The 56,958-nt window shown below is 61.5% G+C and carries 54 protein-coding genes and 3 pseudogenes (1 of these 57 cut by a window edge); 24 read left to right on the top strand and 33 right to left on the bottom strand.

The features are described 5' to 3' along the window. Nucleotides 1-516: 516 nt before the first annotated feature. From NKJ90_RS23745 to NKJ90_RS23650, 20 genes are all read right to left on the bottom strand, one after another. Entirely contained in the window at nt 517-708 is a 192-nt protein-coding gene (locus tag NKJ90_RS23745) for a universal stress protein (RefSeq protein ID WP_352486923.1), read from the bottom strand. A gap of 794 nt (nt 709-1,502) precedes the next feature. Beyond that, on the bottom strand, nt 1,503-2,288 hold the full coding sequence (locus tag NKJ90_RS23740) for a response regulator transcription factor (RefSeq protein WP_352486922.1): 786 nt from the start codon (nt 2,286-2,288) through the stop codon (nt 1,503-1,505). Nucleotides 2,289-2,315: 27 nt separating this feature from the next. Further along, entirely contained in the window at nt 2,316-2,795 is a 480-nt protein-coding gene (locus NKJ90_RS23735; RefSeq protein WP_352486921.1) for a NifX-associated nitrogen fixation protein, read from the bottom strand. 17 nt (nt 2,796-2,812) lie between these two features. Further along, on the bottom strand, nt 2,813-3,310 hold the full coding sequence (gene nifX, locus NKJ90_RS23730; protein WP_352486919.1) for a nitrogen fixation protein NifX: 498 nt from the start codon (nt 3,308-3,310) through the stop codon (nt 2,813-2,815). Then, entirely contained in the window at nt 3,276-4,658 is a 1,383-nt protein-coding gene (gene nifN, locus NKJ90_RS23725) for a nitrogenase iron-molybdenum cofactor biosynthesis protein NifN (RefSeq protein ID WP_352486918.1), read from the bottom strand. The genes nifX and nifN overlap by 35 nt, the downstream gene beginning before the upstream one ends. Nucleotides 4,659-4,667: 9 nt before the next feature. Next, on the bottom strand, nt 4,668-6,158 hold the full coding sequence (gene nifE, locus NKJ90_RS23720) for a nitrogenase iron-molybdenum cofactor biosynthesis protein NifE (RefSeq protein WP_352486917.1): 1,491 nt from the start codon (nt 6,156-6,158) through the stop codon (nt 4,668-4,670). 62 nt (nt 6,159-6,220) lie between these two features. Then, the gene (gene nifK / locus NKJ90_RS23715) at nt 6,221-7,762 is read right to left on the bottom strand and encodes a nitrogenase molybdenum-iron protein subunit beta (protein ID WP_352486915.1); all 1,542 of its coding nucleotides are present in this window, start codon (nt 7,760-7,762) and stop codon (nt 6,221-6,223) included. Between the two features lie 125 nt (nt 7,763-7,887). Further along, nucleotides 7,888-9,390, bottom strand: coding sequence for a nitrogenase molybdenum-iron protein alpha chain (gene nifD / locus NKJ90_RS23710; RefSeq protein WP_352486914.1), 1,503 nt, complete (start codon nt 9,388-9,390; stop codon nt 7,888-7,890). A gap of 98 nt (nt 9,391-9,488) precedes the next feature. Beyond that, a complete protein-coding gene (nifH, locus tag NKJ90_RS23705; protein ID WP_023706403.1) occupies nt 9,489-10,382 on the bottom strand; it encodes a nitrogenase iron protein in 894 nt (297 codons plus the stop codon). Between the two features lie 478 nt (nt 10,383-10,860). Beyond that, nucleotides 10,861-12,117: a type II toxin-antitoxin system HipA family toxin gene (locus tag NKJ90_RS23700; protein ID WP_352486913.1), complete on the bottom strand. Its 1,257-nt coding sequence runs from the start codon at nt 12,115-12,117 to the stop codon at nt 10,861-10,863. Further along, entirely contained in the window at nt 12,092-12,418 is a 327-nt protein-coding gene (locus tag NKJ90_RS23695) for a helix-turn-helix domain-containing protein (protein ID WP_352486912.1), read from the bottom strand. The genes NKJ90_RS23700 and NKJ90_RS23695 overlap by 26 nt, the downstream gene beginning before the upstream one ends. Nucleotides 12,419-13,003: 585 nt before the next feature. Next, a complete protein-coding gene (gene fni / locus NKJ90_RS23690) occupies nt 13,004-14,110 on the bottom strand; it encodes a type 2 isopentenyl-diphosphate Delta-isomerase (protein WP_502904938.1) in 1,107 nt (368 codons plus the stop codon). Between the two features lie 28 nt (nt 14,111-14,138). Further along, on the bottom strand, nt 14,139-15,041 hold the full coding sequence (locus NKJ90_RS23685) for a terpene synthase family protein (RefSeq protein ID WP_352486911.1): 903 nt from the start codon (nt 15,039-15,041) through the stop codon (nt 14,139-14,141). Next, nucleotides 15,038-16,588: a hypothetical protein gene (locus tag NKJ90_RS23680; RefSeq protein ID WP_352486910.1), complete on the bottom strand. Its 1,551-nt coding sequence runs from the start codon at nt 16,586-16,588 to the stop codon at nt 15,038-15,040. Before NKJ90_RS23680 ends, NKJ90_RS23685 begins: the two co-directional genes overlap by 4 nt. A 146-nt stretch (nt 16,589-16,734) precedes the next feature. Then, a complete protein-coding gene (locus NKJ90_RS23675; protein WP_352486909.1) occupies nt 16,735-17,724 on the bottom strand; it encodes a polyprenyl synthetase family protein in 990 nt (329 codons plus the stop codon). 148 nt (nt 17,725-17,872) lie between these two features. Further along, nucleotides 17,873-19,216 (bottom strand): cytochrome P450, encoded by a 1,344-nt coding sequence (locus tag NKJ90_RS23670; RefSeq protein ID WP_352486907.1) that lies wholly within the window; start codon nt 19,214-19,216, stop codon nt 17,873-17,875. After that, nucleotides 19,216-20,058, bottom strand: coding sequence for an SDR family oxidoreductase (locus tag NKJ90_RS23665; protein ID WP_352486928.1), 843 nt, complete (start codon nt 20,056-20,058; stop codon nt 19,216-19,218). The genes NKJ90_RS23670 and NKJ90_RS23665 overlap by 1 nt, the downstream gene beginning before the upstream one ends. Continuing rightward, nucleotides 20,025-20,351 (bottom strand): ferredoxin, encoded by a 327-nt coding sequence (locus NKJ90_RS23660; RefSeq protein ID WP_502904936.1) that lies wholly within the window; start codon nt 20,349-20,351, stop codon nt 20,025-20,027. The genes NKJ90_RS23665 and NKJ90_RS23660 overlap by 34 nt, the downstream gene beginning before the upstream one ends. 1 nt (nt 20,352) lies before the next feature. Further along, nucleotides 20,353-21,642 carry a cytochrome P450 gene (locus NKJ90_RS23655; protein WP_352486906.1) on the bottom strand — a complete coding sequence of 430 codons (1,290 nt, stop codon included), beginning with the start codon at nt 21,640-21,642 and terminating at the stop codon, nt 20,353-20,355. A 92-nt stretch (nt 21,643-21,734) separates the two neighbouring features. Further along, on the bottom strand, nt 21,735-22,937 hold the full coding sequence (locus NKJ90_RS23650) for a cytochrome P450 (RefSeq protein ID WP_352486905.1): 1,203 nt from the start codon (nt 22,935-22,937) through the stop codon (nt 21,735-21,737). A 157-nt stretch (nt 22,938-23,094) separates the two neighbouring features. On the opposite strand from NKJ90_RS23650, the gene NKJ90_RS23645 reads away from it, so the two are divergent. The 7 genes from NKJ90_RS23645 (at nt 23,095) to NKJ90_RS23615 (ending at nt 29,096) form a co-directional block, all read left to right on the top strand. After that, nucleotides 23,095-23,436, top strand: a complete 342-nt coding sequence (locus tag NKJ90_RS23645) for a hypothetical protein (RefSeq protein ID WP_352486904.1) — start codon at nt 23,095-23,097, stop codon at nt 23,434-23,436. Between the two features lie 1,136 nt (nt 23,437-24,572). Then, nucleotides 24,573-25,106, top strand: coding sequence for a peroxiredoxin (locus NKJ90_RS23640; RefSeq protein WP_023760414.1), 534 nt, complete (start codon nt 24,573-24,575; stop codon nt 25,104-25,106). A gap of 69 nt (nt 25,107-25,175) precedes the next feature. Beyond that, nucleotides 25,176-26,612, top strand: a complete 1,437-nt coding sequence (gene rpoN / locus NKJ90_RS23635) for an RNA polymerase factor sigma-54 (protein ID WP_352486903.1) — start codon at nt 25,176-25,178, stop codon at nt 26,610-26,612. 57 nt (nt 26,613-26,669) lie between these two features. Continuing rightward, on the top strand, nt 26,670-27,884 hold the full coding sequence (locus NKJ90_RS23630) for an MFS transporter (RefSeq protein WP_352486902.1): 1,215 nt from the start codon (nt 26,670-26,672) through the stop codon (nt 27,882-27,884). Between the two features lie 84 nt (nt 27,885-27,968). Continuing rightward, nucleotides 27,969-28,298 carry a hypothetical protein gene (locus NKJ90_RS33580; protein WP_435054083.1) on the top strand — a complete coding sequence of 110 codons (330 nt, stop codon included), beginning with the start codon at nt 27,969-27,971 and terminating at the stop codon, nt 28,296-28,298. Nucleotides 28,299-28,329: 31 nt separating this feature from the next. Next, a complete protein-coding gene (locus tag NKJ90_RS23620) occupies nt 28,330-28,701 on the top strand; it encodes a type II toxin-antitoxin system RelE/ParE family toxin (RefSeq protein ID WP_023813997.1) in 372 nt (123 codons plus the stop codon). After that, the gene (locus NKJ90_RS23615) at nt 28,701-29,096 is read left to right on the top strand and encodes an XRE family transcriptional regulator (RefSeq protein ID WP_023801991.1); all 396 of its coding nucleotides are present in this window, start codon (nt 28,701-28,703) and stop codon (nt 29,094-29,096) included. The genes NKJ90_RS23620 and NKJ90_RS23615 overlap by 1 nt, the downstream gene beginning before the upstream one ends. A 346-nt stretch (nt 29,097-29,442) precedes the next feature. Here the strand turns inward: NKJ90_RS23615 and NKJ90_RS23610 are convergent, their stop codons facing one another. From NKJ90_RS23610 to NKJ90_RS23580, 7 genes and pseudogenes are all read right to left on the bottom strand, one after another. After that, entirely contained in the window at nt 29,443-29,583 is a 141-nt protein-coding gene (locus tag NKJ90_RS23610; RefSeq protein ID WP_352486901.1) for a hypothetical protein, read from the bottom strand. Between the two features lie 24 nt (nt 29,584-29,607). Continuing rightward, nucleotides 29,608-29,919: a site-specific integrase gene (locus NKJ90_RS23605; RefSeq protein WP_023814000.1), complete on the bottom strand. Its 312-nt coding sequence runs from the start codon at nt 29,917-29,919 to the stop codon at nt 29,608-29,610. Nucleotides 29,920-30,153: 234 nt separating this feature from the next. After that, a pseudogene (locus tag NKJ90_RS23600) lies at nt 30,154-30,438 on the bottom strand (transposase); the annotation flags it as partial. Next, a pseudogene (locus tag NKJ90_RS33575) lies at nt 30,422-30,547 on the bottom strand (IS110 family transposase); the annotation flags it as partial. The pseudogenes NKJ90_RS33575 and NKJ90_RS23600, both read right to left, overlap by 17 nt. Nucleotides 30,548-31,011: 464 nt before the next feature. Further along, nucleotides 31,012-31,734: a thermonuclease family protein gene (locus NKJ90_RS23590; protein ID WP_352486927.1), complete on the bottom strand. Its 723-nt coding sequence runs from the start codon at nt 31,732-31,734 to the stop codon at nt 31,012-31,014. 68 nt (nt 31,735-31,802) lie between these two features. Then, entirely contained in the window at nt 31,803-32,189 is a 387-nt protein-coding gene (locus NKJ90_RS23585; RefSeq protein WP_031260607.1) for a hypothetical protein, read from the bottom strand. Nucleotides 32,190-33,777: 1,588 nt separating this feature from the next. Beyond that, nucleotides 33,778-33,921 (bottom strand): hypothetical protein, encoded by a 144-nt coding sequence (locus NKJ90_RS23580; RefSeq protein ID WP_155930622.1) that lies wholly within the window; start codon nt 33,919-33,921, stop codon nt 33,778-33,780. A 239-nt stretch (nt 33,922-34,160) separates the two neighbouring features. Between NKJ90_RS23580 and NKJ90_RS23575 the strand changes: the two genes are divergently transcribed. After that, a complete protein-coding gene (locus NKJ90_RS23575; RefSeq protein WP_352486900.1) occupies nt 34,161-35,096 on the top strand; it encodes an ImmA/IrrE family metallo-endopeptidase in 936 nt (311 codons plus the stop codon). A 589-nt stretch (nt 35,097-35,685) separates the two neighbouring features. Here NKJ90_RS23575 and NKJ90_RS23570 read toward each other — a convergent pair. Next, nucleotides 35,686-35,772 carry an NUDIX domain-containing protein gene (locus NKJ90_RS23570; protein WP_245266724.1) on the bottom strand — a complete coding sequence of 29 codons (87 nt, stop codon included), beginning with the start codon at nt 35,770-35,772 and terminating at the stop codon, nt 35,686-35,688. 359 nt (nt 35,773-36,131) lie between these two features. On the opposite strand from NKJ90_RS23570, the gene NKJ90_RS23565 reads away from it, so the two are divergent. Further along, nucleotides 36,132-36,512, top strand: coding sequence for a hypothetical protein (locus NKJ90_RS23565; RefSeq protein ID WP_023760385.1), 381 nt, complete (start codon nt 36,132-36,134; stop codon nt 36,510-36,512). 385 nt (nt 36,513-36,897) lie between these two features. On the opposite strand, the pseudogene NKJ90_RS33570 reads toward NKJ90_RS23565, so the two are convergent. The 5 genes and pseudogenes from NKJ90_RS33570 to NKJ90_RS23540 all read right to left on the bottom strand — a co-directional run. Further along, nucleotides 36,898-37,086, bottom strand: a pseudogene (locus NKJ90_RS33570) (ABC transporter permease); the annotation flags it as partial. 264 nt (nt 37,087-37,350) lie between these two features. Further along, nucleotides 37,351-37,893 carry a nitrogen fixation protein NifQ gene (locus NKJ90_RS23555; protein ID WP_502904935.1) on the bottom strand — a complete coding sequence of 181 codons (543 nt, stop codon included), beginning with the start codon at nt 37,891-37,893 and terminating at the stop codon, nt 37,351-37,353. A gap of 397 nt (nt 37,894-38,290) precedes the next feature. Then, entirely contained in the window at nt 38,291-38,491 is a 201-nt protein-coding gene (locus NKJ90_RS23550; RefSeq protein ID WP_352486899.1) for a ferredoxin, read from the bottom strand. A 40-nt stretch (nt 38,492-38,531) separates the two neighbouring features. Then, on the bottom strand, nt 38,532-39,749 hold the full coding sequence (locus NKJ90_RS23545; protein ID WP_352486898.1) for a cytochrome P450: 1,218 nt from the start codon (nt 39,747-39,749) through the stop codon (nt 38,532-38,534). A gap of 846 nt (nt 39,750-40,595) precedes the next feature. After that, nucleotides 40,596-41,663 carry a hemin-degrading factor gene (locus NKJ90_RS23540; RefSeq protein ID WP_352486897.1) on the bottom strand — a complete coding sequence of 356 codons (1,068 nt, stop codon included), beginning with the start codon at nt 41,661-41,663 and terminating at the stop codon, nt 40,596-40,598. Between the two features lie 687 nt (nt 41,664-42,350). Here NKJ90_RS23540 and NKJ90_RS23535 point away from each other — a divergent pair. The 15 genes from NKJ90_RS23535 to NKJ90_RS23465 form a co-directional block, all read left to right on the top strand. Then, nucleotides 42,351-42,671 (top strand): iron-sulfur cluster assembly accessory protein, encoded by a 321-nt coding sequence (locus NKJ90_RS23535; RefSeq protein WP_352486896.1) that lies wholly within the window; start codon nt 42,351-42,353, stop codon nt 42,669-42,671. 437 nt (nt 42,672-43,108) lie between these two features. Then, complete coding sequence (gene nifS, locus NKJ90_RS23530; RefSeq protein ID WP_352486895.1) at nt 43,109-44,275, top strand: cysteine desulfurase NifS; 1,167 nt, start codon at nt 43,109-43,111, stop codon at nt 44,273-44,275. A gap of 25 nt (nt 44,276-44,300) precedes the next feature. Further along, complete coding sequence (gene nifV / locus NKJ90_RS23525) at nt 44,301-45,509, top strand: homocitrate synthase (protein ID WP_352486894.1); 1,209 nt, start codon at nt 44,301-44,303, stop codon at nt 45,507-45,509. Further along, complete coding sequence (nifW, locus tag NKJ90_RS23520; RefSeq protein WP_023736300.1) at nt 45,506-45,886, top strand: nitrogenase stabilizing/protective protein NifW; 381 nt, start codon at nt 45,506-45,508, stop codon at nt 45,884-45,886. The genes nifV and nifW overlap by 4 nt, the downstream gene beginning before the upstream one ends. 187 nt (nt 45,887-46,073) lie before the next feature. Beyond that, the gene (locus NKJ90_RS23515; RefSeq protein WP_352486893.1) at nt 46,074-46,925 is read left to right on the top strand and encodes an electron transfer flavoprotein subunit beta/FixA family protein; all 852 of its coding nucleotides are present in this window, start codon (nt 46,074-46,076) and stop codon (nt 46,923-46,925) included. Nucleotides 46,926-46,942: 17 nt separating this feature from the next. Next, the gene (locus NKJ90_RS23510) at nt 46,943-48,052 is read left to right on the top strand and encodes an electron transfer flavoprotein subunit alpha/FixB family protein (protein ID WP_023766900.1); all 1,110 of its coding nucleotides are present in this window, start codon (nt 46,943-46,945) and stop codon (nt 48,050-48,052) included. A 9-nt stretch (nt 48,053-48,061) separates the two neighbouring features. Further along, on the top strand, nt 48,062-49,369 hold the full coding sequence (locus NKJ90_RS23505) for an FAD-binding protein (RefSeq protein WP_023766901.1): 1,308 nt from the start codon (nt 48,062-48,064) through the stop codon (nt 49,367-49,369). Between the two features lie 11 nt (nt 49,370-49,380). Further along, nucleotides 49,381-49,680, top strand: coding sequence for a ferredoxin family protein (locus NKJ90_RS23500; RefSeq protein WP_023678245.1), 300 nt, complete (start codon nt 49,381-49,383; stop codon nt 49,678-49,680). Nucleotides 49,681-49,859: 179 nt separating this feature from the next. Beyond that, complete coding sequence (gene nifA / locus NKJ90_RS23495) at nt 49,860-51,623, top strand: nif-specific transcriptional activator NifA (RefSeq protein ID WP_502904934.1); 1,764 nt, start codon at nt 49,860-49,862, stop codon at nt 51,621-51,623. A gap of 239 nt (nt 51,624-51,862) precedes the next feature. Further along, the gene (gene nifB, locus NKJ90_RS23490) at nt 51,863-53,341 is read left to right on the top strand and encodes a nitrogenase cofactor biosynthesis protein NifB (RefSeq protein WP_352486892.1); all 1,479 of its coding nucleotides are present in this window, start codon (nt 51,863-51,865) and stop codon (nt 53,339-53,341) included. A gap of 31 nt (nt 53,342-53,372) precedes the next feature. Beyond that, a complete protein-coding gene (locus tag NKJ90_RS23485) occupies nt 53,373-53,567 on the top strand; it encodes a 4Fe-4S dicluster domain-containing protein (RefSeq protein WP_023672218.1) in 195 nt (64 codons plus the stop codon). A gap of 92 nt (nt 53,568-53,659) precedes the next feature. After that, the gene (locus NKJ90_RS23480; RefSeq protein WP_023784680.1) at nt 53,660-53,980 is read left to right on the top strand and encodes a nitrogen fixation protein NifZ; all 321 of its coding nucleotides are present in this window, start codon (nt 53,660-53,662) and stop codon (nt 53,978-53,980) included. Then, nucleotides 53,977-54,189, top strand: coding sequence for a putative nitrogen fixation protein NifT (nifT, locus tag NKJ90_RS23475; protein ID WP_023678250.1), 213 nt, complete (start codon nt 53,977-53,979; stop codon nt 54,187-54,189). Before NKJ90_RS23480 ends, nifT begins: the two co-directional genes overlap by 4 nt. Nucleotides 54,190-54,222: 33 nt before the next feature. Continuing rightward, nucleotides 54,223-55,116 carry an SIR2 family NAD-dependent protein deacylase gene (locus NKJ90_RS23470; RefSeq protein WP_352486890.1) on the top strand — a complete coding sequence of 298 codons (894 nt, stop codon included), beginning with the start codon at nt 54,223-54,225 and terminating at the stop codon, nt 55,114-55,116. Nucleotides 55,117-55,199: 83 nt separating this feature from the next. Continuing rightward, nucleotides 55,200-56,958 carry the 5' portion of an ABC transporter ATP-binding protein gene (locus NKJ90_RS23465; RefSeq protein ID WP_352486889.1) on the top strand. 86 nt of this gene lie beyond the right edge of the window, so only the first 1,759 of its 1,845 coding nucleotides appear in the window; it begins with the start codon at nt 55,200-55,202; the stop codon falls past the right edge of the window.

Here is a 56,958-nt window from a genome sequence, read left to right as displayed (position 1 = left end):
CTCTGCTTTGTCCACATCTAAAGCTTGAATCATAACCCAGCCTCAGACGAAACCCCCCGGCAAGCCGATTTTCAAAACAGTCTCTAAGTCCAGACTTGAAGTTGAGGGCCTTGGCCACGGCACAGCCATTGCGTCGTTCAGCTCCCAGCCAGTAGCGAGGAGATCGTGATAGCGCCCGTGCAATGCCGCTACGGGTCCGAACTCGGCCTGCCGCGCTGAAACGACGCTCTTTCTCGACCTTGACGCCGACCTGCGAAGCCCCGGTTTTGATTGCATTGAGGAGCGCCTGTACCTCTGCCGGCCGTTGGTCTCCGCATTACGGATCATCTCGGGCGAGCAGAACCCGGAGAGAGCGCTGGAGACGTCCGGGATGTCTCGGCGAGGGGGGCGTGCCGATTGGCTCCGAGGAGCTTCGCGAGACCTGCGCGTTGCGGCCACCTTTCTCCGACTTGGTATCAGAATAGGTGACCCGGGGGAGTAGAGCTTCGAACAGCATCGGTGCTGCTTCAAAACCCGTCAGCGAGCCAAAAACAGCGGCAATGGCGGCTTGCCAACAATCCATCTTGTCACGCCACCGAAGAGCCGCTCGCGCAGTCGGCGACTGCCATAGGCACCCATGACAATCATGTTGGCAGACGTATCGATTGCGTGCTGCGCGAGTATCATGGCCACCGGTTTGCCGGCGCTCGGCAGCAGGTCAACCGACACCCGAGCACCATGCCGAGTGAGATAGGCAGCGATGTCGGCTCCCGGCTCGGCGCCGCTTCCGGTGCAGGTCGCCTCATGATCGACGAGAGCAACACGAACTTCCTCAGCGGCGGATAGCAGATGCAGCGCTTCTCAACCGAACGGGACGCCTCGACTCGCGAATCCCAGCCGACCAGCACGCGCCGTGGCGACAGAGTCGCCTCAGCGCCCTCCGGCACGACAAGCGCCGGCTTTCCGGTGTCGAACAGGCTGCCGTTGATAACAAGCGGACCGACGTTAATGTCGTTGAGAAGTGAGGGGCCGACGATTGTCAGGTCATTGCAGAGCGCCCGCTGTCGTACCGCGTCACCGATGTTGGCCTGATCGCAGTTGGCAATATCGACATCATAGCACCGCCACGTGGCTCTCAGCAGTTTGTGAATTTCGCTCGATGTTTTTTCCAAACTGGCCGTGTCATGTGAAAATCTCTCGATTTGCCTGTACCGTTTTTCCAGTGCGGCAATGGCGTGTGCGCGTTGTCCAGGCCACTCGGGGATGCCGTCGCCTAGGGCGGAGGCGACATAACGAGCGGCGGAGGCGACAAAATCAGTACGGAAAGATACGCGCCGACCTCGGCACATAAAGTTGCAGCTGTTCTGACGTCCCGATCGGAGTGGTCAGCTCCCGCTACACTGAGTAGGCTTTTGAAGGCCATCTGACTGCTCCCCCTGAGTATGTCGCGCCCGTAGCGCGTTTCGAAGCTGCAAGACTTGCCTTCCAACGAAGATGGAGAGTGGCACACCAACGTCCGCTATTCAGTCGTCCGGCTTCTCGAGCGAGTAGCCGGCAGACCTGACAGTACGAATGACGCTACCTGGCGAGGCCGCCTTCAGCGCCTTTCTGATCCGGCTGATATGGACGTCGACAGTGCGTTCACCGATATGGATATTGTCCGGCCAGGCCGCGTCGATCAGCTCGTCTCGGCTGAAGACCTTGCCGGGAGCCTCAAGAAATTGCCGCAGCAGGTTGAATTCGAGAGGTCCGAGATGGATGTCGTGGCCATTACCTCGAACCCGGTAAGCATCGAGCTTCATCTCAAGGCTGCCGCAACAGAGCCAGCTGCCGTTTTTTATCCCGTTTGAGCCTGGCTGTGGCAACGCCAGCTTCGTGCGGAGACAGTCAAGCAGCTTGGCCGGCGCGAAGGGCCGCACAAAGCTCTCGTCAATACCCGCCTTCAAGAGATCGAGGTGCTGGTTCTCGGCGCCGGGCGCGATCAACGCAATGACGGGCAGGAGGCCAGTCCGGGGCTCCCCCTTGAACCGGGCGCAGATTGTGGAGCCTGTCGCGCTTGCTGGCCCGCAATCCAGGACTACCGCCTGGAGCTCCCGTTGATCGGCCAATGCAAGTGCTTCCTTCACGCCGCCTGCCGGCTCACTCGTGAAGCCGTCCACCCCCAGAATGTGGCTGAGGAACAGATACAACTCCGCATCTTGCGAACAGATCAAGACCAGTGGCTTCATCAGCGCTACCCCAAGAACCACATCGGCCTCGACCGCCTCGATTGAGAGGGCTGGCCACCGCATGTCCTCAAGACCTGACATGATCCCCTCGATCGAAAGTCGGTTGCATCACGCCCGCGCCACCTCGGGATGAGCCTCAATGGCTGCGGTAGCATCGCCGGCCAGTTTGGTACCGGCTGCGGCGAGCTTCCAGAACGTCTCGAAACCGAACCGGTGGACGTCGCGCAGGGTCTTTGACAGAACGACCAACCGCCCGGCCGTGAAGAGCACGCGCCCGAAGCCCTCATGGCTCATCTCCATCATCGGCGATGCCATCAGGCCCGTGCGCTCCTCAATCGCAAGCCCGACGGCGGTGTAGAACTTATCGAGCCTCCACAGCACGTCCGGATCGGGATCGCCGATGATTGGAATTTTACGGCGCTGTTCCCTGGTGATGATGAAGGCGCCCAGCAGCTCGGCATCCGATTTGCCTTCCCATGACCCGTGGGAATCATTGGCACGGATCAGCCGCACGAGGCATTTGACGAACGGGGTGGCAAGGGCCGCCTCGTCCTCGGTGGCGGCAGGGCTAACCTCGGCATCAGACATTTCGCTCACTCCTCATTTCAGCTTTCGTCCTCGAAGGAGGGTTTCTGTTCAGCGACACCCGCCTGCGCCAGCACCTTGCGCAGCCAAGGGGGAGGACACGTCCTGAGCATCATCTGCGTGCGCAACAGCACCTCTTGGATGGTCTGGGGCTGCGGCAATTTGATCGGATGGATCTTTGCGGAAACAAGTTTGGCTGCCGAAGGTCCGCCGATCGCCCGACAAAACAGGAGATGACAGCCCTTTAGCGCCTCCACCTTCGGGGTGATGCGATCGTCGCCCTCAGTTCGGTGCTTCCCGCTCTCGTCGGAAACATCATCGAAGACCACGGCTTCCACGAGATTCCACTCCTCGCGCATCACTTCGTAGACAGCAAAGCGCCTGGCCGACCCGAAATGGGCGTTGAGGTTCTTCATGTCGTGCGTGGCGATTGCCACGCGCAATGCGCCGGCTTGGCGTTCCGGCTTCGGTGCGTGAACCTCGTCAGTGACGAGCGAGAGGCGACGAACGGAGCTCATCAGGCATTTCTCGCTTACGGAGTGGATCAAGCGCGTCAGGCGTCGGCGCGCGCCGGTTGGCTTCAAAAATGTTGGCAACCTCGAAGATCAGGTCGCGGGTCCCCTGGTAGAGGATTGTGAGCTTGTGCTGGGCCCCGAGCCGGTCGAAGATCGGGAAGCCGACCCGCATGAGCGGAATGCTGAGGCGCTGCGCCGCCTGGCGGCCGTGGGAATGGGTGACGAGAAGATCAGCGCCGGCGCCAAGAGCTTCCAAATCGCCGAGATCGCCGATTTGAACCGACTGCGCCGGCACTTCCTCCAGAATTTTCGACATAGCGGCCGTTGTGACCGCCGCCGCGATTTCGGAGCCCATGCCGATGAAGAAGCTCGCGAGTTGGTAGAGTTGGTCTGGTTCAGCAGCGATCGCAATTTTCTTACCTCCAAAATGGAAATGTCCGTCGAGCAACGCGTCCTGCAACTGCGCCCGGCGACGGCGCACCCCAGCCGGCGCTGCCGCGCCCGAAACTGCGGACAGCAGCGAGACGAACCGGTCGGCGTCCTTCAATCCAGTCAGCGACCGGAACAGCACGTAAGGCACGCCGGTCAACCTCTGCAGCAGCTCGGCCGGGCGGCGCATATGCTCACCGATGGCGATGCATTGCTCGGCCGTGCCAAGCTCACGGATATCCTCGACGCTGGTGCCGCCATAGGTGGTCGTGACCCAACGGTCGGGCACCGTACCGTCGAGCGAGCCGGAGACGTCCGGCAAAATCACCGGCTTCAGTCCAAAGCTCTCAACCATCTCACGCAAATGCTCGATGTCAGCCACAGTGAGGTTCCAGCCAGGCAGGATCACGATCTTTTTCGATTGCCGCGCCTGCTCGCCGGGCCGTGTAATCCCTTCGATCATCGCGGTGACAGCTTTGGCCCAGCCCTCTTCGATCGCACCATCGAAATCCGGTGTGTTGGCCAGCACCACCTCCGTACCCGCGAGTTCTTTGGTGCGCTTCAGCCTGATACTGGCGATATCTCCTGCGCAGTCGTCGCCCCGGGTTTCCACCAGCGCGGTCGTGCAAACCCCGATCAGCGTTGGCTTTGTGCGGGCCTTGAGGTTGAGGATCGCCTCTTCCAGATGGTCTGGCCCGCCGAGGATCGTTGCCACCTCGTCCATCGCGGTTGTCTGCAAGGGAATGGCTTCCTTGAAATGTCGCACCAAGAGCACGAGCGCGAAGCTGGTGCACCCCTGGCTGCCGTGGAACAACGGCATCGCGCCGTCGACGCCAAGAAAGGCCAAGGCGGCACCCAATGGCTGCGATGACTTCAGCGGATTGACCGCCGCCGCTTTGGTCTGGGGAAGGATGCGGCCCATCGGCTCTCCTCAACACTCGCCGAAATCGTTGGCCGTCGTGCCCGCGAATTCCTGGACAGTATGCAAGGTCAGGCTCTCGCTTTTCGTGCGCGGCAGTTCCTCCCCCACCGCAGGCCGGCAATCCCATGGTGCCGGCTCCCGTACCTGGCACCAGATGGGGTTTTGAATGGCCAGGTCGATCTGGCGTACGAGTTCCAACATGCCGTCATAGCCGGCGTAAGGGTGTTGGCGCTCCTGGTTGATGTCGAGCCAGGGTGTCTTGGCCTTCAGAGCGACGAATTGCGTGCGCCCGCCTGATAGCAGGATATCGGCCTTGTGTTCGGAGAGCGTGGCGTAAAGCTCGCGCGCTGCCATCTGCTCGAATATATGGTTGTCGTCCTTGAGGATCTGCTTGATCCGCTCCTTGTCTTCGACGGTCGACTTCTTGACAGAGGTGCCGACGATCTCGATCCCGATCTCCATCAGCGCATGGACGACCGACCAGGACTTCACGCCGCCGGTGTTGAGCAGCACGCGCTTGCCTGCGAGCCTCGGCCGGTAGGCCGCTAGCTTCTTCCAAGCGATCGCCTCTTCCTCTGCAATCAATAGCTCGGTGCGGCCGAGGATCTCCGGATCAGCACCCTGCTTCACGAGCAGCTCAGCTATGTTCCGGAGTGCATCCGAGGTATCGGTGATGCCGTAGAAGGAGCCCTCGAAAAACGGGATGCCCCAGCGCTGCTCCATCTTGCGGGCGAGATTGATGAGAGCGGTCGAGCACACCATCATAGCCGCGCGGGCGCGGTGCGCGCCGGCAATGTCGACGTAACGTGCGTCACCCGGAATGCAGGCGCGCACCCGGATCCCGAGCCGATCCAGCAGCGGCTTCACCAGCCAGAATTCGCCCGAGAGGTTGAATTCGCCAAGAATGTTGATGTCGTAAGGGCCGGCATCGTCGGGCTCGACCGCGCCGATGACATGCTCGAGCAACGCCTCGCCGGCAAGCTTGTTGCCGAGATTCTTGGAACCGACGAAGCCCGGCGCATTGACCGGTACAACGGCCAAGTCGAACTTTGCCGCCGCGCGCTTGCAGACAGCCTCGATGTCGTCGCCGATCAGCGCCGTCACGCAGGTCGAATAGACGAAGATCGCCGGCGGCCCATACGCTTCCTTGATCTCGCGGATCGCTTTGAAAAGCTTGCGCTCGCCCTGCCCCATCACAACATCGAGTTCGGTGAGGTCGGTCGTGAAGCTTGTGCGCCACAGCGTTGGCCCGGACGAAGCCGCACCGCGGTTGTCCCAGGAATTGCCCTCGCAGGCGAGCGGCCCATGGACCAGGTGTGCGACGTCGGTGATCGGCTGCAGTACGATCTTGGCGCCATCGAAGGCACAGCCACCGGCCGCCGCTCCGGGGGTCAGTGGCTTGGAACAGCCCTCCTTGCGCGCCTTGGCATCCTTGCCGCGGTTGTTTTCGCAGGCAGGCTCGTTGAAGACATCCTGGATTTTCGCTCTGAGCGAGGACATTGCGTCAGTCTCCAAGTCCCTCGAGAAGACGACCGGCCTAACCGAAGAGCCGGCCGCCATGCTTAGCGGGTAAGGTCATACGAATAGTCCGTCACGCCCGTCTCGCTTGTCTCGCGATCGAGCTTGTCGAAGATCTTGTCGAGGATCGTCGTCAGGACGCGCAATCCGCCTTGGTAGCCCATGAGCGCAAACCGATGGTGATGGTGGCGGTCGAAGATCGGAAACGTCAGCCGGATCAGCGGCGTGCCCGTGTCGCGCTCCAGATACTTGCCGTAGGAGTTGCCGATCAACAGGTCCACCGGCTCGGTGAAGAGCAGTGAGCGCATCGCCCAGAGGTCCTTGCCCGCCCAGACTTGAGCACCCTTGCCGAAGGGCGATGATGCAAGCAGCTCCTTCAACTCCGCTTCCCATGCCGAGGTGCCGTTGGTGGCGAGGCAATGGGTGGGCTCGCCGCCCGTCTCCATGATGAAGCGGGCCATGGCATAGACAAAGTCAGGATCGCCGTAGATGGCGTATTTCTTGCCGTGCAGCCAGGATTGGCTGTCGGCCATGGCGTCAACAAGTCGACCGCGCTCGAGGCGGATTGCCTCGGGGATTTGGTTGCCGGAAATCGCGGAGACCTCCATCAGGAAGTCGTCGGTCGCCTGGACTCCGAGAGGGTAATGGAACGAGGCAGTCGCCTGCCCCACCCCCTCGCAATACTCCAGTGTTTTTCGGGTGTTGTAACGCTGTAGCGACAGCGTCGCCTCGGCGTTGAGTGCCTTCCTCACCTCTTCGATCTTCGTGCCGCCGTCGTACATGCGGTATTCGCCGTCGGACGGCGTGTCGAACTGGTCAGAGGCGTCTTGGATGAAGGTATAGGACACGCCTATCAGATCGAGCAGGCGCTTGAGTTCCCGGTTGTTGCCGACACAGAACCCGTCGAAGCCCGGAATGATGTTGACGGTTCCCTCGGCTTCAGTTCGCTCCTCGCCCTTCCAGAAATGCTCCAAAATGCCCTTGACCGCAACGTCATAGCCGTCGACATGGCTGCCGACAAAGGCCGGCGTGTGGGCGAAGGGCACGTCGAAGTCGCGCGGGACCGAGCCTTCGTCCTTGGCGTTCTCGATGAAGCTGTGCAGGTCGTCGCCAATGACCTCCGCCATACAAGTGGTCGAGACGGCGATCATCTTTGGGTCGTAAAGTTGGTACGTATTGGCGAGCCCGTCGACCATGTTCTTCAGGCCGCCGAACACTGCCGCGTCCTCGGTCATCGAGGAGGAAACCGCCGAAGCAGGCTCCTTGAAATGGCGCGACAGGTGCGAGCGGTAATAGGCGACGCAGCCCTGGCTGCCGTGGACGAAGGACATGGTTCGCTCGAAGCCTGCGGCCGCGAACACCGCGCCGAGCGGCTGGCAGGCCTTGGCGGGGTTCACGACAAGCGCTTCGCGAGCAAGGTTCTTTTCGCGGTATTCCCACGTCTTGGTGAATTCGCCTTGGTCGGTAACGATCTGGTCCGGGTGAGGACATTCGAAATTCAGCCTCTTCTCGGCTAGCATCTGCCTGTATTCCGGCTCGCGGAACAGGGGCGCGTGGTCGAGAACTTTTTCAGCCGACTGCGGCATGGGTGGTTACCTCTTTCCATCTGGCCCGCCATAGGGCGGCACAGGGACGTCGAAACGTTTCAGGTCTCCCGCGGACAAGCGGCCACAGGCGTTCACTGCCTCCCGGCTTCCGGGAGGCCAGGGTTTCATTCGGCTGCGATCGCCGCCGACGGCTCGGCTTTTTTCTTCCAGGGAGCGTCGTAGAGGTTCCAGACCGGGTTGTTGATGGCCAGGTCCATGTCTCGGGCGAAGATGGCGAAGCCGTCGTAGCCGTGATACGGGCCGGAATAATCCCAGGAATGCATTTGACGGAACGGTATGCCCATCTTCTGGACCGGGTACTTCTCTTTGATGCCGGAGCCAACGAGATCAGGACGGATCCCTTCGATGAACTTCTCCAGCTCGTAACCAGTCACGTCGTCATAGATCAGGGTGCCCTTCTTCACGTAGTGGCCGGTGCGCTGATAGTCGTCGTTATGGCCAAATTCGTAGCCAGTGCCGACGATCACCATGCCCAGGTCCTCATATGCCGTGACGACGTGACGGGGGCGCAGCCCGCCGACATAGAGCATCACCGTCCTGCCTTCGAGGCGCGGCCGGTACTTGGCGATTATGGCATCGACCAAGGGCCGGTATTTGGCGATGACCGCCTCGGCCTTGGCCTCGATTTCCGGCCCGAAGTGCTTGGCTATCTTGCGCAGAGAGGCTTCAGTCTGGGAGGGGCCGAAGAAATTGTACTCCATCCAGGCGATGCCATACTTTTCCTCCATGTGCCGGCAGATGTAGTTCATCGACCTGTAGCAATGGATGAGATTGAGCTTCGCCTTTGGCGCCCGCTCTATTTCGGTCAGCGTAGCGTCGCCCGACCAGTTGCCGACCACGCGCAGGCCCATCTCCTCAAGCAGGATGCGCGAAGCCCAAGCGTCGCCGCCGATATTGTAGTCGCCGACCACATTGACATCGTACGGGCCGGACTCGAACTCCACTTCCTTCTTCTCGAACACCCAGTCGCGGATCGCGTCGTTGGCGATGTGGTGGCCGAGGGATTGCGAGACGCCGCGGAAGCCCTCGCAGCGCACCGGCACGATTGTCTTCTCGTGCTCCTTGGCCTTGTTGCGGGACACAGCTTCGGTGTCGTCGCCAATCAGGCCGATCGGGCATTCGGATTGCACAGTCATGCCCTTGTTCAGCGGAAACAGTTCCTCGATCTCGTCGATGATCCGTTCCAGCTTCTTGTCGCCGCCGAAAACAATGTCCTTCTCCTGGAAATCGGAGGTGAACTGCATCGTGACGAACGTGTCGATGCCGGTCGTGCCGACGTAGTAGTTGCGGCGTTGAGACCAGGAATATTGCCCGCAGCCTACCGGCCCGTGCGAGATATGGACCATATCCTTGACTGGACCCCACACCACGCCTTTCGAGCCGGCATAGGCGCAGCCGCGAATCGTCATCACGCCGGGGATGGACTTGATGTTCGATTTGACATCGCATTCGGAAAGGACCTCGCTTTCCTCGCCAGCCTCGTCGCCGCTCTTTGCAACGCTGAGGTGCTTTTTGCGGCGCTTCGCCGACTTGTCAGGATATTGCGACAGCACCTCCTCGATAAGCTTCGCATGGAGGGCACCGTCATTCTCGTATTCCAGGCTCATGGGACCCCTTTCAAGGTTCAGGGTGACGCCTCACCGACGAGGCGCCGTTCTTTGAAAGGCGCACCAGGTAAGGCGGCGCCTCATGTCGGCAGCGGTCGCTACTGTGCGGCCGCCTTGGCCGCTTCCTTGACCTGAAGCTCGGCAAGCATCTGCTCGTCGGTCTTCATGATGCCGAAGTCGAGCAGCATGTCCTCGAGCTCCTCCATGGTGATCGGGGTCGGGATGGTGCCCTGGCCCGAATTCCCGTGAATCTTCTCGGCCAGCGCCCTGTATTCCCCGGCCTGCTTCGAGTCCGGCGCATACTGGATCACAGACATCTTCCTGAGCTCGGCGTGCTGGACGATGTTGTCGCGCGGCACGAAGTGGATAAGCTTGGAATTGAGCCTGGAAGCCAGCGCTTCGGCGAGGTCGAGCTCGCGGTCGGTTTGGCGCTCGTTACAGATCAGGCCACCGAGCCGCACGCCGCCCGAATGGGCGTATTTCAGGATGCCCTTGGCGATGTTATTGGCGGCATAGAGCGCCATCATCTCGCCGGACATGACGATATAGATTTCCTGGGCCTTGTTCTCGCGGATCGGCATCGCGAAACCGCCACACACCACATCCCCGAGCACGTCGTAGGAGACATAATCGACATCGTCGTAGGCGCCGTTCTCCTCGAGGAAGTTGATCGAGGTGATCACGCCGCGGCCGGCGCAGCCGACACCTGGCTCGGGTCCGCCCGACTCCACGCATTTGATGCCTTTGTAGCCGACCTTGAGCACGTCCGCGAGTTCCAGGTCTTCCACCGAACCTTCCTCTGCCGCGAGATGCAGGACCGTATCCTGCGCCTTCGCGTTCAGGATCAGGCGGGTGGAGTCGGCTTTGGGGTCGCAGCCGACGATGAGGATTCTCTGCCCGAGGTCGACCAGGGCGGCGAGCGTATTTTGGGAGGTGGTGGACTTGCCGATGCCGCCCTTGCCGTAAAAGGCGATCTGACGCAAACCTGACATGTAGCTTTCCTTCCTTCGTTCCCATTCATCGCGGCTGCCGCGACTTGAATGCCGGTCGGGCAGCTCTAGCCGCCTCGCACCTAAGGATCTCAAGACTCATGCCAATTTGGCTGATCCAACAGAAGAATAATTTCATGGTTGCTTTTCAGGGGTTTAGCTTGAGTTCCAAGAAAGGATCGTCGGAACAGCCCGTGTAGCGGACGCGACATTGGCGACACAAAGCGTCGGATCGCGATCCTCAGTCACCGAATTCGTTTGCACCGCGTCGTTATGTTGAAGTTGACGAACAGCATCTCAACCTACTTGCGGGAAGCTGCGAAACTTTCTGTGCCAGCGAGCTGACGTGCTTCGTCTCGCGTGTCCTCGTCGAGACTGCGTAGAATCCTGCGCGCGACGCTGGCATACCATCGGTCCGCGGCCACTCATCCGGTGCCACAGCCGGATGGTCCCGCTATATCAGCAATTCGGGGGTCTCGGCTCACTTGTCGGCACAGGAGTTCAGTATCGGCGTCATCGCCTTCACATGTCCGTCGATCCGCTCGAGCACTTTCGCTGCGACAACGTCGCGCTCAGGCAGACGCCACCAGTACTCGTTGACGAGTTTGACCGTCTCGACCACTGCCTTCAGGACTGCTGGCTCCGGAAGCCGTGCACGGTTCGCAAATGCTTTCCATCGCGGTGCTGCCAGCGCCTTGAACGAGCGCTCTCCTCCAAGCGACAGCGCCATGGCGTCGGCGGGAATATATGGCACGGTGGATAGGAGGTCGTAGATTGGTGCAAGCGCCGGCTTGTCGCCGTTACCGGGATAGATCAAAGACCAGTTTTTCAGGTGCATGTCGCCATTGCCGCTGATGACGGTCAGTGCCAGGCGGCGGACGAACTCGAGAGCCGCCGTAGGCGAGACGGCCACGCCAAGAGCCAAGGCTATGTCGTGATAAGCAGCCCCCTCATATTTGCGCGAAGGGTAGACACCGAAGACCTGAGCGAAATCCTCGATGTGTATCCTCTCGCCACCGGCGCCGCGATCGAAGCGTTTGACGAGAAGGACCTTGCCGTCAGACAGCGTGTTGAATTCTTCGGGAACGCCCTCAAAATCGGACTTCTCGACCAGTTCGCATTCAGGAACGTCCATGCCGATTGCTGCTGCCAGCGCCAGGTTGGCGAATTCGTTCTCGGAAACGCCCGGAAAGGCCGTCGAAGGGAACTTGGCAATGTACCGGCCCTGCTCGTCGTCCATCGGCAAGGTAAGGCCGCCGCCTTTTCCAATGTTCTTCATGACCGACAGCTTCATCTGCACGCCGGCAAGCGAGAACCGTGCCTTGGGCTGATCCTTTGAAGCATCCTGCGAAACCGCTATCGCGCCGTCACTGGGCAACGCCCGTACGGCTCCCGGCAGATCGGCGCCTAGTGCCGCTAAAAGATCGAAGTCATTGCCTGGCCGCACATTGCCTTCGTGGTGCCTTTCCATCGCCTCCCGCAATTTCTCCTCCGGCAGGAGGTTCGCGAAGAAAGCGGGCAAGGCGCTTGCCAGAGGCTTCGGATCTTTCCGCAATCCTCCCGTCGCTGCCCGGAACGACAGGCTGAGAACCGGAAAGCCGCCCGTCGCGCGGTAGGCCTCATCGAAGTTGAATGCATTGAAATCGCCCGGCGTCCTGACGATCGTGCCGATCTTCACTGCGTTCAAGAGCACGTCCAGCGACGGGATCGTCTTAGGTGCGCGAAAGACTGGAGGCATGATCGTCATCGTCAGGTTGAGAAACAAAGGCGGGTCGATCGTCATCATCATGCGGACGCAATAGAGCCTGGACAGCCGGCACCATGACTTGCGGAACCAGCATCATTTCCAGACCGAGCGCGCGAGCGATATTCATGAGCGCTGTTGCACGCGCGGCTGCGGCTCCCTTTTCGATGTCGCGATACCGGGGACGGGATATACCCGCCAAATCAGCGACCTGCTCTTGCGTCAGCGCAGCGGCCAGCCTCGCCTGCCTGAAAAGCCCACCGATTTCCCGTAGAATTTCCGATTGAGGGTCCATATGATATGTAAACGATCCATTCCAATGCTAGATGATATGGCAGAGTATCTTATCCAATGATCGAGTCAACACGTTAGGATCTGTTTGCGTATCATTTATCAGCCTTATGATACATAAAGAGATCAATCATCCTGCATTTGGCGCCGCCCGACGGTGAACGTCGTCCGAAACTGACGCCCGATCAGCCCTCCGAAATTCGAAATGTTAAATCAAGGCGCGTCCGGCAGCTGAAATCGCTTCCCTCTTCTCGTTCATACGGCCGACCGCGCTGACTCGGGGTCAATGTGATCGCCACTCCTTGATGGCAATGGCTTTGTACCATCTGCTCCTGCCGGTCTCCCACCGCACCTGGTGTTCCGACCCTTTTAGGGGCTTCTCGCTCTGCGTGACCGGTCACCCTGATCAAGCATCGACATAGCCGTCGAATACCGCTTTACTCTCGGCTGTCCGTTAGGGGCATGGCGGGGTGCCTCCCCGATCACGAAGCAGCACCCGAACAAACCCGCGACCAGGCAATCCCCCCGCTTCCGAGACTTTCTCACTCAGTAAGAGTAGCGCCCGCCGCACGTACGGGCGCCGCCGGCGTCAACCGGCGGGCAGGTGCGCCGAGGGCAACAAGCGCGCCTGACGCAACGCCACCAGATCAGCCGAGCCGGTGCAGAAGCAGGCGACGGCCAACTGGCGGATAACGATCTCGAAATGCGCGACAACGGCCTCGCTGGATTGCGTAGCCGCGCGCAGCACGCCGGCTGCCTGCCCGGCGATGTCCGCGCCCAGGCGGATGGCCTTGGCCACGTCGACGCCGTCGCTGATCCCGCCCGACGCGATCAGCTTCACCGCTGGCATCGCCCGACGTACCGCCTGCACGCTGGCCGGGGTCGGGATCCCCCAATCGGCGAACGCCATCGCCACTGCGCGGTCGGCGGCATCGCGGGCGCGCTCGCCCTCCACCGCGGCCCAACTGGTGCCGCCGGCGCCGGCGACATCGATCACCGCCACGCCCGCCTGAACGAGCGCACAAGCCACCGAGGCCGAGAGGCCCGACCCTACTTCCTTGGCCACGATCGGCACGCCGACGCTGCGCGCGGCGCGAGCGATCTGCGCCAGGACGCCTCGCCAGTCGCGGTCGCCCTCCGGCTGTACCGCTTCCTGCAGTGGATTGAGATGGACGATGAGTCCATCGGCCTCCAGTGCATCCACCGCCCGGCGCGCCAGGTCCAGGCCGTCGGCCTCGCGCAGTTGCGCGGCGCCGATATTGGCAAGCAATGGAACGTCTGGGGCCAGGCGGCGCAGCGCGCGCGTCAGCCCATGGGAGTTGGGGGATCGCAGGCTCACGCGCTGCGAACCGACGCACATGGCGATCCCCAAGGCTTGCGCTGCCTCGCTCAGATGGCGGTTGATGGACTCCGCGCGTGGCATGCCGCCGGTCATGGAGCTGATCAGCAGCGGCGCGCGCATGGTCTTGCCAACCAGCGAGGCGCTCAGGTCGATCTGCGTCAGGTCCAACTCGGGCAATGCGCAGTGTTCGAAACGAATGTACTCCCAGCCGGCGGCGGCCTTGGCCCGTGCCGTTCGCCGATCCAGCACGATGTCCAGGTGGTCGTCCTTTCGCCGGCTCAAGTTGGTGTCGCTGATGCTCGCTCGATCCGCGTCATCGGGCGACGGCGTTGCGTCGGGTCTGACCGACGGCAGCGCGCGCCCGCCGCCGTTTCCCCCCCGTTCAGGCCGGCGCACGCTGGCCTCCGCCCGCAGCGTCGCTGCGGTAGCGGCTGGTTGAGGTCTCGTAGTAGTGCGCGCGGATCGCCGCCATGGCTTCGATCAACGGTCCCCACGGCGCAGGAAAGCGTTCTTGCGCCATCATCCGGTGCAGCATGCGTGTGTGGCCGGCCAACTCGTCCTTGAGGAACTCCACCACAGGCATAGCCGGATAGCGCTGCAGCAGCAGGATCGCCGCGTTGTCGGCCTCGCCGGCCGATCTATCCTTTTCCCGTCCATGCAGATCGTTCTGCAAGCGCCCTATCGCGGAGATGAGCCGCAGGACCTGGCGAAACCCCGGACGCGCGCGCCAGGTCGCCATGTCCAGCCCCCACAGCAACGACAGGCAACAGAACACGTTCGTGTAGGCGATCGAATCGATGCCGTTGTGCAGGTACTCGGCGTAGGACCAGCGTTCCGCCCCTGCCGCCTGCGCGTGTCCGGCGCGCAACGCCGCGCAGTAGCACCGGGTATCGTCGAGAAGCTGAGCATAGTCGCGAGGATCGTAGGCGAGCGCGGCGAGCGAAGCGCGCAGCGCAGCACAGCCCTCGAATCCTGGTAGCGCGCACGGCACGCCCTGCCCCAGCGCCTGCTCCACCGCGGCGAGCTGCTCCGGCGCGATCAGGCCAAGGTCGTTGCAATCGTCGAGCCAGAACAGCAGCGCCAGTTCGCGATAGAACGCCACGATCAGCGTTTCGTCGAGCGGATCGCGGCCGGTGCGGGCGCTGGTGTCGCGCAGGCTCGGCTGGATGCGCTGCAGGATGTACTGGCCGCCCCTGACCGCTTCTATGGCATGGTCGTCGGCGAACCCGGTCAGGGAACGCCCCCACTCCAGCACCTGCTGCAGCGCGCGATCGGTCTGGATCATGGCCCCCCTCCTGCTCCCTCGGCCGAGACGCGCCGCCCCCAACGAAGCGCCAGCCACAACCCGGCGAGTTCGGCCACGCGCACCACCCGGGTGGGGCAATACAGTTCCTTGCCGATCCACAGCGGCGTCTGGGGCAATACATGCGACGCGTAGCGGGCGAGCATCCACTTCAGCGCACGCGCCACCGCCTGCGCGATGCGCCGGCGCCCTGCCGGCTCTTCGCTCCCGTCCATCACGTGCAACCCGAACAGCGCATAGGCGGTTTCCTCGAATGTGGACGCGCGACCGGCGCCCCAGCCGCCGTCGTCGCGCTGCGCCTGCAGCAGCGCCGCCAGCGCGCGCTCGTCGCGCCACTGGGGCTTGCCTTGCGCGAGCGCAGCGATCGCATGCGCGGTGGGATACAGCCACGAAACGTGCCATTTTTCGTTGTCCCATAGACCGTGCGGGTTGCGATTGGCCTCGACGTAGGCGCTGGTGCCGGCGGCGGGCTTTCCCAACATTCGCAACGCATGCAGGGCATGGATGTTCGTCGACACCGAGGCATTGCGCTCGCCGGGGAAGGTGACGAAGAGCTCGCCGGTTTCGAACTGGCGCAACGCGTCGGCCGCCGGGTCGCGGCCTGCAAGGCGAAGGACGCACAACGCAACGGCGGTGTCGTCCGCATCGGCCGCGAAGTGCAAGGCAGGGCCCAGACCGCGGACTCCGAGGCGGGCGTCGAGTTGCGCGATGATCACTTGCACCGCCTCGGCGAGCGCGGGATGCGCGAACAGACCGGCCAGATGCAGGGTGTACAGCGACCAGCATGGCTCGAACACATTGATCGGCCAGACGTTGGGAACGACACCTTCGATGCCGGTGCGCGTTGCCCGCGATGCCGCCTGCAGATACCCGTCGGTGCGCCCGACCTGCGGCGTTCTTCCCTGTGTCACGGCGTGCGCACGCCACGCGGCGGTGGCCGCTGGACTGATGCCAATGCTGCCGTCGTCGTCCGGGCATGCGGTGGCCGGCGACGTCCCCCAGGCTTCCCAGGAGTGCAGCAACGGATGGCCGCTCGGCAACGTCGCAACTGCCCCCAGCTTGACCAGGCGTGCTTGCCGCAACGGCAACAGCGCCGGGTGGCGCGCAAACGCCACGCCGCCCAGCAAGGATGCGGCCTCGTTGCACAACTGCGGCAGGATCAGCTCCGCGCCGATGGGCGCGTCTTCCGGCACCGCATGCGCGTAGGGATCGGGCTGGCGCTCGAGGAACCGGATTGCAGCCTGGGCTGCGTCGGCGGCGCCGGGAAGAGGATCGGCACGCTGCAAGGCCAGCAACGCCGCCCACGTAGGCGCATGGCGAAACAGCGGGAAGTCCGCACTTCCCCATCCGCCATCGGCCTGTTGCTGCGCGATGAGCCACGCGTATGCGTCCTGCCGACCGGTGACATTGCCGTCGAACTGCAGAGCTCGCGCCGTGTCGTAGACGGCCGGACCGACGCTGCCACCGTCGCTCATCTCGCTCAGCAGGTGACGCAATTCGGAAAGGATCTGTTCGGACAGCGCGTTCACGCGGGATGTTCCTTCTGCAGAGGGCTAACGAGAACAGAAACGGGCAGACGTCGCGCACGTCGCCGCCGACACGGACACAGTGCAGCATGCAGCGCCCGCCGGCCGATCGCAGCAGCACAGGGGCGAGTCCTTACGGATGGGCGCGCTCATGCGCATGGCGCGGACAGATAGACGTTGGCCCGCTGCAGCATCTGCGCCAACCCTTCCGCACGCGGCCCCAGAGGGGCGATGGCCTCCCCGGCGTCGTGCAACAAATACAGTGCGAACTGACGCGCTGCCTGCAGCCCCATGATCGACGCGCAGGTCGGCTTCTGCGCCGCCGCGTCCTTGCCGGGGGTCTTGCCAAGAGTCGCGGTATCCGCCGTCGCGTCGAGAATGTCGTCGGCCACCTGCAAAGCCAGGCCAAAACAGGCGGTGTAGCGATCGAGCGCACAGTACAGCGCAGCGTGCGCGGCATCGTCCGTGATGGAGTATAGCGCGCCCATGCGAACCGACGCGCGCACTAGCGCTCCGGTTTTCATCCCATGCATCGCCAGGATCCTGTCCAGCCCGGCGTGCTTTCCGACCAGCGACAGATCGATGGCCTGCCCGCCTGCGGCACCCTCGGCGGACACCGCCTGCGCCAGTTCGCGCACGAGCGCGATACGGTTGTCGCCCGGCGCATCCAGGCTCGCCAGCGTCAGGAAGGCGTGGGCCTGCAGCGCATCGCCGACCAGGATCGCAGTGGCTTCGCCGAACTTTACGTGCACGGTCGGAAGGCCGCGGCGAAGCACGTCGTCGTCCATCGCGGGCAGGTCGTCGTGGACCAGGGTACAGGCGTGCATCATCTCGATGGCGGCGCCGACGTCGTCGAGCAGGTGCGCCGGCGTGCCCGCCAGTGCGCCGGCAGCCAGACAGAGCAAGGCGCGGGTGCGCTTCCCGCCATGCAAGGTGGCGTAGCGCATGGCCGCCATCAGCTCTGTCTTACCGTCGTCTTCGGCGCAGAGCAGACGCGCCAGCGCCTGTTCGACCCGCTTTGCGCCGTCCTGCATCCAGATCTCCGGGAGCAGCCCGCCAGATGCGCCGCGCGCCTGCGCGCCCAATCCGCCGGATGCGGAAACGCCGATTCGGTCGCGTGGAGTGGAACCGGTCTGCATGTTGTGTCATGTCCTTGTAGCTGAGACGGCCACGGCGAGCGCAAGTCGTCACGGTGTTGCCGGCGTCACACGAGTGCGTGCGCTGAGTGCAGCAATGCCGCGCCCCGCCGGCGCCGCTGCCTTGCCACACAGGGCATGCGATGCCAGCTCATGAGAAGCCTATGCGGATTGCCAGGGACGGATGTGCGGTCGGGTAATAGCGCCGGCCTTTTTCGACGTCGCTCAGCAACTGCGGCCGCACCCCTGCCTTGTGCATGGTCAGCGCCAAGGCGATGCAGAACTGCACCATTTCCAGCCATACCAGGTGGTAGCCGATGCACACGTGTGGGCCGGTACCGAACTGCAGCATGTCAACCGGCCGGATCGGCTCTGTGCGTAGCAGCCACCGCGCCAGGCGGAACTGATCAGGCGCCTCGTGCAGCAGCGCCGAGGTCGAGAAATGCAGCAGCGGGATGCATAGATGGGTGCCCGCGGGAATGCGCCGTTGGCCGAGTTGCAATTCCTGCAGCGCGCGACGCGGCAGGAGCGTGGTCGCCGGATGCAGGCGCAGTGTCTCGCGGAACAGCGCCTCGGCGACCGGACACTGCGCCAGGTCCGCGTGCCGGGTTGGCACCGCGCCCACGCGTTGCGCCTCCTTAACCAGGGCGTCCCACAGCACAGGCTGCCGCGCCAGCTCGATCACAATCCAGGCCATCGTCGAGGCAGTGGTGTCGTGACCGGCAAGCAGCAGCAAGCGAATATTTGCGACCAGGACGTCATCGGAGAGCGGACCGTCGCTGCGGTCGAAGGCGCTCACCATGTCGTTGATCAGCCCGGTGCGCGCGGCATGCGCGCGCGCGTCGCGGACGAACCGGCGCAACTGCGCGTCGATCCAGTCGCGGGCGGCGCGGCCGCGCCGCAAAGGCAGTCCGGGCAGGTCGACCGGTGGCGCGACGATCAACTGCAGCAATTGCCGGTACTTGCGATGCCATCCCGGCAGGTCCTGCGCGGGGATTCCCATGAGGCTGAAGATGAGCTTCAGCATCAGGTCCCCGGTTTCGCGCAGGATGGTTACCTCGCCGCGGGCGCGCCACGCCTGCACCCGCGCCTGGATGACGGGCGCGAACAGGTCGCCGATCCCGGCCTGGGTCAGTCCCTTGGGCAAGAACGCTGCCTTGATGGCATCGCGCGCCTGCCGGTGCGCGCCGCCGTCCAGGGCAACCAACGTTCCGCCAAGCAATTCGGGCGCGATCTCTTCGATCAGCGCCGAGGACACGTCCTTGTGCTTGAGCAGTGAGAAAGCGTCCGGATCCACACAGGTCATCAGATGTCCGGCAGGGCCGAAATCCAGCCAGAAGTGGCTGCCCAGCGTGCGTTGCGCGCGCCGCAGCAGGCGCGGCAGGTCGCAGACAATGGCGGGAAGATGCCCGACCAGGGGGAAAGCGCCAGGCATGACCGGGATGTCGCATCGCAGCCGGTGCCGACGGTTGAGCGGGTTGAGCAGCATGTCCATCAGCAGCGCGCCGCCGCCGCCGATTCGGTGTCGCCTGCAGGGCGCGCGGCGCAGCTGTTGCCACCGTCGGCATATGTCGGCACATGCGCCAGCATGCCGCCGTCGATGCACACGAGCTGGCCGGTGATGAACGCAGCATCGTCGGAGAGCAGGAACGCCACCAGCGCGGCCACATCCTCGGGGCGGCCGACGCGCTGCAGGAGCTGGTGCCGGCGCAGATGCCGTTGCATGCACTCGTCCAGCTTGGCGAGGAGACGCTCGGTCATGATAAGACCCGGCGCAACCGCGTTGCAGCGTATCTGAGAGTGACCGTACTGGGTGGCGAGCGAAGCCGAGAGCATGTTCATCGCCGCCTTCGACGCGGCGTAGGACGTCTGCGCCGTGTCACCGCTGAGCCCTTGGCACGACGACATGTTGACGATCGCGCCACCGCCGCGGGCGATCATCCGTGGGATGGCCTGCCGGCAGCAGAGCAGCGTGCCGCGCAGATTGGTCGCCATTGTCTGGTCCCAGACTGCCAGGTCCAGGTCGAGGATGGCGCGGTCGCGCGGGGTCAGATGCATGGCGCTCGCATTGTTCACCAGCAGGTCGACCCCCCCGAAGTGCCGCTCCGCCGTCTCGAACAGCACTGCCACCGCCTGCTCATCGGCGATATCCATGGCTATGGCCAGCGCGTGGCCTGCTTCGGCCGCGATCTGCGCGGTGCAGGCGATGGCCGCCGGGCCATCAATGTCGGCCACCACCACTCTGCCGCCTCCGCGCGCGATGGCGAGAGCGCATGCCTTGCCGATGCCGGCGCCAGCGCCGGTCACCACGGCCACCTTGCCTTCAAACCTTCCCATCGTGTCTCCTGAATTGCATTGGTCTTTCGCGGCATGCCGTGGGCCTGCGTCGGAGAAGGCGCCGGGTAGGCGCTGGCGCACTCGTCATGGCCAGCGTCGCTTTCGATGACCCGAATGGCGGCGACCGGGCACTGGTTCGCCGCAAGCCGCACCGCGGCGTGCAGCGCCTGCGGGACCGTCGCAACGCACACTTCGGCCACGCCGTCCGGTTCGCGCTGGCGAAAGGTGCCCGGCAGCGTCAGCACGCACTGCCCGGTCGTTCCGCACAGATCCTGATCGACCAGGACGCGCATCTCAGCCCTCCTGCCCATGCAGCCGTACCGGCAGCGCGCGGAACGTCCTAAGGAACGCGGAGGGCTCCCGGGTCGGCTGCTCGGCCAATGCCAGCGTGGGGAAGCGCGCCTGGATCCGCGGCAGGCTCTCGGCCAACTGCACCCGGGCCAGTTGCGCACCAAGGCAGAAGTGGATGCCGTGGCCGAAGGTCAGCATGATCTTCCCGTCGATCGACATGCCAGGACTGGTGCCGTAGAACCGCACGGCATCGAAGCGATCGGGATCGGCGAAGGCGTCCGGGTCGCGATTGCCGGCCGCGATCAGCACGCGCACGTCCGCGTTCTTCGGGATCACCACGCCGCCCAGTTCGATGTCGCGCTGGGCGATACGCGGAATGGAGCTGAACATGGCGGGCGCGTCATAGCGCAGGGCTTCTTCGACGAAAGCCTTCACCCCCACGGCATCTCCCTTCAGCCAGTGCCGCTGTTCGGGATACGCCAGCATCGCCAGGACCGCATGGCCGATGGCCGCGGCAGTGGTGGCGAAGCCGCCCAGCAGCATGCCCCAGAGCATGCTGATCAATTCCGCATCCGACAGCGTCTCGGCATCGTCGTCCTGTGCGCCGACCAGCATTGACACGATGTCGTGGCGGGAATCGGTGCGCTTGCGCTGTATGAGGTCGCCGAAGTAGGCCTGCACCCTGGCGCTGGCCGCGTCCCCCGCGGCGAGCTGGGGATCGCTGGCGTGCGGGCTCAGGCCTTCCAGAATGGCGCTGATGCCGGTGATGAGCCCGAGAATGTCATCCGGGGGCATGCCGAACAGTTCGCCGAAAACCAGCATGGGCAAGGCCAGCGCGAATTCCTGATGCAGGTCCACCGCCTCACCGCGCTCCAGCGCGGGCGCCATGCCGTCCAGGCGCGCTGCGACGATGCGAGCGATGGTCGGCCTCAGCTTGTCGATCTGGCCGATGGTGAAATCGCGCGAGATCAGCCGGCGCAGACGCGTATGCGTTGGAGGTTCCTTCATCGCTAAAGTGGACGCCAGCAGACTTAGCGACAGGCTGGTCGCCGCACGCGGGAAATAGCGCGCCAGTTCGCCTGGCGCCGGCCCCCGAAAAGCATCGCCAGTGGCTTTAAGCGCCCAGTAGATGTCGGCGTGGCGGCTCAACAGAAAGAGGCCCGACGCCGCGCGATGTACCGGATCGTGCTCGCGCAACCACCGCATGAATGGGTACGGGTCCTGAATGCACGCTGGCGACGCCAGTTCGGCGAAGGCGTCCCGGCATGCTGCCGTGGTTTCTTGCACGTCCATCTTGGTCACCTGTTGGCTGGCTGATCTGATCGGCGCGCGGCAGGCGCGCCGGCAATTCGGAGAACATCGCGATTCCTGGTGGCGTCCGCGCATCACCAGAGCACCGGGAACTCCTCGAACCCGCCAGTGATGATCTCCTTGCGCAACTTCAGTTCTTCGGGCGCCACGGCCAGGCGCAGCGCGGGAAAGCGCTGGAAGATCGAACCGAACACCGCCTTGAGTTCCAGCCTGGCCAGCGCCAAGCCGATGCAGTTGTGCGACCCGTAGGAGAACGCCAGGTGCGGGTTTTCGTCACGTCCGATGTCGAAGATTTCCGGGTCGTCGAAATGGCGCGGATCGAATGACGTCGCCGGCAGGCCGACCAGCACCTTGCTCTCCGCGGGAACATGCACGCCCGCGATGGTCACGTCGGTCCTCGGATAGCGCATGATGCCGTCCCAGCCGGCGCCCGGCGGGTACATGCGCAGGATTTCCTCCACCGCCTTGTCCACCAGGGATAGATCGCCGACCAGGCGTTCGCGCTGTTGCGGATGGCGGAACATGGCCAGCAGGCCGAATTCGATCTGCGCGACGGTGCTCTCGTGCCCCGCCACCAGCATGCCCGCCGCCAGGCCGATCGCCTCTTCCTCGGTCGCCTTGCCCTGGTCGACCGCCGCGAGCAGATCCGTCAGCACGTTGTCGCCCGGATTCTGGCGCTTGTCCCGCATCTTGCCGCGAATGTAGGCGCGGAGTTCTTCCCAGGCCAAGCGCGACGCGCTTCGCGGGCCGCTTTCATGCTGGTGCGTCATCACCTCGTCGGACAGCCCGGCGAAAAAGGCGTGGTCCTCGTAGAGCACGCCCATCAGCGCGCCAATGACCATGGCCGGAAGCGGAAAGGAGAGGTGGCGCCGCAGATCGGCGGGCTGGGGCTGGGCCGCCAGCGTCTGGAACAACTGCGCGGCGATCGCCTCGACCTGCTGCGCGAGCTGCTTCACCCTGCCGTTGCTGAAGGCCGGCGCCACGATCGTGCGTAGCCGCGTATGCTCGCCCCCCTCGTGCGAGACCAGCCATCCTGGCGAACCGAGAATCACCGAATCCGGGGTGAATGCCGCCGGCGGCATTCCCGCGGGCCGGAACGCCGCGTCGGACAACACCGCCTTGGCCTCGTCATAGCCTGTCACCCACCAGCCTTCGTGCCCGGACGGGAAGCGCACGCGGTGGATCGGACCGTTGGCCCGTAAGGCCAACATCTCAGGCGAGGGCTCAATGTGATCGACGCGCCACATCGGCAGCGTCGGCAAAGGTTGTTCGGACATGGGTGGCACTTCACTCTATAGCGATGGAAGGGCGGAAGGTGACCGGCGGGCGCTGCGGTAGAGAAGACCTCAGACGGCATGTAGACGACGTCGTCGGAAGGCAGACCGATTATCAGGATCGGCTGACGCTTAACTGTCTAGGCAAACGCGCGGCGAGATGCAGAACGTTATCCTGTACCTTCGGGTCAGGATAAAGTCGGTGTGGTCAGCCTTTGACTCGCCGCCGGCCAAGATTTCCTGCGCAAGGGTCGACAAGGGCGGCGAGCTGTTGGGTAAGGGCGGTTTCGCCGAGGACCCCCTGCCCATAGACGCTATCCGACGCGGATTTGACATTTTGCTTTTCTTTCTTCGTTCCATTCGTGTCATCCACGAAATGAAAGTCGGTCGGCGGCTCCCGGCCCGCAACGAAGGTGCTTCAAATCTCGTGCCAATTTGGCCGCAGCAGAAAAAAATCGTGGCAGCTTCTCAGCGGCTTAGCCTGAGGCCAGAGAAGAGCTAGGCGAAAAGAGCCGGTGTCGCGGGCCAACAAAGGCGACGGAACAGTGTCGGACAGAACGTCTCGGGCGACCTTTAGGTCGGGCCTGCGACATTCTGGTCCAGTTTCGAACATAAGAGGGCGGCAAACAGACACGATTGGGGAATTCGATCCTCACGGCGCCAGGGCGCTTGCCCAAGACCGCGCGCTCATGTTGCTGCGAGAGGCGCGTGTTCGCGATAGCCGTGCTGCGCACCCATGAACGCTAGCGGCACACGCTACGACTGGAGTGCCCGCCAGCCTCAGGTGGTGCATCGGCTCGGCTTCCGGTTCTTCTTTGCCCAGCCGGGGCTGAAGCGCCGAATATCCGCACCATACAGCATCGTTGTTGCCTATGTGACGAGGCGGCATAGCGCGCTCCCGGTCTTCTAAGACACGGCCTCCGAGAAGAAGGGGGCGGTCCAACAGCACCTCTATTTGAAATGGCACGCAGCTTGCTGCTCCTGGTTAGAGCACCATCAAATTACGATGAAAGCGACTTGCACCATGCCCGACGCGCGAAGCTCTAGACAGTGGCCTGAGGAGACGGTGCCCGTTCCCGCTGAACATCGGGACATCGTCTCCTCCGGAAGGCCGTTCTCGGTGGCCGCTTTGCGCATGGCTGGTCCGATGCCGGCACGCCAACACGGGCCGCTCGCGCAAATGCCGTTTACCGGTTCTGTTCAGCATGGGAGTGCCGAAGGGCCCCGTCAAAGGGTCACCCAAGCCAAGGCCGGCGGGTCACTGCCACATATCGACAACACGCTGAACCAGTCCAGTGACCCGAGTCTGCGTGAAGTGACATTTCAGGTCGCCACATGCTTGCGATATTGGCTACTTCCGGCCGCTATCCCTTTTCCCCGGGCACGATCGCGGGTGACCGATCCCGCTTCCGGCGCCATAGCCGTGGAAAGCAAGCGGCTCGACGGTCTCCAGCTCGCTCAGATCGATTGCGTTCGCGTGGCCAAGACCAGCCGCCAAGACGTTCCCATACGTCGGGATGGAAAAGGAAGTTGCGAGCCGCCGAGGCCCTCATTCCGTGCCCAATACGAGCCTTTGCTCGGAATTGCGCCAGCCTATGCCAGAATTCAACGGCAGTTTTCTTCTTTAGGAGCAACTTGATGACAGTTCAAAAGAAAGTTCCCTTCGTCACCTTTCTCACGCGCGTTCACGATAAGTCAGTCCAGGGGCCAAATCCATATCGCTGGGAAGAAAAGACATCTGACGACTACTTTGCCGGCAAGCGGGTCATCCTGTTCTCGCTGCCTGGCGCCTTCACACCAACCTGCTCGACCTACCAATTGCCCCAGTTCGAAGAGCTCTATGATGAGTTTGAGAAGGAGGGAATTGACGCGATTTACTGCCTCTCAGTCAACGACGCCTTCGTCATGAATGCGTGGGGGAAGTCCTTGAGCCTGAAGCAGGTCGAGCTCATCCCCGATGGCTCAGGCGAGTTCACACGCAAAATGGGCATGCTGGTCGCCAAGGACAATCTCGGCTTCGGGATGCGCTCTTGGCGCTACGCCGCCCTGATCAACAATGGCGTGGTGGAGCACTGGTTCGAGGAGGAAGGTTTCTCCGACAACTGCGAGGCCGACCCCTATGGCGTCTCATCCCCGCAAAACGTTCTCGAAACGCTGAAAGCCGCCGCTTGACCTAGAAAACGTCTCACTGGTGCCAGTGCCGGCCCCAAGAGGCTCCTCGACAGGATTATCGCGCTCACCATGCAATCCTCAGCAAGCCTGCTTCAACGCCAGAAGCAATCCATGGTGGCATCGCCTCAACTCATTGAGTCGATTCGCTTGCTCCAACTGGCGCATACTGAACTGCATCAGTTCGTGGAGCGGGAAATTGAGAAGAACCCGCTCTTGGAATCTGCATCAAGCGATGGCGGGCCTTTTGACGACGTTTCGATTTCGGGAGCGGATCAGCCTGTCGGCCCTAGGGCAAACGCCGTTGAAGGACCGACCGGGGGAGGTTCGCCTGAACGGCTCGGGCAATGGAAATCACTTCGCAACACGACCAACAACCCGCCCGGCAATGGCCCTTCCCTCGACGAGTATGCCACCCTCGCCGAAACATTGCACGACCATGTCGCTCGTCAGATCGCCCTCACTGCGTTCACACCACAGGAGCGGCTGATCGCTGGCCAGCTTGCCGCCGATCTGGAAGACACTGGCTATCTTCGGGCAAACCTTTTGGAGCTGGCCGAGAGCCTGAATGTCCATGAGGCTGTTGTGGAACGGGTTCTCGGAACCTTGCAGCAATTTGATCCACCGGGAGTTTTTGCGCGAAGTCTCAGAGAATGCCTCGAGATTCAGTTGCGCCAGCGAAATCGGCTCGACCCGGCAATGGCAGCTTTGGTTGCCCATCTTGAAAAGCTTGCGCGACGGGATTTTGAGGCACTGAAGCAGCATTGCGGCGTCGATGAAGAAGACCTTCTCGACATGATGCATGAGATTCGGGCGCTCGATCCCAAGCCTGGGAACAGATTCGAATCCGGTGCGTCTGAATCAATCATACCCGACGTCTGGGTCACGCCCTCGCCGCAAGGCGGGTGGCAGATCGAACTTGATCCCGCCACGCTGCCAAAGCTGCTGATCAACCAAACCTATTATGCCGAAGTCACGCGTCAAACTGCCCAAAATTCGAAAGATCAAGCATTTCTCGACGAATGCTTGCAAAACGCGAACTGGCTAATCCGCAGCCTCGATCAGCGCGCCAAGACGATTGTTAAGGTTGCGGCTGAAATCGTGCGTCAGCAGGATGCCTTTTTGGAACACGGCGTCGCCCACCTGCGGCCTCTCAATCTTAGAACCGTCGCTGACGCGATCGGCGTGCACGAGTCGACGGTAAGCCGGGTGACCTCGAACAAGTACATGCTTACCCCGCGCGGAGTTTTTGAACTGAAGTATTTTTTCACCGTCGCGATCGCGTCCTGCCAAGGCGGCGATGCGCACTCCGCCGAAGCTGTCCGGCATCGGATCAAAGCGATCATTGCCGCAGAATCTCCCGGCGACGTGCTTTCCGATGAGGACATCGCTGTCCGGCTGAAGGAAACCGGCATCGATGTTGCGCGCCGCACCGTCACAAAATATCGCGAAGCAATGAACATACCCTCCTCCGTGCAACGCCGCCGGGAAATGCGCTTGTGTTTTTAGATTTGGGTCAAGGCAGCCAACATCACGTTGCATTGCATCAAAGTGGAGACTTCGTTCATGACCCAATCCGCAGCAGGTGTCATGGACGCTGTTCTGCACCCAGAAAAGCCCGTCCCACCGTCTGGTCCCGCATGGGGTGCGGTCATTTCGCTTTCCTTGGGCACCTTCGGGCTGGTCACGGCAGAGTTTCTGCCTGTCAGCCTGCTCACGCCCCTCGCGCATGATCTCGGTATCAGCGAGGGAGCGGCTGGACAGGCGATGACGGCGACAGCTATCGTCGGGGCGATCTCGGCGCCGACGGTGGCCATCATCACAAAGCGCCTGGACCGCAGGACCGTCATGTGGACCATGACGCTGCTGCTGATCCTGTCGGACGTTCTGGCGGCCGGCGCGTGGTCGCTGGCGGTTCTCCTGACTGCACGCGTCGTGCTCGGCATAGCGCTCGGAGGCTTCTGGTCGATGTCGGCAGCACTGGCGATGCGGCTCGTTCCAAGCCACCTCCTGCCGCGCGCCATGTCGATCATCCTCACCGGCGTTTCCGTAGCTACCGTCTGCGCAGCTCCAATCGGCGCCTATGTCGGCGATATCTGGGGATGGCGAAGCGCCTTCATGCTCGCCGCAGCCGGCGGCGCGGCTACACTGCTGGTGCAACTCATAACCATTCCGAGACTGCCTCCGATTGGAGTGGCTAGCTTCCGCAGCCTGCTGGATGTGGCTAAGATTCCGATGGTCAAGGTTGCGCTTTTGGTCGTCCTGCTGGTCGCTTCCGGCCACTTCGCCGGAATCACCTATATCCGCGCCTTCCTCGAGAAGATTCCCGCGCTGGATGCAGAAACGATCTCGCTTGTGTTGCTTGCTTTTGGCATCGGCGGATTTTTCGGCAATCTGGCCGGCGGACTTCTGGCCGAGTACAGTCTCAAGGCAGTCGCGGCCCTTGCACCGCTGCTCATAGCGATAGCCGCTGTTTCGCTGCTGACGGCGGGAGCATCGGCCTTGGCCTCGGCGATTGCTGTTGCCGCGTGGGGGTTTGCCTTCGGCGCGGTGCCAGTGGGATTGCAGACGTGGATGGTACGGAGGGCCGTTCCCGAGCAGGCCCAAAGCGCCGGTGTGCTGCTGGTCACAGTATTCCAAGTGGCAATCGCCGCCGGCGCGATTTTCGGCGGACTGTTGGTGGAGAATGCGGGGATTACCAGCGCCATTGCCTACAGTGCTGTTGCCACGTTCGTCGCTGCCCTCATAGTGTTCGTGCTCGGCCCGAAGCGCGAAACCTAGACCGCCTGACAGAAGAGGCCTCAGCAGCGCAGCGGGACGAGAGATGCGATGCACAGCGCGGCGCGGTCCTCCGCACGATTACGCATGGACCAGCGCAAGCGCCTCGCCGGCTTCACCTCCGGGCCACGCGACCTTCGCCGCCAGACACGCGAACCTCGCCGGCACCGGTTTCCATTTGGCGTCGGTGAGCGCTGCCGGCGCGATGGAACCCTTGCTGGCGGTCATATCCTTTACGACAAGCAGGCATTATGGGCAAGCGACAGCTACGCGCCGGCCATGCCCGTCAGAACGCCGGTGACGATGCCGCTCGATAGCGCAGACAGGTCGCGAATTGCCAGTCGTGTCAACGGCGGCCGGATTATCGTCGACCGCGCCTACCTTGTTTCGGCCGCAGACTATCGTTCGGCAGCTTGATGATGTTGACCACATAGCCTAGGAGCTATATATGACTTGGGAAGTCGTTTTTGGCGATGAGTTCGATGGGGAGTTCGAGGCGTTGCCCCAGACAGTCCAAGATGAGCTATTGGCCTCCGCTAAGCTGCTCGGTGTGTTTGGGCCCCAGCTGGGGCGACCGCATGCGGATACCTTGAATGACTCGTCGTTCGCGAACATGAAAGAACTTCGCTTCGATGCTGATGATGGTGTCTGGCGGGTTGCGTTCGCATTCGACCGGAAGCGGAAGGCGATCCTGCTCGTCGCCGGCGATAAGTCGGGCGTGAGTGAGAAGCGCTTCTATAAACGTCTGATCGCCAAGGCGGACAAGCGCTATCAAGGGCATCTCGACCGTTTGGCGGCGGCGAAGAAGGAGAAGAAGTGATGGGACGCAAGCTTGATGACCTAATCGCTGCGCTCCCCGAGGATCGTCGGGAGCGGGTCGACGCGCGTTTCGAAGAGTTAAGGGGAGAAGTCGAGAGTCTCGGCGATTTGCGGCGTGCCGCTGGAAAGGCCCAGGCCGAAATCGCTTCGGTCCTCAAGATCAAGCAGCCTTCGGTCTCGAAGATCGAGAAACAAGCCGACATGTACTTGTCTACTCTTAAAAGCTACGTCGAGGCGATCGGGGGGCAACTCGAACTCGTCGTTCGCCTTCCCTCGCGCGCGCCCCTCCGTATAGAGCGGCTCGGCGACGTCGTGGCTCCCAAAGCCGTCTCCGTGCGTAGCGTTAAAAGAGCGGCAGGTGGACGTAATCGCACAAAGGCCGCACGCGCCGGCTGACCTCACTCTGTTCGGCGAAAGACTACCGATGGGGGCGAGATGCTCTCGTCCATGCGAGGAGTAGGTATGAGCAACGTCCTAGTTAAGCCAGCTCGCGGCAAGTTAACGGAGGCCGACATAGGTGTGAGCTGCGGATGCCGGCGACTTTGGCTGCCTCCTGGACTGCGCGGTGCAATTGCCTCGATGAGATCGGCGCGGTGAAGCTGCGCCCCGGGGAACAGTCAGCCATGGGGGAGCATCACCCCGCGCCACCTGCCTTCGCGCCACCACAGCCGGAGCAGTTCCAGAAATTGCAGCGAGAGCATAGCGTTGCGGTCCCTGCGTCCCTTGCCCTGTTCGACGCGGATCAGCATGCGTGTCGAGTCGATGTCGTCGATCTTGAGGTGCGCAACTTGAACACGCGCAGGCCCGCGCCATAGGCGACGCCGAGCGCGGCCTTGTACTCGATGCCGGGTGCGGCTTCGAGCAGCCGCGCCGCTTCCTCCACGCTCAGCACCTCGGGCAGCTTGCGCTAATACCTCATGATCACCAGCGCACGCGCCAGATCCCGACGCTTCAGCGTCACGATGAACAGGAACCGCAGTGCCGAGACCGCGCCATTGATCGTCGCAGGGCCGACGCCGCTCTCATGCTGATGCAGCTGGAATCGACGGATGTCCTCAGCCGTCGCCGTGTCGGGCGAGCGACCAAGGAACACAGCGAAGCGCCGGACGTGACGAACGTAGTCCTGCTGGGTATGGGAGCCCAGGCCACGCATGAGCATGTCGTGCTGCATGCGCTGGCGAAGCGGAGAGATTGGTGCATCGGTCGACAGGGTAGCCATGGCGAGTTCCTCTCGTTGAACGGAACTCCATGGTCAGATCGACGCCTCTTCCCGCCAAGTCAAATGGCAGTCGCGCCATCTCAGGCCGAGGCGCAATCTGCTTACCGAGGCAGTTGCTTCCCGCTTCGCGGAATGATCTCAGCCACGTCCCGGCAGGGACAGCTCGGTGCGTCCTGGAAGAACGCTATCGGTTGAATGACGTGAGGAAATCGTCGCCGGCAAGCGTATGCAGGATCAGGCTGCGGCAGGCGTTCCTCCGTGCGGATCGAACAGCTCGCCCGTCCGGAGCATCGCATGCATGATCACCGCCAGCTTGCGCGCCAGAGCCACGGCCGCTCGCTTGAAGCCAAGCCGTTCTTTCAGCTCCAAAGCCCAGGTTCGCAGTGTGCTAGTATCCGTCGACCGGTTCAGGATGACTGCGGCCGCCTCGTATAGCAGCCCGCGCAACTGATTGTCGCCACGGCGCGAGATATGTCCGTCATTATCGACCTCGCCGGACGGGTAGCGCCTCGGGGTCAAGCACGCAATCTGTCACCGCCGTCGTCTCAAGATGCACAACGCCATGATCGTCGACGATGCACACCGCTGTCTCGTCCATCGCTACGTCCAGTCCGCAAAAGAATTCCATCGTTCGCCTCCTGCGTTGCTTCACAGGAGCAGATTTTGCCGTCGAGTCGGCGGCGATCGCCAGTTGACCCACGGTCGACGCACAGTTTTGCTGCTTGGCAACCGCTTCGCAGATAAACCGCCTGACCGCCACCCTTGAAGAGGTGGCGGAAAAGGTCACGATATTGATCGCGCTGCCTAGTCTCACGCCCTAAGCGCGGAACTCGCCAAACGTCAGCTCCTGTGCCCCTATTTCGGCAACCATCAAACTTGATCCGACGCTTAACGAAACGGGCGGGGTTTGTCCGACTTGCAGAGTATTGTCGTTAGCTCCCATCCCGCCACGGAACGTTAGCAGCATCGGAGGCAGGTGCTCAAACTTGCAGGAGACCACAGTCGGTTCTCCCGCCGCAAGCGCAACCATCTGAAAGGGCAGGCACAAAGCCACAGCCAGTCCAATTAGTCTCGCTGTCATCGTCGCCATTCCTAGCATAAGGTTTCGCACGCCTGCCCGTCGCCATCCCGGTCGAGCTTGCCGCCCCACGGACAATTACTGAGATACCATTGAGCCTCGTCGCACGAGCTGATTTGCGAGCATTTCCGCCGCGGCTGGCATGAGTAGCTTTGCGCTACCTGTTGACGGCTGATGGTGCCGAGCGGTTGGCTCACCGCCGGTTGGGCATTGTCTCCATGCCCGGCGCGCCATTCCCACGGCGCTTGGAACTTTCCGACCCACAGCCCGACCTTCGCCGCTTCCGCCTTCCCCTGCTGCGCTGCATAGGCACCATGGCTGTAGCGGGGCCAGTCGATCGCTTGGCCGTGCTCGACCATCCAAGCGCCCACGCTGGCGCCATCGGCACGCTGGCAGTCGCCGACAAAGCGGTGATAGCGATCCCAGGTCACGAATGTGCATTGCACTGGCTTCGACGCGGCCAGGAAGGTGTCAAGCGCCTGTGCCGATCGCCGGCCGTAGGGATAGTCGGCCCCGCTCGCATTTTTACAAAGCTGCTGGCTCTCCGGCGCGTCGATGCCGTTGAAGCGGATGCGCTGTCCGTGGATTTCGATCGTGTCGCCGTCGATGACGGATGCCACGCCGGCAATCGTCGCCAAGCCCGCGCTGGTCCAGTTCGGCAGATGGAACTCAGGTATGCGGTCGCTGTGTTGCATGGCCGTTTGCGCAGCCAGAGCGCCAGCCGCGGCCACCGTCACCAAGATCAGGCGCCTTTGCACCACGCCAAGTGGCCTCCGGCGAGGCGATCGCATTCTACGCAGCATTGCTAGTTCGCCTCATGTCCGGTGCGGCCGCCCGGTTTCGCTTCGGCGGCACGTTCACCGCAAGCCCGGCCTAGGCTGTCAACCCCATTGCGCAGATCGCATGGATGATTGCCAGAGTCCCCGCCGCCACCTTGGCGCGCACCTTGGCCTGGCGGTGTCAGCGGGATTCCGCGAAAGGCCTGGATGACTCCAGCTGTTCGCTGGCCGTCGCCCTCGATATGCGTGTTCTGACTGTTCGGGTTGAACGGGTCGACTGTCTGGGCGAGGCTATTGGCGCGATTGGCGTCGCCGGCAGAGAGCGTCACGCTGTCGTAGTGATTGAGATAATCCGCTGCGCAGCCGCTCAATGCTAGAACGATGCCAAGGCAGATCGCCAGGTTCCACTGCATGGCCCCTAGACCGGCGCCGGGTTTATGCCGGCGGCTCTCAGTTGCGCACCAAGCTTCGCTCGAGTCCCACACGCGGCCTTGTCGCCGGCGACGCACTTGTTATTCGCGTCTGACCAGTCCAGCAGCGCCGTATTGATCCAGCTGCCAGGTGCGCGCTGGATCCCATAGGGTGTCGGTGGCGCGCCACCAGCAACGGCTGGAGCTGCCGTGGCACTCTGGCCATGCGGGGCACGCTTCCACCCGCTTAGGATGAGGCAGTTCTTCATATACTGGTCTTCGGCAGCCAAGTTGCCGAGGGCATTGCCGATTCCGGCCCCCGCAACAAAGCCCGGGGACCCGATAGCAATATAGCCTTGGTCAACCGACCCCTTATGCATTTCGCATTGAGCGTGGGCGACGTCGAAACTAGGCCCGTAGCCTATTTGCATGTAGTCAGCTTGATTGCTTGTTTGGCAGCCGCCCAGCGCTGCCGTGGCACCAAGTGCCACAAATGCTTTTATTCTCATCCCCCAGCCCTCCCAAGGCCGAGTTAGCATCTCCTAAAGTTGAATTTGGTGCAAGAGTGATGAACAAATCTGGTAAATTCTGCCAAATTCCACCTGCTGGCAGTTCGTAGACTTCCCTATTCCGACGGATATACCCCATTATTTTATCCATCATTCCGTAGGAATGAAGATGCGAAACAGCGAATTGGCGCAACGGCTATGCAAGGGCTGGACCCCATGGGCAAAGGGTCCAGGCGACCACGATATTGAGAAAATATGATGGGCGGCCCGCGTGCTGCATTTTCCGAAGCTGAACTTTTCGACTTGGTTCGAGGGCTCGGAAGTCGTCGGCACCTGGCATTGGGGATTCGTCAGGAGCGGCATGCTTCCCCCTCTGACCCGATCGTGCATCTCTTACGGGATGTAGAGCTACGGATTCCGGCTGACGTCCGCGACATGCGCCCGCAGAGCAGAGTGAACCTCTAACATGGAAGGTGGAGGTTTTTGTCCTCCTTGGGCGATCAACGCTGGAATTTCGGCGGGGGGCGCTCGACCAAGGATGCCGAGACCGAGATTACGCCTTTTGAAGGCGTGCAGAATTGACAGAAAGGGCAGTTTCAGGTCATGCGGCCGGCAGCATTCGCCATAGCGCCGATTTGATCCGCAGCTGCAAAGCTCGGCCTCCTTAAACTGAGTTAGCCGATAATAGGGATCAGATTGGCCCAGTTCATCAGGCATCGCATACTGGCGTCCCGGCCACCGATCAAACACCACCAAATGAAGGTGACGAAGCGCCCATACGCTATAAAGGTCGAGCAACGTGCACAAATCACCACCTGGCGACCAAGCTTTGTCGAGCATGGGGTGATAAGCGCAGACCGAGCCGTCAGGGAAATTGGTATGTCGCGGGCCGATCCATTCGACCTGCCCATCTTGCTCCCAGAACCCCCATCCACGCGGCTCGACCGCTGGTGTTTCTGGTAAGGCAATAAGGAATATGGCTTCTCGCGCTAAACCATCTATGACTTGGCTGCGAGCGAGAAGCCATACTCCATGGTCATCGGGGAGGAGAGTTGCTCCGGGGTATGCCCGTTGCACATTCTCTAGCTGCCCGGCGTAGTTGCCGGCGAGGCCGACGATCCGTGATCCGGCACGGGGCGCCCGTGATCGATCGGACGACCTTTGCCGTCTGGTGGACCCTTGCCGTGATCGGGCTGCGGGTCCTCCCGCTCCTTGCTGTTGCTCATTACTTTTCTCCTGGACAGTCGGTGATGTGGGCTGTGGGCCGAGAATTACGATTCCCCGGTCCCTTACCCCCACGGGCTGGCGCGCGTCCAAACCGTCGCCAATCCGCTGCAACTCAGCCCGCGCATCGTTGGTCAACAACACTTCCATTTTGCTTGCCGATGTGCGAATCTGTGTCACCAGCACAGGATGCATTCTGGAGCGGAGTGTGTCAAGGTGTGCTGATCGCACAATGGTGAACATGAACGAATTCGAAGAAAAGCTCGTCGGGGCGGTCCGCGAGAAGCGGGAACGCGAAGGTCTTAGTATAAGGGCATTATCGGGGATTGTGGGGATCAGCTTCTCCACGCTGGCCCGCATCGAGCGGGGCGACGGATCGCCCGACAACAATTCCAAAATTAGGCTGCTCGAGTGGCTCGGCCCTGATGCCGATGAACACGAGCTTGGCTTTGATCGGGTGGCATTCGTCCACTTCCGCGCTGGCAAAAACGCGTCCTCCGGGACTGTGCAAACCCTACTGCACGCAGCCGTGTGTCTTCGTCAGCACTACACTAAGGGTGATATATCAGAACCGAGCAGCGCGCCGATAGATGCTGAAGTTATCGCCATGTCTAAGGAGGAGCTAGAGCAGACGGCCGAAGATTTCCGAAAAGAGTTAGGGTTGAAGAAAAGCGATCCGCTGGATCCATTTTATTTGGTTGTTGATTCTGTTACGGTAGAACGATTGCGGGAATCCACCTGTATTTCCGGAAAGGCAAAAAACACGCTTGCTGGACCGTCGCGCGGCGAGTGGTCCGCTATGAGCGTTCCCTTGAATTCCGATCAGGATAGCTGGGTTGTCTTTTTAAACGACTACCATACCGTTGAGAGACAAAGAGTGACGCTACTTGAGGAGTATTGGCATATTCTTGCCGGGCACAAGCTAACCAAGATAGCTAAGATTGCTGGCTGCTTCGGTCGAACATATGATAGCGCTGAAGAGCACGACGCTTATTTCTTGGCATCGGCAACTTTGCTTCCACGAGACGCGATCAAGCGTATGGTCTCGGATGGCAAAAGTGCCCCCGAGATCGCATCCTTCTTCGGGACCTCACCGGAACTTGTTGAATATCGAATAAAGCGGCTCGGCTTATGGCGCGATCATATTGGAAAGAAAGTGAGTCTCGCCAAACCCTAACGATGCCACCCGTCGACCGCCAGCGGCGCGTGGTTCAACAAGGTTCCGATTCGCAGTTACGCTTAGGCAGTGCAAAGCCGGTCGGGAAATGTCGACCCTACTACAAACTTCAAAATAGCGCCTTCTAGCTCCCCTGACCTTTCGATGCCGTCAAAGAAGGAGACCGGCGAGCGCGTCATCCCCCTCGGCAACGAGCCATTTCTGCCGGAATGGCTGCTTGTCCGCCTCCAAAGCGAATCTCACCGCCTCCTCCACCCTCTCATGTGCATCATCTGCAATCGCCCAGAGTGTCGGGTTGAGAGCGTGTCTTTGCCTAGCATCCTCCAACAAGAGATCGACCATGCGCGGCAAGTCGGCAATAGTGGCGGCTCTGATAATAGCAGGCATATCGTTCCCACGTCGCAATGCGGATTACGCCAATCCTGTTGGCGGCGCCACGGCACCGAGCACCAAGAGACTCAAAGCTGCCTTAGCTGCTCTCGCAAATGAACTCCCGCTCGGCTGTGGAACTATCGGCCCGTATCAGGAAGAATCGCTCCTCGGCGATGACATGTTCGCCGTCGGGCAAATGAAGCACAAATTCTCGCTCTCACACCTGGGGCGCGACGCGATCCACAAGGATTCCGGTTTCCTCGCGCAGTTCGCGGATTGCGGCCTGTTCGAACGTCTCCCCCATGCTGCAAGCCTCCACCGGGCGTCGCCCAGTAGCTCTGCCCCGCGAGCGCGCCTTTAGATGCTGGTCAGGTGTGCCGGTGGATGAAAGCTGTGGAACGAAGCGACAGCTAACCCTGGCTTCATAGCCTAGGTTTGTAGCGCTCTTGACTGCCTGACCGCGCCGGATAAATTCCATGCCGTGCCTTGAGAGAAGCGGCCCTGGGCATCTTGGCTAAGCCGCGTGATAACCGACGATGGGGGAGCCCTTACGTCGTAGACAACGAGCAGCAGCTGCCCAACAAAACTCCTTGAACACATCAACTGGCCCGCTGACCTGCTCACGCAGTCGGCGGCCGAACGAACACGTTTGGAGATGGAGTCATGCGGATACAGAGTGGCTATTGGTGGGCGATTAGCATTCGGCAGGAGGATGATCGGCCCGAGATCATCGACGTAGGTTCTTATTCCTTTGGCCAAATGGCCAATCGTGTTGGGGATGCCGATCCATTCGACTTGATAGAATTCGAGCTACTGCAATGGCTTGATGCCAGCCTCTGGCCAACGGAGGGCGCCGTCGATCCATCGACAGTTCGCGAGGGCTATTGGTGGGCGCTTGACCCGGCAGAGAACGCATATCAGATCGTCTTGGTGGGCAAAGATAGAGCAGTTCGAACCTTCAATGGCGATTTCGATAGCTGTCTGGACGAGTTCGAATTTCTGATGCCTCTGGATCTCATCCCCACGGCTCGCTCCGATCACTAGGGCCTGTCGCCGTCACGTTGGCTGCTTGCGCGTCACCCCGAACCTTGGTCATGTCGCCTCCTGATCCGTTACGCGATAGGCTCCATGGCCAACCTTGATGAGTAGGCGCTCGTTACACATCCGAATGAGATAGCAACGAGCTGAACGGTGCGCGGACAGAGGCAATTCTGCCGATGCGGCTATCTGAACCCCTTGATATCAGCGCATCAACTCGGTTGAAGCAAAACGAGATCTAATCGCATTAACTCACCGCGAATGGTCCGTTAGCAGACTATTTCAACAACAGCGCTGTATTGGCGGTAGCCCTCTCCCGACTCGAACCCCCGAATAAGCGGTTCGATCGTGCTTGCATCACTGTATGTCCAGGGCCGTCAACTTCCTTCATGAGCGCGCGAAATTCAGCTGGAGGCGCAAGGCAGAAAGTTCGAAAAGCTTCCAGGAACCCCAGCGCGCGCGCCGCCGGAACCTGGCCGAGAATGATGGCGGAGCCGGCAGCAACGAAATTGATGGCGACGCCGGAGACAATCTGGCCGCCCCAATGGGTGATCGAGGCGAAACTGTGCACCAGCGCGAACAATGACGGCGGTGAACCGCGGCCGCCCAGGCGCCGCAACCGCCAGGCAGGCGAGCAGCAACGGCCCGGAGAACACCAGTTGCTCGGCGGCGATGGTGCGGGTCGCATCCCGCACCGCCATCATGACGGCGCCCGCCGAAGTGAGCATGGCGACTAATCGGACAGCAGGCACAGCATTCAATCCCCGAAGGCGTCAGTCTACGTTCGTAAGAGACATATGGCGCGGCGCGAGCGCTGCGGCTGTACGACAGACGAAAGCGGTTCTCAATCCGAGGCGATGCCGTTCTTGATCCGTGTGAGGCGGCTTTCGCCTTCCTCCGGGCCGAAGCAGCTTTCGACATCATTGCATTCCCGGCAACTGGGCGCGCTGCACAGCGAAAAACCTTCGGCCTCGCAGAGCTTGCGGTAGAAGTATTTCTTCCATTTCATGTTTTGGGTGTTGCCGGCCGCCAGCGTCGGAAAATGCGAGGCGAGCAGGCGGCCGAGCTCGGTCCGATTAAAAAGGCCAAGCTCCTGCCAGAGGTGGTCATTGCGCATGGCACGCCGGGCGATGATCCTGGCGAAGCGGGCGCTCGTCGGGTCGCCAGGACGGGCATGCGCCAACAGCAGTCCATGCAGCAGTTCTTCCTCCACATCCGGCTCGGGCTCGCTCACCTCTTTCAAGGCAAACGCGTTGATAGGAATAGCAGGAAAACAGCGGGACAGGACATCGCGCAGCTCGGCGCGCGAAAGTCCGGTTGCCTCCGTCACAGTCGCCTCGCCGGCCTCGATCTCCTCGAGCGCACGTGAAAGCACACAGGCAAGCATATGCTGGTCCAGCTCGATCTGCGGCGATTGGCCGGTGCTGAGCCGGGCATAATGTTGAGCAAATATGGTGCGTTCTCCTGGTTTGTCCCTATCAATTCATGCAGCGACCCGGCCTGCCGCAACATGGGTCGGGCAGTTCTTCGGGTGTACGCAGTCGCGGATCGCCTCGCGGTCGAGTAGTTCGGAAATTTTCGTCTGGTCCACTCGGCTCTGTCGCAAATTCTGTGATTGGAAGGAGGCGTTTCGCGAACCCCGGCCCTGCCGTTTGCGCCTCACGGGGAACACAGGCGCCGGAATGCCCCCGCAGAGTTGGACGTGAACCGTGCGGGACAGAGGTCGCGTGCTGAGTGCGGCCACATGGTTCAAGCCGCCAGACTCACGGTTGAATGAGTCCGATTCAAAACGCGCAGCGGGTGAGTTCCAGCGCACGTTCAGGACAGGATCGCGCGCCTCGCGATGCAGGCAGCTCCTCCCCTTGCGCAACTTCAATGTCACCAGGCAGGATGTAACCCTCGTCATCAAGCTTGAAGATGTCCGGCGCTTGCGCCGCGCATCGCGCGTGACCCTGGCATTTGGCATTTTGGACGATGATGCGCATGGCGCTGCCTCCATTGTCGGTGCCCCGGCTCGGGGCGGGCCTAGGACCAGTCTAGGATCAAATTCTCGATCCCGAACACATGGCCGCCAGAGGTTATCGGTGCCGTACCCTGCTTGATCCTGAAAGCCGGGATGCGCGCCAGCCACTCCTCCAGGCCAATGACAATCTCCCGCCGGGCAAGGTGTGAGCCAAGGCAACGGTGGGGACCATAACCAAAGGCGGCGTGGCGGTTGTCCTCCCGCTCCAAATCGATCGTGTTGGGGCATTCGAATTCCGCCGGGTCACGATTGGCAATCATGGTGGCGCAGGAAACATAGTCCCCCTTCCGGATCGGCGCGCCTTCGAAGTCGATATCCTTCGTGGCCACGCGGATCAACTGAATGGGCGGATAGGCCCGCAGCAATTCTTCGGTTGCGAGCGGGATGCGGTCCGGTTCGCTCCGCAGCAATTGCTGATCTTTGAGGTTGCGCGCGAGGTAGGCCAAGTCAAAGCCTATAGCTGCTGCGACCGTGTCGAGCCCAGCGACGAAGACAAGCACGCCGATGCCGCGGACTTGGGTGTCCGTCAGCCGGCGGCCCTCGACCTGTGCCTGCACGATGAAGGTCATGAAATCGTCAACCGCCTCCTGGCGGCGCATGGCTGCAAGTTCGTCGATGAATGCCACGATCGTTCGGGCAGCCATAGGTCGTTCCTTATCGTCGCCGTGGAGCAGATCTTTTCCCCAGCCGACGAATGTATCGAGTCGGTCATCGGGCAACCCCAGAAAGCGAAGAAAGATGCTCACCGCGAAAGGAAATGCAAAATCCTTCATCACGTCGCAGCTTGTGCCCGACGCGGCGATCCTTTCGATCAGCTCGACCGCCCGTTCGCGGACAGCCGGTTCCAAAGCCAACACCCGCTTTGGCGAAAGCAGCGGATTGAGCAGTGAGCGAAAGACGCCATGGGCCGGTGGATCGAGCTCAAGCGGGATCGTCGGCCAGTTTTCACCCAGTATGGAGGAGAAGATGCTGCGATGGCTGGAAAAAGTCTCTGCGTCCTGCAGCACCTTCCGCTGGTCCGCGGCACGGGTGATGACCCAGGTACCCCGGCCATCTTGCGTGTTGTAGCGGGAGTAAAAGATCGGAGGCCCCTCATGTACGCGAGCGACAGCTGCGTGTGGATCCCCGTTGAGTGTTGGTGGCATCCCTGGCGATGTAAACAGGCTGAAATCCCTCACCATTTCGGGCGGGACATGATTTGGAACGGGGTTGGTTGCCATTTTGCTTTCTCTACGTTGGCGTTCATGGCTCGATCGAGATTGCACCGCTGTTCATAAAGATATCCAGCATGGGTGCGTCTCGTGTCGGGCGCCTTCGAGATTCTGTCGCCCGATCAGCCCACTGCCAGTGCGGATGAGATCGGTTGCGAAGTCAATCAAAAGGCATCTCCGCTGCGCTGCGGTCATGAAGCAAAGCCGCCGCTTATCCCCGATAGGGTTGAGAGGTGGTCAATCACCGCTGAGCTCCGTGACGCACTGCTGACGCCCCGCTGACCAAATTATCGAAGCAAGTCGCGTGCCGGATAGGCCTACCCCTAGCCTGCGCCAAGCGACGCCAGCCAGCACTGGGCCCGCCGCCACTAAGTTGATGATCACCTGTCCACCATTCTCAGGACAGCGTCCGACAACCGACATCCACGGTCGGTTTCGAGTCCGCGACATCGGCCTGTTCGGCCTGGCTGCTGCTGCACTGCCTTCCGGTGACGGGCGAGAAGATCGCTCGCACGGCCTGGATTGAGTAACGACGCAATCCAGCGCACGGTTCGGGTGCGGTCCGATAAGACCCGGCGGCGCTTCCGCTTCGGTTCGGCGCTGATGGCATATGCGTTGTTGTAGCCGCTGCAAGGATTTCCGTCAGACGGCGATGCAGTCGTGCGCACCGGTCCGGACGACGACGAGCCTGCCTTTATCGACGCGGTCAATTCCGGCGCGCACACCTAACCGTGCGTATGCGCTACGACGGCAAGCACTATCGCACGTGGACCTAAATTTCCTCGCGAGCCGCTGTCGGAACGTGGTGCCGAGTCCTATAGCGGCCGGTTCAATCCGAGGGCCTGTCGGCACACTCTATACATCCCTGTCGCCCGGACCGGGAATGCGTGGCAGACTCTCGGCCAGAAACCGCCAGTCGCTGCGCTCGCGTTCGCCTTCCTTGCGCGTGCCGAAGAACTGGATGATCATCTTGCCGTCGGCGCCATAGGCTTCAATGGACGTGACGTGACCGTCCCTCGTCGGCTTGCGCACGGCCCAGACCTCGCGGATGTGATGGGTCCTCAGATGCAGATGGAAAGTCTCGTCGAGCACATTGATCCGCGGCCCGATCTGCTTGACCGACTTGATCGGGCCGGAATGGATCTGGATGCAACCACGATTGCCGACAAAGCACATGATAGGCATCTCGTCTTCGGCCGCCTGTTGGAACAGGGCGCCAACGGCATCATTGTCGAGCAGCCAAGCGTAATCTTCGTCGGCCATACGCATTGCCTGGCAGCGGCTGAGCTTCAGTGTCTTCAACATATGGTAGAACTGATGCACGTCGCTCAGCCGGCTCCAGTGCTCGCGTAGGTCGTCGGCCGTGGCGGCTTGGTCTGGACTCACTGCGTTATCGCGCGCACCGCCCGCTTCGACCGATATGATCGGCTCCTGGTCGTAGGATACGAGCTCTGCCGTCAGATCCTGATAGGCGTGCAGGTTCGAGGCGGGCCTGAGATGTACTTTGTGCATCGCCTCGCCGGCGGCATCAAAGAATTGCAGGCTGCGGCGGATCTCGGCTCCCTCGCGCTTCTCGAAGGCGAAGCCATACGCCCACGCTTTCGGGAAGATGCGCAGGTCGATGTCGTCGCCGAGCACCATGGCATGCTGGTTGCCGGTGACCACTTTGTCGTAGACGCCGATCTTTTGGTGCACGGCACTTTCGTTGCGGGTGAGCGCCATCACCTCGCCGACCGCTTCGAGGCCCGTCAGCAGATCATCGACGCGCGGCTCGATGCGCACCGCGCCGTGACCACAATGCGCCGCGACCAATTCGGCTTCCGAAATGCCCAATCGAGCGGCGAGATCATGCTCCCGGATTTTCGGATTGTCTTTGCACGCCCGCCGGATTTCGTCGGGCGACGGTTTCTCGCGCTGGTCCATGTCTTACCCCTGCTTCCACCTACGTGTGAAGATCAGCTGCCCTGCCTGGGAATCTTCAGCCGATAAGGCGGCCGTAATGCTCGCCCCTGATCTGCTGCTGGCCCATGAACAAAGTGTCGCTGGACAGCGTGCGCACGGCGTCGCACCCGCGCGAAAACCGGCGAGCATGCACATGCCGATGGCAGCATCGCATCGAGCCTGTCGGCGGCTACTGGGCGGTGGTGAGCGAGTATGGGTGTTGTCGCAATCGGCCAGGCGGGCATTCGGATGCCACGGGCGGCGCTGCTTTGCCAAACAAGGCGTATCTGACCCGGTCCTGACATGTTGCCCCCTTGCTTCGCCCCATCCATCGCGAGGGCACCCACGGCATGATTGTGGATCGGCATACTCTTGCCGCCTCGCCTAAACGGAGCTTCAAAAACCGTGCCAATTGCGCCGAAGCAAGCTCAGAAGACGGTTCTGTATTTGCTGATGTGAGTTCAACCAAGAACTCAGGCCCAACATCCCTCGTGGCGATCCCGACAAACCCGACAGTACGTGTCGGTTGGCCGACAGCTTCGCAGCAATGCACTCACAAGAAGCACGGCAGTGTCAGAGATGCCGCGCTGTGTTGAAACGTTTCTTCGCTTTGGCACGGTGCATGCAACGTGATGCGCAAGCAGGTCCCGGACTGAGGAGAATGGAGCCATGATTACGCTCACCGACAAAGCTGTTGCCGCCTTCAAGACTGCTCTTTCCCGCGCCAGCGAGCCGGCGGAAGGCTTTCGCATCATGGTCGAGAGCGGCGGCTGCGCCGGCTTCAAATACTTAATGGGCCTGGAGAGCGTGTCGCGCGAGGGCGACGCGATCACTGGCACAAATGGGATCAAGCTGTTCGTGGACGCGGGTTCCCAACCACATGTCGCCGGCATGACCGTTGACTTCCTCACCGGGCTCGAATCTTCCGGCTTTGTCTTCGATAACCCCAATGCGCGCGAGAAGTGCGGCTGCGGCAAGTCGTTCAGTTAAACGCCCGAAGCGCCTGTGCGGCCGACAGACTGATTTTGCGGCAGAGGAGACTTATATGGCCGGCACGACAGATGTCCCCGTCCTAAAGAACAAGGAAAACGGATCTCGGGACCGCCATTCGCTTCCGGTAGGGTGCAAAGAACGCCGCCTCCCGAAACAGCTCGGGTCCTGGTGTCACCCGAGCTGCTTGCGGACAGATCGCGCTGCTGTGCCAAATTCGGCTCATCGAAGACCTTATCGCGTTCGGGCCGTCCTTACCTGCGGGCTGACGGCGGCCACTGCGAACATGTCCATCTCGACGGAGATCCGGTCTGCGTCAAACACTCCGGGCGTCTGCGCGGGCTGCCAGTTCAGGCCCATTATCATCAACGGCATGCGCCAGAGGCTCAACGAGTCGGTCCGCGCCGCGTCATTCTGGTCAACTGAGGATCGCACCTATGAAGCCTGTCTACCTCGACAACAACGCAACCACACGGGTCGATCCTGCGGTCCTGCAAGCGATGTTGCCGTTCTTTAGGGATCAATTCGCCAACCCTTCGTCGGCGCACGCTCTTGGCGCCTCAGTCAATGCGGCGGTGACAAAGGCGCGGAGGCAGTTGCAAGCGCTGATCGGCGCGGAGTTCGACGATGAGATCACCTTCACCTCGGGTGGGACAGAAAGCGACAATGCAGCGCTTCTTTCAGCGCTCGAGGCGGCGCCCAACCGAACCGAGATCGTTACGTCCGCGGTCGAGCATCCCGCCGTGCTGACGCTCTGCGCGCATCTTGAGAAGACCCGCCGCGTCAAGGTGCACAGGATCCCGGTGGATTGTCGTGGCCGGCTCGACCTCGACGCCTATATGGCCGCCCTCACACCACAGGTGGCAATCGTATCAATAATGTGGGCGAACAACGAGACTGGTGTGATCTTCCCCGTGGCCAGGCTTGCCGAGTTGGCCAAGGAAGTGGGCGCCCTATTCCATACCGATGCTGTGCAGGCGGTCGGCAAGCTTCCGATGGACCTGAAGTCGACCGCAATCGACATGCTGTCGCTCTCCGGCCACAAGCTGCACGGGCCGAAAGGGATCGGCGCGCTTTTCGTAAAACGTGGCGTCAATTTCCATTCGCTGATCAAGGGGGGTCACCAAGAACACAACCGGCGTGCTGGCACCGAGAATACGCCCGGCATAGCCGGGCTCGGCACGGCGGCCGAACTCGCCTTGAAATTCATGGACGACGAGACCACACGGGTAAAGTCGCTCCGCGATCGCCTGGAGGGCGGGATCCTCCAGCGCATCCCAAGCACCTGTGTCACTGGTGATCCCCTGCAACGGTTGCCCAACACCGCGAACATCTCCTTCGAACATGTCGACAGTGATGGAATTCCACTTCTCCTCAGCCGCATTGGCATCGCGTGTTCCTCTGGCTCGGCCTGCACCTCCGGCTCTCTGGAACCAAGCCATGTCCTAAGCGCGATGAAAACGCCGCACGCGGCAGTCCGCTTCTCCTTGGCGCGGGACAACAGCGAAGAGGATATCGACCGGGTGCTCGAGGTCATGCCGGCAATCGTGGGGAAGCTGCGCAGCTTTTTCGGTTCTGGGCCGGGTAATCCGGTCTATGCGTGAGCGGCAGAAGAATAGGCTGCCGGTCATGACCCGTCATGTCTCTCTCAACGATACGACCTTGCGCGATGGCGAGCAGGCGCCGGGCGTAGCCTTTACCACGACGGAAAAGCTGGAGATCGCTGAGTCTCTTGCGGCGGCCGGCGTGACAGAGATCGAGATCGGCACGCCGGTCATGGGCGTCGACGAGATCGAAACAATTCGCGCCGTGGTAGCGAGGCGTCTTCCGGTTCGCCTCATGGCCTGGTGCCGGATGACGTCGTTGGATCTCGATGCAGCGATCGAGAGCGGCGTCCAAGCCGTCAATTTGTCGCTGCCTGCGTCGGACATCCAACTTGCCGCCAAGCTCGGCCTCGACAAGGCGGGAGCGCTCCAGGTCATCGATCATATGGTCAGGCGCGCCGCCGCCGCCGGCTTCTTCGTCGCGGTGGGCTGCGAGGATGCCTCGCGGGCCAATCGGGATCATCTCGCCCGCGTCATCGAGACGGCCGCACGCGCCGGCGCAAGCCGCGTCAGGCTAGCCGACACAGTCGGTGTTCTCGACCCGTTTTCGACCTTCGAACTTGTCGCCCAGCTCGTGGTGCAGTCTCCAATCGACCTTGAATTTCATGCGCACAACGATCTCGGACTTGCTGGCGCCAACACGCTAGCCGCGATCCGCGCAGGCGCGCGCCATGCCTCCGTCACCGTCCTGGGGCTCGGCGAGCGTGCGGGCAATGCCGCGCTGGAAGAGGTGGCCGCCGCGATGGCGGTCTTCGGCGGCGCAGATACCGGCATCGAGCTGACCGCATTGCCCGGCCTCGCCGCCGAGGTGGCCTGGGCCGCCCGCCGGCAGACCGCGGCCACTAAGCCGGTCGTCGGCGCCGATGTTTTCACCCACGAATCCGGCATTCACGTCGCAGGGCTGCTGAAGGACTCGCGTACTTATCAGGGGCTTGATCCGGCTCTGGTGGGCCGCTGCCGGCGGATCGTCATCGGCAAGCATTCCGGCGCCACTGCGATTGCCCATGTGCTGAGCGAAAGCGGTCGCGATCTCGACCCGGATCTGGCAGCCGCGATGGTGGCCCGCGTCCGGCGCGAGGCGGCCGAGACCAAATCGACGCTCACTGCAACTCAACTGGTCGAGCTCTACGATAAAATGTGCAGCGAGGCGTCCCTCTTCGAGCTGTGCGGGTCCAGGTCAGCCGTGCGCGCGCGCGCAAAGGCCACAGTTTTGCGACCAGGGAGAATGCAATGAATTGTTCCGCTGACAGCCGCCCCATCGATGTCACAGACATCCTCGCACGACTGAAGCGCCTGTCGGCCGCGGAGGAGTTCTTCTCAGTCCTTGGCGTCTCCTATGACCCCAAGGTGCTGAATGTCTCGCGGCTCCATATAATGAAGCGCGTGGGCCAATACCTTGCCGAAGAAGATTTCTCCGGTCTGCCCGACCAGGTGATTGCCGCGAGGGTGCGCGCGACGCTCGAACGCGCTTACGAGGACTTTGCGATTTCCTCGCCGCTCACGCATCGGGTCTTCAAGGTGCTCAAAGACCACGATCCGAACAAACCTGCCGCGCCGGGTCACACCTTTGTCCCGTTCGACTCGGTGCTGAAGCGGTTCGGACGGGAATGAGCGGCGACAAGGGTTGCGACGCGACAATGTCGAGCAGCCGACAAATCCGGTCATCACCACAGCGCCGTCAGAAGCAACCAGCCGAAGTTGTAGGAAGGGGGCAGCGCAAGAGACTTGGCACGAATTATGCGGATCAAGGAGATAACCGCAATGCCCGCACCCGGACAGGAGCCTAGAGAAACCGCCAATGCACATCGTAATCTGCATCAAGCAGGTGCCGGACTCGGCACAGATAAGGGTCCATCCGGTGACGAACACAATCATGCGCCAGGGTGTTCCGACCATCATCAACCCTTACGACCTGTTCGCCCTCGAAGAAGCGCTCAGACTGCGCGATGCCTATGGCGGGCAAGTCACTGTGCTCACCATGGGTCCGCCCATGGCAGAGGACGCGCTGCGCAAGGCGCTCGGCTACGGCGCCGACCGAGCGGTGCTCTTGACCGACCGCTATTTTGCCGGCTCCGACACGCTGGCGACCTCGTTCGCCCTTTCCCAGGCAATCGCGAAGGTCGGCGAGACGTTCGGCACGCCAGACCTCGTCTTCACCGGCAAGCAGACGATCGATGGCGACACCGCCCAGGTCGGGCCCGGCATCGCCAAGCGCCTCGGACTCCTGCAACTGACCTATGTCGCGAAGATCCCCTCTATTGACCTTGCTGCAGGCGAGATCAAGGTCGAGCGCCGCTCCGAAGGCGGCACACAGATGCTGAAGAGCAGGCTGCCTTGTCTCATCACCATGCTAGAAGGCACAAACGAGATCCGCCGGGGCTCGATCCACGACGCCTTGTGCGCCGCGCGCAGCCAGGTCTTGAAATGGAGCGCGGCCGACGCCGGCATCGAGGATCTCACCAAATGCGGCCTGCGCGGCTCACCGACGGTCGTCAAGCGTGTTTTCGCCCCTGCTGCGCGAGCTGAAAAGGCGGCACTAATCGACACCGCCGAGAAGGCCTTGCGCGATGTCGCTGACGAACTCATCACCGCAATCTTCACCCGCCAGCCGGCGCTGGAACATGAGCTCGCCTTCAACGGCGGCGCGTGACGGCAAGGAGTAAAACGATGTCGACCGCGAACCGAGAAACCCCTCGCCCTGCCGCCGGCCGCGCCGGCATAAAGAAGGAGCTGCCCGCCCATTTCAAGGACTACCGGCACGTCTGGGTTTTCATCGAGCTCGAACGCGGCCAGGTCCATCCCGTATCATTCGAACTGCTCGGCGAAGGCCGCAAATTAGCAGACAAGCTTCAGGTCCAGCTTGCAGGCGTCGTGCTCGGACCGCCGGGAGAGGCCGTCGGGAACGCCGTTGCCGAAGCATTCGCTTATGGTGCTGACCTTGTCTACATCGCCGAGGCGCCCCTGCTCGCCGACTATCGGAACGAGCCTTTCACCAAGGCGATGACGGATCTGGTCGATACCCACAAACCCGAAATCCTTCTTCTCGGTGCCACCACACTCGGCAGGGATCTTGCCGGCTCCGTGGCGACGACCTTGCAGACAGGGCTCACGGCCGACTGCACCGAACTCGATGTGGATACCGACAGTTCGCTCGCCGCCACGCGTCCGACTTTCGGCGGTTCCTTGTTGTGCACGATCTATACGCTCAATTTCCGCCCTCAGATGGCGACAGTGCGGCCAAGGGTCATGCCCATGCCGCAGCGGACGGATAAACCGGTCGGGCGTGTCATCCGGCACAAGCTCTCGCTTGCCGAGGACGAGATCGCTACCAAAGTCCTCGGCTTCCTGCCGGACAATCAGTCGGCAAAGGCAAACCTTGCCTATGCCGACGTCGTGGTTGCGGGAGGCCTTGGTCTTGGCGCGGCGGAGAACCTGCAGCTTGTGAAGAACCTCGCGCGAGCAATCGGCGCCGAGCATGGCTGTTCGCGCCCGTTGGTCCAGAAGAGCTGGATGCCAGCTGATCGGCAGATCGGCCAGACTGGCAAGACCATCCGGCCGAAGCTTTACATAGCGGCCGGGATTTCCGGCGCCGTCCAGCATCGGGTTGGCGTCGAGGGGGCGGATCTCATCGTGGCCATCAATACCGACCCGAACGCGCCGATTTTCGATTTCGCTCACCTCGGAATCGTCACCGACGCGATCCGCTTCCTGCCTGCACTGACGGAAGCCTTCACCCGGCGGCTGTCGCCCCACAGTCGCGATAAGCTTGCGAGCTAAGGGACGGACATGATCGAGGAAAACTTCGACGCCATTGTTGTTGGGGCAGGCATGTCCGGAAACGCAGCTGCTTACACCATGGCCAGCCATGGCCTAAAGGTGCTGCAGTTGGAGCGCGGTGAATATCCGGGCTCCAAGAATGTCCAAGGTGCCATCATGTACGCGAACATGCTGGAGAAGATCATCCCGGATTTCAGGGACGATGCGCCTCTCGAGCGGCATTTGGTTGAACAGCGGCTTTGGGTGATGGACGACACATCCCATACCGGGATTCACTATCGGTCGGACGACTTCAATGAGGCCAAGCCCAACCGATACACAATCATCCGTGCCCAGTTCGACAAATGGTTTTCGCGTAAGGTGCGCGAGGCCGGCGCGACGGTTCTGTGCGAGACGACCGTGACGGAGCTCATCCGTGACGCCAAGGACAGGGTGATTGGCGTGCGCACAGACCGGGCCGGCGGAGCCATCTACGCGGACGTGGTCGTTCTCGCAGAAGGTGTCTGCGGACTGCTTGGCACGCGAGCCGGCCTGCGGCAGATGCCGAAGCCACAAACCGTGGCGCTCGCCGTTAAGGAAATGCATTTCCTGCCCGAAGAGGTCATTGAGCAGCGGTTCGGCGTCAAGGGCGATGAAGGCTGCGTGATCGAGGCGGTGGGCACGACCTCCCGCAGCATGGCCGGGCTCGGCTTCCTCTACACCAACAAGGAGTCGATCTCACTGGGCATTGGCTGCCTCGTCTCCGATTTCGCCGCGATGGTCGAGAGCCCCTACGTTCTCCTCGACGCCTTAAAGAGCCATCCTTCGATCCGGCCGCTGATCGCCGGCTCGGAAGTGAAAGAATATTCCGCACACCTCATTCCCGAAGGCGGCTACAAGGCTATTCCGCAGCTCTTTGGCGATGGTTGGGTCGTGGTCGGCGATGCCGCGCAACTGAACAACGCCATTCACCGCGAGGGTTCGAACCTCGCCATGACCTCCGGCCGCATCGCGGCTGAGGCAATCATCGAGGTCAACAGCCGCAACGCTCCTATGACCAAACGAAATCTCGCTCTTTACAAAGCCATGCTGGACAAGTCCTTCGTGGTCAAGGACCTAAAGAAATACAAAGATATGCCGGCCTTGCTCCACACCAATTCCTGCAATTACTTCACAACTTATCCGCGGTTGATGTCGCAAGCCGCGCAGAACTTCATGCGTGTCGACGGCACGCCGAAGATCGAGAAGGAAAAGGCGACCACGGCGGCCTTCATCAAGGCGCGCTCGCGTTGGGGGCTGCTCAGCGACGCGGTCCGCCTTGCATTGGCGTGGCGCTGAAGGGAGACGAAATGACGATCGCAGTGACAAAGTCACGTGTCGAGGACAAGCTTTACCAGAACCGCTACTTGGTGGATTCCGGCCGTCCGCATATCAAAGTGCGACCGCACGAGAGGCCAAGCGCGAACTTGCTCGCGCTTACCCACGTCTGCCCGGCGAAATGTTATGAGTTGAACGACAAAGGTCAAGTGGAGATCACTGCTGACGGCTGCATGGAGTGCGGCACCTGCCGGATTTTGTGTGAGACCAGTGGCGAGATCGAGTGGAACTATCCACGCGGCGGTTTCGGAGTCCTCTTCAAATTCGGATGACCGACGCACGCACGTATTAAGAGGGTTGATCTTGATACAGTTTAGGTCTCGCCCAACGCCAAGTCTATCTTCGTTGCTTCGATCGTCGCTTTGACGAAGAGAAGCTCGTGAATACTGTGCTTTCAGAATTCAGATAAAAAAGGAGGAGCACTCTGGACCACAACCCCTGAGGTGTTTCCATGACCCACGGACCGCAAGATCGGGTCGACGAGGTTGGACCTCGGGAGACCCGCCCTGAACCGCCCATCAAAAGCATGCCCCAATCAGATATCGCGCTCAGAGGACTCTACGAGATATCGAAGGTGCTGACCGCCCCCAGCGAGCTGGAGTTTACGCTCGCCAATGTCGTGAACGTCCTGCCTTCATTTCTGCAGATGCGTCACGGAGCAATCGTCGTCCTGGACGCTGAAGGAGAGCTGGAGATTGCCGCGACTGCCGGCAATACCCACGTACGTCATTCAGGCACTCGCCGCGTCATACCACAGGCCGTAACAGATCAAATCGTCGCTACGGGGACGCTGCTCTTCATACCGGACGTGCGCAAGTCCCAACTATTTCAGGCTGACCTTCAAACGTCTTCGAGCATCGGAACCATCCCAATTGCCTTTATCGGTATCCCGCTAAAGGCTGATCATAAGATCCTTGGGACATTGTCGATCGACCGCGCCGGAGACGGCGCCACCGACTTTCGCGACGACGAGGACATTTATTTCCTGACGATGGTCGCCAACCTTGTCGGCCGGACCATCCGCCTCCATCGCGCCCTGAGTACAGATCGTCAGCGGTGTGGCCATGAGCAATCGGGACCGGAGAAATCGCCCAACGAGGGGAGGACCTACGGCCCTGCCCGGCATGCGGATGCCAAAATCGACGGGATCATCGGGGAAAGCCCCGCACTCAAGCAGGTGCTCGAAACCGTCTCGGTCGTAGCAGGGACCAATTCCACCGTGCTTCTGCGGGGTGAAAGCGGCACCGGCAAGGAATTCTTTGCGCAGGCCATCCATAAGCTCTCACGTCGGAGGAAGAAGTCTTTCGTCAAATTGAACTGCGCCGCACTGTCTGAAAGCGTTCTGGAGTCAGAACTGTTTGGGCATGAAAAGGGCGCTTTCACGGGTGCTATCTCCCAGCGCGCCGGTCGTTTTGAATTGGCAAATGAGGGAACGCTGCTACTTGACGAAATCGGCGAGATTTCGCCGGCCTTTCAAGCCAAGCTGTTGCGTGTCTTGCAGGAAGGCGAGTTGGAGCGAGTCGGCGGCAACAAAACGCTACAGGTCGACGTGCGCCTCATATGCGCCACCAACAAGGACCTCGAGACGGCCGTCATAAAAGGGGAGTTCAGGGCCGACCTTTATTACCGCATTAATGTCGTGCCAATTATCCTGCCGCCGCTCAGAGAGCGACCCGGCGATATTCCACGCCTTGCGAACGCCTTCCTCAACCGGTTCAACAAGGAGAACGATCGCGCACTAGCCTTCGCGGCGCCGGCGCTTGACCTGATCTCGCAATGTTACTTCCCTGGTAACGTCCGCGAGCTGGAGAACTGCGTCCAAAGGACGGCCACACTTGCGCGCTCAAGGACGATCACTCCATCCGATTTCGCCTGTAAAAAGGGCCAGTGCCTTTCCTGGCTCCTCTGGAAGCGAGCCGACCGCTCGAATGGCGGCAATGCCATCGACGATCTCGCACGGGTCAACGCAGTGCCGGTCGGATTGCGGCTGCCGGCCAGTTGCATCGGTGCCTCCGCAGGCAAGATATCTCCCCTTACGGCCGGCGATCCGAACGATCCCGCTTGTCCCCCGCGTCTGGCGGAACGCGACCGGGTGATCGACGCGATGGACAAGGCCGGTTGGGTTCAGGCCAGGGCGGCTCGTATCCTCGGCCTCACGCCGCGGCAAGTCGGCTACGCCCTGCGTCGGCATGGTATCGTGGTGAAGAAATTCTAGACGTCGTGATGACGTCAACCGTAAGCAGCCCGGAGTGGTCTCGCTCACACTCTGCGCGCCCGAGGCTGCTAGCCTCGCGACCCTATTTGCTTGTCCACTGTCGTAAGCCCGACAAAGGTGTGTCGGAGCAATCCGAAGGAATCTGACACGACAAGCCTATTCGTGAACCGAAACAGCTCTTTGAGCTGGCATAGCTCTTGCGCTTTGAACTGCGACATCACGCAGCAACGGAGCCGTTCATGTCTGCACCGGCAATTTCGCTTGAGAGCCTCAGCACGACATTCGGTGACCAGTTGCTTGGCACCATGAAACCCGGGGGCTGCGCGTCTTCGTCCTGCGGCTCGTCGACAAAGCCCGACGACACGGATCCGGCTGTCTGGGAGAAGATCAAGGATCACCCCTGCTTTTCAGAAGAGGCGCATCACTATTTTGCGCGCATGCACGTCGCGGTCGCGCCGGGCTGCAACATCCAGTGCAACTACTGCAATCGCAAATATGACTGCGCCAACGAAAGCCGGCCTGGGGTGGCCTCCGAAAGGCTGACGCCCGACCAGGCGCTACGCAAGGTGATCGCGGTCGCCAACGAGGTGCCGCAGCTCTCCGTGCTCGGCATCGCCGGACCGGGCGACGCCTGCTACGACTGGAAGAAGACGAAGGCGACCTTCGCCAGGGTCGCCAGGGAAATCCCAGACATCAAGTTTTGCATCTCCACGAATGGGCTCGCGCTGCCGGACCGTGTCGATGAGCTTGCTGACATGAATGTCGATCACGTGACGATCACCATCAACATGGTCGACCCTGAGATTGGTGCAAAGATCTATCCTTGGATCTTTTACGACCATCGCCGCTACGTCGGCATCGAAGCCGCCCGGATCCTGCACGAGCGGCAGATGTTGGGCCTGGAGATGCTGACCGCGCGCGGCATCCTCACCAAAATCAATTCGGTGATGATTCCTGGCGTGAACGATAAGCATCTGATCGAGGTGAATAGATGGGTCAAGGAGCGAGGCGCGTTCCTGCACAACCTCATGCCGCTGATTTCGGACCCGGGACACGGCACGCATTACGGACTGAGCGGGCAGCGCGGCCCAAACGCAATGGAGATGAAAGCTCTTCAGGATCGTGTCGAAGGCGGCGCCCAGTTGATGCGCCACTGCCGGCAGTGCCGGGCAGATGCCGTCGGCATGCTTGGCGAGGATCGTGGCCAAGAATTCACGGCCGACCGGATTCCCGGCGAGGTCACCTACGATGCCAGCAAGCGTAACGCCTATCGGGAGCTGGTCGCGCAGGAGCGCCGTGATCACGTGGCGGCCAGAAGTGAAGCGATCGGATTGGTCAAGGCAGCGAGGCCCGGCAAATCCGTCCTCTTCGCGGTGGCGACCAAGGGCGGCGGCCGCGTCAACGAACATTTCGGCCATGCGAAGGAATTCCAGGTTTACGAAGCCTCGCCGAGAGGCATCAGCTTTGTCGGGCATCGCAAGGTCGAGCAGTATTGTCTCGGCGGCCGGAGCGCAGAGGCCACCCTCGATGGCGTCATCGCAGCGCTGGAAGGCGTAGACATCGTGCTGTGCGCCAAGATTGGAAATTGCCCGCAGGATCACCTCGCGGAGGCTGGAATACAAGCGACCGATGCTTATGCCCATGACTATATCGAGACCGCAATCAGTGCGATTTGCGCCGCCGCATCTGGAACTCCCGCACTCGCGGCGACGGCCTGAGCTGTCTCATTCATTCGGACCAGGAGTTAAAATGGCTTTCAAGATCATCGCATCCCAATGCACCCAATGCGGCGCCTGCGAATTCGAATGTCCTTCCGGCGCGATCAAGTTCAAAGGCGAGAGCTACGTGATCGAGTCACAGAAGTGCACCGAATGCGAGGGGGTCTTCGATGCGCAGCAATGTGCCTCGGTATGCCCGGTGCCGAAGACCTGCGTTCCTGCGTGACCACATGGCCGACATGGTTGGGGCTGCCTACGCAGGACGCCTGGAACGCCTTGTTCACAACCTGCAGCCGCAAGAGAAATCAGGGAACGGACATGTCGCTCAGACGCGAAGAGGAGATCGAAATCCGCAGGCCGCCACGATTCATGCCGGGAGAGCGGGTACGTGCTACTCGCCACATAAAGAATGACGGCACCTATCCTGGCAGGGAGATCGGCGAAAATCTCGTGCGGAAGGGCGATGAGGGATATGTGCGTGACATCGGCACCTTTCTCCAGCAGTTCTTCATCTATGCGGTCGAGTGGATCGACCGTGGCACCGTCGTCGGCATGCGAGCGCGTGAACTGATGAGCCTCGACAAAGCCGAGGCGTTCTGCAGTGCTGAAAGCAATTCCAATGAAGGGACGGCCAGATGAAAGTCATGATCCGCAGGACCGATGCTGGCTTGTCGGCGTATGTCCCCAAAAAAGACCTCGAAGAGCCGATCATCAAGCTCGAGAAGGAAGAGTTGTGGGGCGGAACGGTCACGCTCAGGAACGGGTGGCGGCTCCTCCTACCCGATCTTCCACGGGATACGCGTCTGCCGATCACTGTCGAGGCAAGGAAGGTTTCCGAAGAGGACTGATGCTGCCCCTAGGTGCGTCGCGAGGAAACGAGCATGAACACGATCCTGACATCGGACCACCTCGTCATCGTGCGGGACAGTTTTGCCGATAAGCTGCTTGACTTGGCGAAGGAAGCGCTCGCCGCCGATGAGGTGATCCCCTATCTCGGTCCGGGTCTTCTTGGGTTGAACTGTGCGGAACCACCAGTGCCGCATACTCCGGAGGTCGTTGCCGCGGCACTCAATGCACGGGCGCCCGCCCCTTCCAGGATCCGCACCAATATGTGGTCGGTTGCGCAGTTCATCGAACAGCGCCGGCATCGCCGGACGCTTCAAGCTTGGATGACCGAGATATTCGCAGCGCCGGTGAGGCCAACCCTCCTCCACGCCTGGCTCGCAAGGCTGCCGCTCTCCCTCATCATCGACAGCTGGTATGACAGCGCGATGCGCACGGCTCTCGTGGAGACCGGCCGAACGGACGTCGTTGAGATACAAGGCGTCACGCGGGCGAACGAAATCGGCAACATTTGGACGAAAACCTACGATTTGTCCGGGAGGGAGCTCGACGCTCGATCGGGGGCAAAGACGGTCCTCTATGCACCTCACGGGAGTAGTAGGCCCTCGCAAAACTTTCTCGTCGCAGATTCCGACTATGTCGAAGTCCTGACCGAAATTGATATCCAGACACCGATCCCAGACGTGGTGAAGGAACGGCGCATCACCCGTGGATTTTTCTTCGTTGGCTGCCGCTTCAACGATCAGATGCTGCGCACCTACGCCAGACAGATCATGAAGCGCTCCTGCGGTCCCTACTGCACTGTAATGGACGCGGAAACCCTGACCAGAAACGAAGCGCGTTTCCTTGCGGCAAGCGGAATCACGGTGATCGACATGCCACTTAGTCAAGCGGCGGCTCGGCTTCTGGGAACGGGCACGGCTGCAGGTTGAGGACGGGATTAAATGGCGGTCGCCTTTGATGATGCGTCCTTCGGCTTTCCTCGAAGGCGCAAAATGCAGTCGGGAATACACCCGTGAACAGTGATGCTGTCGGCAGCGCAACGAACGCTCTGAATTCGTTGACCCATGTTGAAGCGGCCCGCTGGGGCCGGGATTTGAGTACGCTGTTGCGCATAACGCGTATGAATTTTCGGCATCCCTGGCAAGTCGCCTTCGCTATGGGCTCGACGATCATGGCGGCAATCCTCCAGTTGCTCATTCCCCAGCTTCTCGGCCGGGCTGTCGACCAGGCCCAGACAGCCATCGGGGGCGGTGTCGCCGGGAGCGCGGCAGGACAAGCGCTCTGGACCCCGGCTCTCCTGCTGCTCGCCGTCAGCGCGCTACGCGGCCTTTTCACGATGGCGCAGAACTATTTTGCCGAAGCCGTCGGGCATCATGTCGCGTACGAACTGCGGCTCGCCTACTACGACAAGATCCAGCGTCTCAGCTTTTCCTTTCACGACCGGGTCCATTCAGGCGATCTGATCACCATCGGAATGCTCGATCTCCAAGGCGTGCGGATGTATTTTTCCACCGCGCTCGTTCGCGTGGTCCTGCTCACCATGCTGATCGGGATCGGCGCCTACATGATGATCTCGACCGATCCCATGCTCGGCCTGGTCGCGCTGAGCTTCGTGCCTTTTGTCGCCTGGCGCTCATCGACCACACAGCTTAGGCTGCGCGCCACCTGGCTCGACCTCTATGAGCGCCTTTCGGTACTAAGCCGCGTGATGAAGGAAAATCTCGCAGGCATCCGCGTGGTCCGCGCTTTTGCGGCTCAATCCTATGAGATGCTGAAGTTCGACCGCGCTTCCAAGACCGCGCTCGGCCTCGCCAAGGATCTCGTTGACATCTACGTACCCAGCACGTCGGCGATGACCTTGTCCTTCTTTTTCGCAATGGGATTGGTGCTTTGGATCGGTGGCAACAAGCTCGTCGCTGGCGAGATCAGCGTCGGAACGATGGCGACCTTCCTGACCTTCATGACCATCCTGCAAATGCCAGTCCGCCAGATCGGCCTGATGGTCAATGCCTTTGCCCGCGCTTCCAGCTGCGGTTCGCGGCTTTTCGGTCTCCTCGATCAGGAGATCACGATCAGGGATGCTCTCGAGGCCAGACCGCTTGAGATAAGCGTCGGCACTCTGCGCTTCCACAATGTCTCATTTGCGTACCCCAATGTCGAAAACCGCGCCATTCTGAAGAACCTCAGCTTTGAGGCCCGGAGAGGCGAGACGATCGCGATCGTCGGTCCGCAGGGTTCCGGCAAATCGACGATGGCTCATCTGATCCCCCGCTTTTACGACGTGACCGGTGGCGCCATCACGTTGGACGGCCAGGATATACGCAATGTCACCCTCGAGAGCCTTCGCAAGGCGGTTGCCGTTGTACAGCAGGATGCGTTCCTATTCACCACCACGATCGAGAACAACATCGCTTATGGCGACCCCTGGGCGAAGAGACAGCGAATTGAACACGCTGGCGAATTCGCCCAGCTCCACGACTACATTCTAGGGCTCCCAGCAGGGTATGAGACGGTCGTGGGAGAACGCGGCGTCTCTCTCTCTGGCGGCCAGCGCCAGCGTCTCACGATTGCCCGCACCATGATGCTGCGCCCCTCTGTCGTCGTTTTCGACGACTCGATGGCCGCGATCGATGCCGGCACCGAGCAGCGCATTCGCGCGGCGACGCGGCGCTTCGCCAAGGATCGGGTGACGATCATCATCGCGCACCGGCTGAGTGCGCTTATGCATGCCGATCAGATCCTTTTTGTGGATAACGGCGAAATCGTAGAAC

It is taken from the genome of Mesorhizobium sp. M0051 (genome assembly GCF_040323235.1).
In the GTDB taxonomy this organism is placed as follows: domain Bacteria; phylum Pseudomonadota; class Alphaproteobacteria; order Rhizobiales; family Rhizobiaceae; genus Mesorhizobium.
The sequence above is the reverse complement of the archived record's forward strand: the minus strand, read 5'-3'. Positions and strand labels throughout refer to the sequence as shown.

Coding starts and splice junctions, on each gene's coding strand:
- NKJ90_RS23740 (WP_352486922.1), bottom strand. CDS start 2,288: ATGTCAGGTCTTGAGGACATGCGGTGGCCAGCCCTCTCAATCGAGGCG.
- NKJ90_RS23735 (WP_352486921.1), bottom strand. CDS start 2,795: ATGTCTGATGCCGAGGTTAGCCCTGCCGCCACCGAGGACGAGGCGGCC.
- nifX (WP_352486919.1), bottom strand. CDS start 3,310: ATGAGCTCCGTTCGTCGCCTCTCGCTCGTCACTGACGAGGTTCACGCA.
- nifN (WP_352486918.1), bottom strand. CDS start 4,658: ATGGGCCGCATCCTTCCCCAGACCAAAGCGGCGGCGGTCAATCCGCTG.
- nifE (WP_352486917.1), bottom strand. CDS start 6,158: ATGTCCTCGCTCAGAGCGAAAATCCAGGATGTCTTCAACGAGCCTGCC.
- nifK (WP_352486915.1), bottom strand. CDS start 7,762: ATGCCGCAGTCGGCTGAAAAAGTTCTCGACCACGCGCCCCTGTTCCGC.
- nifD (WP_352486914.1), bottom strand. CDS start 9,390: ATGAGCCTGGAATACGAGAATGACGGTGCCCTCCATGCGAAGCTTATC.
- nifH (WP_023706403.1), bottom strand. CDS start 10,382: ATGTCAGGTTTGCGTCAGATCGCCTTTTACGGCAAGGGCGGCATCGGC.
- NKJ90_RS23700 (WP_352486913.1), bottom strand. CDS start 12,117: ATGCCTCCAGTCTTTCGCGCACCTAAGACGATCCCGTCGCTGGACGTG.
- NKJ90_RS23695 (WP_352486912.1), bottom strand. CDS start 12,418: ATGGACCCTCAATCGGAAATTCTACGGGAAATCGGTGGGCTTTTCAGG.
- NKJ90_RS23685 (WP_352486911.1), bottom strand. CDS start 15,041: ATGATCCAGACCGATCGCGCGCTGCAGCAGGTGCTGGAGTGGGGGCGT.
- NKJ90_RS23675 (WP_352486909.1), bottom strand. CDS start 17,724: ATGCAGACCGGTTCCACTCCACGCGACCGAATCGGCGTTTCCGCATCC.
- NKJ90_RS23670 (WP_352486907.1), bottom strand. CDS start 19,216: ATGGACATGCTGCTCAACCCGCTCAACCGTCGGCACCGGCTGCGATGC.
- NKJ90_RS23665 (WP_352486928.1), bottom strand. CDS start 20,058: ATGGGAAGGTTTGAAGGCAAGGTGGCCGTGGTGACCGGCGCTGGCGCC.
- NKJ90_RS23660 (WP_502904936.1), bottom strand. CDS start 20,351: ATGCGCGTCCTGGTCGATCAGGATCTGTGCGGAACGACCGGGCAGTGC.
- NKJ90_RS23655 (WP_352486906.1), bottom strand. CDS start 21,642: ATGGACGTGCAAGAAACCACGGCAGCATGCCGGGACGCCTTCGCCGAA.
- NKJ90_RS23650 (WP_352486905.1), bottom strand. CDS start 22,937: ATGTCCGAACAACCTTTGCCGACGCTGCCGATGTGGCGCGTCGATCAC.
- NKJ90_RS23645 (WP_352486904.1), top strand. CDS start 23,095: ATGCAGAACGTTATCCTGTACCTTCGGGTCAGGATAAAGTCGGTGTGG.
- NKJ90_RS23640 (WP_023760414.1), top strand. CDS start 24,573: ATGACAGTTCAAAAGAAAGTTCCCTTCGTCACCTTTCTCACGCGCGTT.
- rpoN (WP_352486903.1), top strand. CDS start 25,176: ATGCAATCCTCAGCAAGCCTGCTTCAACGCCAGAAGCAATCCATGGTG.
- NKJ90_RS23630 (WP_352486902.1), top strand. CDS start 26,670: ATGACCCAATCCGCAGCAGGTGTCATGGACGCTGTTCTGCACCCAGAA.
- NKJ90_RS33580 (WP_435054083.1), top strand. CDS start 27,969: ATGGACCAGCGCAAGCGCCTCGCCGGCTTCACCTCCGGGCCACGCGAC.
- NKJ90_RS23620 (WP_023813997.1), top strand. CDS start 28,330: ATGACTTGGGAAGTCGTTTTTGGCGATGAGTTCGATGGGGAGTTCGAG.
- NKJ90_RS23615 (WP_023801991.1), top strand. CDS start 28,701: ATGGGACGCAAGCTTGATGACCTAATCGCTGCGCTCCCCGAGGATCGT.
- NKJ90_RS23605 (WP_023814000.1), bottom strand. CDS start 29,919: ATGGCTACCCTGTCGACCGATGCACCAATCTCTCCGCTTCGCCAGCGC.
- NKJ90_RS23585 (WP_031260607.1), bottom strand. CDS start 32,189: ATGCAGTGGAACCTGGCGATCTGCCTTGGCATCGTTCTAGCATTGAGC.
- NKJ90_RS23580 (WP_155930622.1), bottom strand. CDS start 33,921: ATGAGCAACAGCAAGGAGCGGGAGGACCCGCAGCCCGATCACGGCAAG.
- NKJ90_RS23575 (WP_352486900.1), top strand. CDS start 34,161: ATGAACGAATTCGAAGAAAAGCTCGTCGGGGCGGTCCGCGAGAAGCGG.
- NKJ90_RS23570 (WP_245266724.1), bottom strand. CDS start 35,772: ATGGGGGAGACGTTCGAACAGGCCGCAATCCGCGAACTGCGCGAGGAA.
- NKJ90_RS23565 (WP_023760385.1), top strand. CDS start 36,132: ATGCGGATACAGAGTGGCTATTGGTGGGCGATTAGCATTCGGCAGGAG.
- NKJ90_RS23555 (WP_502904935.1), bottom strand. CDS start 37,893: ATGCTTGCCTGTGTGCTTTCACGTGCGCTCGAGGAGATCGAGGCCGGC.
- NKJ90_RS23550 (WP_352486899.1), bottom strand. CDS start 38,491: ATGCGCATCATCGTCCAAAATGCCAAATGCCAGGGTCACGCGCGATGC.
- NKJ90_RS23545 (WP_352486898.1), bottom strand. CDS start 39,749: ATGGCAACCAACCCCGTTCCAAATCATGTCCCGCCCGAAATGGTGAGG.
- NKJ90_RS23540 (WP_352486897.1), bottom strand. CDS start 41,663: ATGGACCAGCGCGAGAAACCGTCGCCCGACGAAATCCGGCGGGCGTGC.
- NKJ90_RS23535 (WP_352486896.1), top strand. CDS start 42,351: ATGATTACGCTCACCGACAAAGCTGTTGCCGCCTTCAAGACTGCTCTT.
- nifS (WP_352486895.1), top strand. CDS start 43,109: ATGAAGCCTGTCTACCTCGACAACAACGCAACCACACGGGTCGATCCT.
- nifV (WP_352486894.1), top strand. CDS start 44,301: ATGACCCGTCATGTCTCTCTCAACGATACGACCTTGCGCGATGGCGAG.
- nifW (WP_023736300.1), top strand. CDS start 45,506: ATGAATTGTTCCGCTGACAGCCGCCCCATCGATGTCACAGACATCCTC.
- NKJ90_RS23515 (WP_352486893.1), top strand. CDS start 46,074: ATGCACATCGTAATCTGCATCAAGCAGGTGCCGGACTCGGCACAGATA.
- NKJ90_RS23510 (WP_023766900.1), top strand. CDS start 46,943: ATGTCGACCGCGAACCGAGAAACCCCTCGCCCTGCCGCCGGCCGCGCC.
- NKJ90_RS23505 (WP_023766901.1), top strand. CDS start 48,062: ATGATCGAGGAAAACTTCGACGCCATTGTTGTTGGGGCAGGCATGTCC.
- NKJ90_RS23500 (WP_023678245.1), top strand. CDS start 49,381: ATGACGATCGCAGTGACAAAGTCACGTGTCGAGGACAAGCTTTACCAG.
- nifA (WP_502904934.1), top strand. CDS start 49,860: ATGACCCACGGACCGCAAGATCGGGTCGACGAGGTTGGACCTCGGGAG.
- nifB (WP_352486892.1), top strand. CDS start 51,863: ATGTCTGCACCGGCAATTTCGCTTGAGAGCCTCAGCACGACATTCGGT.
- NKJ90_RS23485 (WP_023672218.1), top strand. CDS start 53,373: ATGGCTTTCAAGATCATCGCATCCCAATGCACCCAATGCGGCGCCTGC.
- NKJ90_RS23480 (WP_023784680.1), top strand. CDS start 53,660: ATGTCGCTCAGACGCGAAGAGGAGATCGAAATCCGCAGGCCGCCACGA.
- nifT (WP_023678250.1), top strand. CDS start 53,977: ATGAAAGTCATGATCCGCAGGACCGATGCTGGCTTGTCGGCGTATGTC.
- NKJ90_RS23470 (WP_352486890.1), top strand. CDS start 54,223: ATGAACACGATCCTGACATCGGACCACCTCGTCATCGTGCGGGACAGT.